Origin of the sequence: Neobacillus sp. KR4-4 (genome assembly GCF_042136325.1) — a bacterium.
Taxonomy (GTDB): domain Bacteria; phylum Bacillota; class Bacilli; order Bacillales; family Cytobacillaceae; genus Neobacillus.
The window spans coordinates 57,672-115,342 of record NZ_JBHHJU010000008.1; the positions used below are offsets into that span (position 1 = coordinate 57,672).

A 57,671-nucleotide genomic window follows, 5' to 3' on the forward strand; every position below is an offset into this window, starting at 1 on the left:
TGACAATATCAATACGGATATTATTTCACCCGGGCAGTATATGAGTTTACCGGTAGAAAAACAGGCAGAGTATGCCATGAGCGCCATTGATCCAAACTTCGCAAAAAAGGTTCAGCCTGGTGATATTTTGGTGGCTGGACATAATTTCGGTTCAGGTTCAAGTCGGGAAACGGCCCAAATGGTGTTAAAACATCTTAAGGTAGGTGCGATTATCTCCACCTCGTTTGCCCGCATTTTTTACCGAAATTCGATTAATGTCGGTCTTCCGGTGGTAGAAATGGAAGATACCTCTTTGATTCAAGAGGGAGATGAAATTGAAATTGATCTATTGGAGGGCAGAGTGATCAATCATACACAAGCTGCCGAATATAAAGGTACCAAGCTGCCTGCTCATTTAATTGAATTGGTGGAGCTTGGGGGATTGGAACCATACTTGGCGAAGAGGTTATTAACAAATAAAGAGGGTGAAATCGATGAATGTGCCAAAAAAGGTGGAAATAATTGAAGTCGGTCCAAGAGATGGTTTACAGAACGAAGCCAATTTTATTCCGACAGAGGATAAAATTTCACTAATCAATGCGCTCAATAAAACAGGAATAAAAAGAATGGAAGCCACATCTTTTGTTCATCCAACTTATGTACCCCAAATGAAGGATGCCAAAGAGGTGCTCGAAGGCATTGTGCAAGCTCCTTATATCCAGTATATGGCTTTGGTGCCAAATAAAAGAGGTTTTGACAGGGCTATCGAACAGGGAGTGCGAGCCGTTTCTCTTGTAGTTGGTGCCAGTAACAGCTTTAATCTTAAAAATGTAAAAATGACCAGAGAAGAGTCAATCCGGAAATTGGAAGATGTGATTTTAAAAGCAAAAGCAGAAGATGTTTTCGTTCGTTACAATATCGCTACTGCTTTTTGGTGTCCGTTTGAAGGAATTATGGATTCAAGCCTCGTTTTGGAAATAGCTAAAAGGATCGATCGTTTGGGTGTAGACGAAATTGTTTTTTGTGACACCATCGGCCGTGCCAATCCTAAACAAGTATACTCATTATTAAAAGATATGATGGAAATGCAGCCAGCTGCGATGATTACAGCTCACTTTCATGATACTTACGGATTAGCGCAGGCGAATATTATAGCTGCGCTGCAAGCAGGAGTAACACGGTTTGATGCTTCCATTGGAGGTTTGGGCGGATGTCCGTTTGCCCCGGGGGCAGCGGGTAATGTTGCTACGGAAGATGTGGTATTTATGATGAATGAATTGGGAATCGAAACAGGCATTGACCTTGAATCACTTCAATCTTGTTTAGGTTTGATCAGAAAAATATCCAATCGAGATTTAATGAGCCACTACAATATGATACTTGAAAACTCCTGTGTTTGAAGGAAGAAGGCATGTCAAAACTGTTTTAACGACTTTTAAAAAAACAAATTCCCACAAAAACAACTGGAGGGGATCTCGGTGAGTACAATTAAGGTAGTTATTGAACAATTAAAAAAAGGGAATCCTGTAATCCTGATTGATGATGTTGAGACTCATTCAAGTTATTTGATGGGCTTAGCCGAAACAGTAACTGGACAGTATGTCAACCTTATGACAAAAATCGGTAAGGGACTCAAATATGTTTGTATAAATAATAGGAAAACAAAACAGCTAAACTTACCTCTAATGGATGGGAAAAATAACCCAAATAAAAACTTTGCCATTTCTATTGATCATCATACCTCAACAACAGGAATATCAGCATTTGAACGTGCAAACACGATTAAAGCGGTAATGAATGAAGACTCAAAACCCGAGGATTTTATAAAACCTGGCCATGTATTCCCGCTAGTTTACTCAGATAATGGAATGTTGGATTATATTGGAGTTGTTGAAGCTTCTGCTGACTTGGCAAAAATATCTTCAAGCTTCTCAGGTATTACCTATTTATGTGAAATCCTCAATAAACAAGGAGATGTAGCCGCTATTCATGAGGTGGCAGACATCTCTAAAGAGTATAATATTCCTTCTATTAAAATCACAGAAATATTTAAATCTATGTATAATGCATCGATTTGCACCCTTGATGGTAAAGTAGTGCATGGGCAAAAACTTGGGAGAAAGCTTGGATACCCTACAGCGAACCTGGATTTGTACACTTCAAACGACTGTTTTAAAAATGGCGTCTATGGTGTGAAGGTGAAGTGGCGAGGGTTAACCTACTTTGGAGTAATGAATACCGGAGTGAAACCAACCCTTAATAACAATATGCAAAAATCTTATGAAATTCACATATTTGATTTTAATCACTCTATTTATGGAGAGGAAATAAACGTTGAGGTTAAATTTTTTATAAGGGAAGAGATAAAGTTTTGCTCGATAAATCAGCTTATTCAACAGATTGAAAAAGATATTCAGAAAGTAAAAGATACATTTGAATTACAACAGAAGGTTAAAATTGGGTCATAAATCTGTAATAGGTTAAATGTTAAAACTGTTTTGATAGTCGCCTATAAGAAAAGGGTGGTTATGTAAAACAAAGAGTATTTTTTACTAATGAGTAAACAGATATTTCAGCAGGATGCAGACGAAGTGCAGTTTGCCTGCCTACAAAAGTAAGTAAATTGGAAAATCAAAATTAAGGAATCTCAAATTTATAAATTATGATTAAAAGGTGAACACTTCAAAAAAGAGTGGTTCATCTTTTTTGTACTTATAAAGAGGTTTCAGTAACGGTTAAACGAAGAAATCACCCTATAGGTGCAGCAGAAGAAAAGTCAAATAAAATTCATAATTTTTCCATTCATTCGATCTTAAAAAACCTCATATTTAATATAAAAAGGAGTGATGGAATGAGTCGACTTGTTATGGTAGGATATTCCTTTTATTGCGGCTGGAACCACATCAAGAATGGGGCAAGAAGCCGCACTTGAGCTTTTAAGAGGATGTGAACAATTTAAAGCTTATCATAAGCATAAAATAAGTAAATATTTGTATAATTTAATGGATAAGTTTGGAAGGGAGGTGTCATATGTGGCCTGAGAAAATGGACATTGAAGAAGTTAAAGACAAGTGGGGAAATCCAAGAAAATTGTTCAAGGTAAATAAAAAGAAACCCTTTAAAGTCGATGGAACACTATCGATTGAGATTGTTCAAAAAGCATTTAATTTCGCATATGACATGAGTTTTGGAAAAAAAGGTAAACATCGAACAACCAGAACCGGTGGTGATGCCGAAAGGACCAATGGGGAGATATTTACAAACACATTCCAAGGGAAGTTATCAGAATATGGAACACGGGATTTACATGAACATTTCCCCGAAGAGACAGTTTCAAGCCGGCTCCATTTTTATTTATACACTTGGAAAAATATTTTAAAGTAGGCTGTTGGTTAGCTATGGTACCGGCATCATATTTGATGTCAACGGTGAAGGATTTATCTACTCCATTCGTGACAGGAATTATTGGGGGTCTCCATCTTGGTGGATAGCACCAATTATGATTGCTGGAATATTTGGGAGCCTGCCGAACGGTGGTTTGTGTTAATACAGTGCCGGACTTTCTCTCGAGAGCCTGGGATGGAAGCATAAACGGATAATTACCACGATAATAATGGCAATTATCGGATTTCTCTTATTATTTATAGGCGTCCAGGATGTATCCAATATGCTTCATTTTATATACGGGTTTGTAATTATCATCATAGTGGGTGTGTCACCTTGGTTAGCAATCAATCTAGTCGGACATTACTTAGTGAAGGGGCTCTATAAACCTTTAGATTTTCCCCGTCAAGCAGCTACTGGTACTCTAGCGGGTTTAACATTCCTGCTGTTATTACATGGACTATTGGTTTGATTGTGGGATTGTTGTTCACAAGCACTAGCATTTTCACCGGTTCACTCGTACCTGCCGTTGGAGGCATTGATTTGAGTTTTACTTCATCAGCGCTTATTGGGGCGATTTTATACTGCGCTTAAACTTTTTTATTACCAAATAGTTCCAGTTGTGTACCTGATGAAGTCACTGAGAATATAGTACCTTAAATTGTTGGTTAGGAAAGTCATTAAAATGGGGAAAATTTCTTAAACTAAGACGAACTTCTTTTAAAAGGAGTTCGTTTTTTTTTGAAGGCTTTTTTTATGATGAGTATTTTTAGTGAGAAATCTTAAGAAGAGTATGGCTTGAAAAGTAGATGCTACTTTAATGTATTCAAGAAAGAATTATTAGCAATTGATAGCTCCATCCGTAGGAGGTTGCTGCCCAAAGATTAGCCAGGACTTGATTAATCAAAACATATTGGTAAGCCGTATGTCTTAATAGGACATGTGGGTTCCGCTATTCCCTCTTTCTAGCAAACTGCTTTTTATATGCATCAGAAGAAATGGAGGATTATCCAGTAATGATATAGCCTACTAAAAAAGTCTGATATAATAAAAAAATAAATTTTTTTAAATTAGGTGGCGGCGCTAATGTTTGCTGATGTAAATATTCAAGAAATAAGTTCGACTATCACCAAGTTGTTTCAATCCTTTCCTGTTAGGGTTGAAGTAGTGTTGCAGGATGATGACCAAAAGTCACTGCCACTAAAGTGTCCGATCATTAGTAAAATCAAAAAGACCGGTATAGATGTATTCATTCGTAATAAGGCAGAGCACAGTACGTGTGAAGTATGTTCTCTGAAAAATGATTGCCTGGCTGAAACCACTATTATTAAGCCCATAACTAAGCACAAAAAAGTAATAGGGGTTTTACTGGTTACTCCCCTGGATGGACAGGCAGGCTGGCTGAATAAGAACTTCGATAATATTGAAATCCAGCTTGACTTTTGCTGTGAATGGATCAGCAATAAAATTGAAAATGATGATTTGAAAAAGGAAAACAGCTTGGTTTTGGAAGAAATGATTGGCCTGTTTTCTTTTATTCAAGAACCCATTTTAATCGTTGGCCTTGATGGAACGATTCATAGCTTGAGTAATAATGTCAGCAAGGAGTTTAACAAAAGCAAGACGGTTTTACTGGGCGAAAACATCAACGAAATAATGACTGCTTCCGATTGGTTGAAAATAAAGAATGTCAAAAACCAACAGGATTTTAAAATATCTATTCCTTTTTTAGAAAGCAAACAAGCAGAACATATGGCGAAAGTTAAACCGCTTCTAGCAAATGGAGAAATCGTTTCATTTCTTATCAAGTTGACATCTATCCATGATTCAAAAAAGAAAATGACTGAACAAAGAGTCCTCTACACGTTTAAAGATGTGAAAGGAACGAGTGACTCCATTCAAACGGTTGTTGACATTGCCAAACGAGTGGCACCCAGTGATACCTCCATTTTACTGAGAGGGGAGAGCGGGACTGGGAAGGAAGTTTTCGCACAAGCGATCCATCAGGCAAGCAATCGAAGAGATGGTTCGTTCATTGCATTGAATTGTGCTGCCATTCCTGAATCATTGTTGGAAAGCGAGCTTTTTGGACATGTTAAAGGAGCTTTTACTGGTTCAAGTGGAGACAAACCAGGCAGATTCGAAATGGCCAATGGCGGGACGATCTTTCTTGATGAAATTGGAGACCTGTCGCTCCATTTGCAGGCAAAACTGCTGAGGGTTGTCCAGGAGAGGAAAATTGAGCGGGTTGGAGATACGAAAAGCACTCCCGTTGATGTCCGAATTATAACTGCCACTCATCGCAATCTTGAAGAGCTTGTAGCAAAGGGCGAATTCAGAGAGGATTTATACTACCGGCTAAATGTCATTCCCATTACGATTCCACCATTAAGAGAAAGAAGAGAGGATATTCCGCTCCTCGTTGAACACTTTTTGAAAAAATTCTCCAGGGAGCTATTCCGCTCACTGAAGAGACTTTCTAACGATGTATATGAAATCCTCCTTAGTTATCAATGGCCAGGGAATATCAGAGAACTGCAAAATGTAGTCCACCATTTTGTCCAATTAGAGATTGGTGATCTGGTAACCATGGAAAGCCTGCCCAAATATTTAAGCGATTTATATGTTAATGGCACAAAAATTGAACAGGTTGATAGCCTTGCTGTTTCAGGTAAAAGGAATACCCATGTGGAAGAAAAAGATTTGATCATTGAATTATTGGATCAGTATGGCAGGGATACTCCTAGTAAAAAGAAGGTTGCGAAACACATGAATATCAGCTTGCCTACTTTATATAGAAGAATTAGCAAATTCAATATTAAATAATCAACACTAGTTGAGAAAATTGAGAAAATATGAGATAAATTGAGAAAATATGAGAAAAGATATGATTACCGGTTCTTATCGGTTATTTTTGGCTTTCTCATTATTTTAAAATTCTCATAATTCACGTAAATTAAATCTTGTCATTCCCATCCACCCCGGGCTTGATGGGGATTTCTTTTTTTTGGCACACTTCTTGCATTATAAAAAGAAAGGAGCAACAACCTATGTCTTGGCAAATTAAAAAGCAGGATATACCACTATTGGCATTAGGAGCAAAAATCTTATCTTGTGGCGGAGGTGGTGATACCAAGACGATACAGAGTTTATTAATGTCGATCATGACGAATAAGGACTCAATAACCGTAAAGTCCATTACTGATATAGAGGAAGAATGGATTGTTGCGGTCGGCATTATGGGTTCTACCATTTTATATGATGAAAACATCCCCAGCGGCCAAGAGGGAGTCCAAGTCCTTGATGTTTATGAATCGACCAGTCAAACAAAAGTCGATGCACTTATCCCTATAGAAATTGGCGGCGTGAATGCCCTGACTCCTTTAGTAACTGCGGTCATGAAAAACTTGCCTGTTGTGGACGGAGATGGAATGGGAAGGGCTTTTCCTGAGATATCTATGACAACCTTTCATCTCTCGGATATTCCTTTATCACCATTCGTCCTGCAAACACATGATGAAAGCACTTTAATTGATGGTTTGGAGGATATAGATAACATAGCAGAATTGGCAAAAGAATTTATTGTGAGAAATGGAGGGTATGCCCATTTCCTTTGTTACGCTGCTACTGGAAGAAAAATGAAAACATCTATGGTTCCAGGATCATTAAATTTAATTCATCGGTTAGGAACTGCCGTCAAAAAAAATACACAAATAAGCCGAAAAATTGAAGAGATGCACAGGGTGTTCGAAAACTCAATTTATGGAAAACCTCTGGAAATCATCAGTGGTGTGGTTTCTGAGGTTAATCGGTGGTTTGAAAAAGGATCATTAATTGGAAAGCTCGTAATAGATGGGCTATCCGTTTTTTCAAATAAAAGAATTGAAATAGAATTCAAGAATGAGTTTATTTCTATAAAAGAGGATCAGTATATTTGTACAACGCCTGATCTCATCCTTGTTTTGAATGAGGAAAATTTATTCCCATACAATGTTTCCGAGATCCAGGCGGGTCATTCCGTTATTATTTTCGCGCTACCAGCTCCAACCATTCTTCGAACAAAAGAAATGCTTGAGCTCGTGGGTCCACAAAACTTTGATTTAACCATATCCTATAAACCCCTGCCTGGAGAATTAGATCATGAAACTGGGAATTGATGTGGGAGGAACAAATACAGATGCAGTGATTGTCAGGAATGATGGCAAGCTTCTTTCCTGGTCGAAGCACTTAACAACGAATGATATTATTTCTGGAATTGAGTTGGCTGCGAAAGAAGTGTTAAAAGAAGCAAACATCCCGCCAGACCAAATAAAAGGTATTTTCTTAGGTACAACTCATGTGCTTAACGCACTATATCATCCTGTCAATCTTTCTAAAACGGCGCTTATCCGTATCACGAAAAAGCCTTCGTTAATTGAACCAGCTTTACTTTGGCCCGAAAATTTAAAGAAATATATTTCAAAGGTTTATCACTTTAAAAGTTCTTATGATTACACTGGCAAAATAAAAGGACAATCAACGCCAAATCCAGATGAAATCGAGCAATTGTACCATGATATAAAAAAATACGGTATTGAGTCAATCTGTATTGTGGGAGCCTATTCCCCGTTATATGAAAGTGAAGAACGGGAAATTCGCGACCGCATTAAAGATTCTTTTCCTGAGATACCTATCACAATGTCTCATGAAATTGGAAGTACCGGATTCATAGAAAGAGAAAATGCCACACTTTTAAATGCAATAATATCCAAGGTGATCCGCCAGGCAATGATTGATTTATCGACATTATTTAAGAAACTATCATTAGAATGTCCATGTTGGTTAACTCAAAATGATGGCTCACTTATGGAAATCCAGGAAGCGATTGATTACCCCATTTTAACAATTGGGTCCGGGGTCACCAACAGTATCAGAGGGGCCAGTATCTTGAGCGGCTTGGACCGCTGTATCGTCGTCGATGTTGGTGGAAGTACGATTGATATTGGAAAGATCCAGAACGGGCAGCCGGAAGTTTCTATAGGTTCGACATCTATTTTGGATATAGATGTAAATATGCGGGTTCCAAAAATGTATTCCCTTCCTTATGGAGGAGGCAGTCTCATTTCAATTGAAGAAGAATCAGTTCAAATAAAAGAAACGATTGCCAGCGATATTGAACAGCAGGGGATATCATGGGGCGGTGACACTTGGACATTAACCGATTCTTTCCTTAAAATTTATCCAGATTCCTTTTTAGATGAAAAAATAACATTAAAGGGATTAGATAAACTGTCAGAGGATGACTGTCAAAAAGTGATTAAAACAGTGACGGGTGAAATCAAGAAAAAGATATCCAGACTCAAGCAGAGTAATGAAGCCCTTCCGGTTGTTTTAGTTGGCGGAGGAAGTTCATTACTTGTGAATAGGTTATTTGAAAAATACCAAAAAGTTTTCCATCCCGCTGGCTTTCATATTTGCAATGCAGTTGGCGCCTGTTTCGCACCTCTTAGTGCCCAGGTGGATAAAGTGTTCTGGCTGAGAGACAAGACGAAACAGGAAATAATCGATGAGGAAAGGGAACAACTGGTTCAACAACTGTTTCTGAAAGGAGCAAAAAGAGAGAGCATTGAGCTGGTATCTATAGAAGAGTTCCCCTTTGATTATATGAAAGGAGAGGTTTTGAGAATCCGTTTGAAGGCTGTAGGAGAATTGGAGTTTATTTCTGAAGGAGGTGATAGGGTCGTTTAATTTTTTTGCGGGATAAATATTCGGAAAATTCCACAAATTAAAAGGAGTGTAAGTAAATGAAAATCAAAGTAATCATGCCAATCACATCAGATATTTTTAATGAGGAAATTCTGGAAGAAGTTAAATATTATGCATCTGAAACAACTGAAGTTGGAGTGACCAGCCTTGATTATGGGCCTGCATCTGTTGAAAGCGAATATGATGAAGCACTGTGTGTACCTAATTTTCTGGAAAAAGCTAAGGAGGCTGAGGAAGACGGATACGACGGTGTCATCAGTGACTGTTTCGGTGACCCTGGAGTAAAGCCGGCAAGAGAAATTCTGGACATTCCGGTTGTTGGTGCTTGTGAATCCTCGATGCTGTTCGCAAGCTCATTGGCTAAATCATTTTCTGTCGTGACAGTGCTGCCGAATGTAGTCCCTATGATTGAAAACATTAGCAAAACATTAGGGGTCAACGGTAATTTAGCATCCGTCCGATATGTAAATATTCCTGTATTGGAAGTTCACGATAAGGATCGGTTAAAAAGAGAATTGTACGAGGAAATGATCAAAGCAATCGAGCAAGATGGCGCCCACGCCTTAGTATTAGGCTGTACAGGATTCATGGGTGTTGCAGCAGAACTTCAGAAACGCCTAAAACAAAACGGGTATGATGTTCCGGTCATTGACCCAGTATTCGCGGCAACACGACTGTTGGAAAGCTTGATCACAATGGGAGTAAAACAAAGCCGTCTGACATACATGACACCACCCTCAAAACAGAGAATAAAAGCATAATTGGGATTGAAAATAAACAACAAGTACACTCCTGTAAAATGAATTAACAGAACGTTCCGAAAGTTGAGCGGGGATTATGGCTTTCCATGAATAGGGCAAAATCCTTTTTTGTGAAACCACAGTCAGGGGAGTAAATAATAAATTAAAGGGGTTGAATTTATGGAAGATACAAAGAAATTAGGAGACGATTACTCGCTGTCCAGGGTTCCGAAATCAGCGCGATTGCCAATGTGGGACATCATGCTTGTCCGTGTAGGAGCTCTTGCCACCTTGTCTCAATTTTTGCTGGGTGCTGCATTGGGATACGGTATGACTTTCTGGCAGGCGTTTTGGGCCATGTTCTTTGGAAGTGTTATTTTACAGGTTATCAGTTTTCTTATCGGTTATGCGGGAGCACGTGAGGGTCTTTCTACGAGTTTATTATCGCGGTGGACTGGATTCGGCCGATATGGCTCCACTATTATCGGCATAGTTATTGCCATTTGTACGATAGGCTGGTTTGGGGTGCAAAATTCAGTCTTTGCCAATGGATTAGTCCAGGCAACCGATGGTAAATTGATTCTTCCCGTTGCCGCTGCGTTAACTGGCATGGGCGTAACGGTATTGGTTATCTTTGGATTCAAGCTGTTAAGCATGACAGCGAAAATTGCCGTTCCTGCCTTTCTATTGGTAGTAGGATTCGGAATCTATCAAGTTCTAAGTGATTATTCGGTTATGAGTTTAATAGGAACTCCACCACCAGGAGAGGTGCTTTCACTTGGAGTAGGTGCAACAATGGTGGCCGGAGGGTTCATGATTGGTGCAGTCATCACTCCTGATTTCAGTCGGTTTGCACGAAACGGGAAAGATGTTTTTTGGATGACCACGATTGGTACCATAGTTGGTGAGATGGGTGTCGGCATGGTTGCTGTGTTGATGGCCCATGCTGCAAAAACGAGTGATGTTGTCAGTATCATGTTGCAAACATCCGGTTGGCTTGGAGCCGCTGTAGTTGTTTTTTCAACAGTTAAAATCAATAACTTGAATTTATACTCTTCTTCTTTAGGTTTTACGAATATCATCGATTCGTTATTTAAGGTCAAAGTGAATCGTGCAATTGTGACACTTGTGATCGGGGTAATCGGAACAGTTCTATCCATAATGGGGATTCTTGATCGGTTTGTCGACTTTCTTGTTTTACTGGGAATTATGATTCCACCAATTGCAGGGATCATGGTGGTTGATTACTTCGTGTTAAAAACGTATCGTAAAGCACTTGATGAAAGCAGGGAGAAAGGAACCTTGCCAGCAGAGCCTGAAAAAATAAATCCAATTACATTAGTGGCTTGGGCGGCAGGTTTTGGAGGCGGTTATTTTATTACAGTTGGCATCCCATCAATCAATTCACTTTTAATAAGCGGTATCGTCTATTACTTTGGTGTGTTAACGGTGAAAGCATTTCAGGGTAAAAAAGAGCTAAAGGGAAAAGTTGCATAATAAACTTACGTATTATTGGAGGTTTTTAAATAATGAGAAAACTGGGCAAACAGGAAATCGAAGATATTGCGGTTGGCGCAGCCTTACTTGGTACTGGCGGAGGAGGAGACCCATACATCGGCAAGTTAATGGCATTGCAGGCGATTGAAGAATACGGGGAGATCACCTTATTGGATGTGGATGAAGTGCCAGATGACGCTTTAGTTGTGCCTTCTGCGATGATGGGAGCACCGACTGTCATGCTTGAAAAAGCCCCAAGCGGTGAGGAAGCAGCTGCTGCTTTCAAAAACCTTGAAGCCTATTTAGGAAAAAAGATCTTCGCAACGATGCCAATTGAGGCGGGTGGACTCAATTCAATGCTTCCATTGGCCCTTGCAGCAAAATTAGGTTTACCTGTTGTCGATGTAGATGGAATGGGCAGAGCGTTCCCGGAATTGCAAATGGTCACTTTCTATTTGGATGGAGTCGCCGCTACACCTATGGTCCTTGCTGATGAAAAAGGGAACACTTCATTGCTGTCAACGATTAATAATGTTTGGACAGAGAGGATTGCCCGCGCAGCTACAATTGAAATGGGCGGTTCAGCCATGATTGCCATCTATCCGATGACAGGCAAGATTGTAAAGGAAAGCGGAATTAGCAATATCTTAAAGCTGGAAGAAGAAATCGGCAAAGCCATCAGGCTTGCAAAGCAAAACAATGCAGACCCGATCAAAGAAGTTCTCAAAAAGGCAGAAGGGTTTGAATTGTTCCGGGGCAAAGTCAGTGATATTAACCGGAAAACTGAAACCGGTTTTGCAAGAGGAGTCGCGACATTCGAGGGAATCAATGAATATAAGGGTGAAACGCTCGAGGTCCGTTTCCAAAATGAGCATTTGCTTGCCCAGACCGAACAGCGCCTCCTTTGCGTCACACCGGATTTAATTGCTGTGCTTGACGCGGAAACTGGCCTTCCGATCACGACAGAAGGCATCAGATATGGCGCTAGATGCGTCGTAATTGGAATGCCTTGCCATCCAAAGTGGAGAACGGAAAAGGGCATTGAAGTAGTTGGTCCTAAATACTTTGGCTACGATGTTGATTATATTCCTGTAGAAGAACTTGCGAAAAAAGGAGTGACAAAATAATGGGCGTATATCGTATTGGAATTGACGTAGGTGGAACCCATACAGACGCGGTCCTATTGGATCAGAACAATAAGGTGATTTCGGAAACAAAATCACCGACCACTGAAGATGTAGCAACAGGCATTTATACAGCCATGAAAAAAATAATCAACGATGCGAATGTTCCTCGTGAACAAATCAAATATGCAATGCTAGGGACCACCCATTGCACAAACGCTATCGTTGAGAGGAAAAGATTGAATAAAATTGCAGCGATTCGCATTGGTGCCCCGGCTACATTGGCCGTCAAACCACTGATTGGTGTACCGGAGGACCTCCGCGTGGCACTTGGAAAGTATGTATATCTTATTCGAGGAGGGCATGAATTCGATGGGCGGGAGATTGTCTCTTTAGATGAAGAGCATTTATATCAAATCGCCGAAGAAATCAAAGGGGAAGTGGATTCTATCGCCATCACTTCAGTCTTTTCTCCTGTATCGCAAAAACATGAACAGAGGGCAAGTGAAATACTGAAAGAAGTACTTGGGGACGACGTATCTGTTTCTTTATCATCAGAGATCGGCTCGGTAGGATTGCTGGAAAGAGAAAATGCGACGATCCTCAATGCTGCTGTTGTCAAGGTCGCTAAAACTGCAGCGGACGGATTCATCAATGCACTGAAAAACGAAGGGATTGAGGCGAGAGTCTTCTTCGGACAAAACGATGGAACATTAATGTCGGTAGAATATGCGGTTAAATACCCCATCTTCACGATTGCCTGCGGACCAACGAATTCTTTGCGAGGAGCATCTTATTTAACTGATTTCTCCGATGCGATTGTGGTGGACGTTGGAGGAACAACTTCCGATATTGGCGTACTCGTTCAATCTTTCCCAAGGGAATCCTCATTGGCAGTAGAGATAGGCGGAGCGCGGACCAACTTCCGGATGCCTGACCTTATTTCCATCGGCCTTGGGGGAGGGACAATCATTCGCATCCAGGACAATGGCGAATTCACGGTTGGACCAGACAGTGTCGGGTACCGCCTGCCAGAAAAAAGCCTGATTTTTGGAGGAGACACACTAACTACAACGGATGTTGCAGTAGCCCTTGGAAAAGTCGATCTTGGTGATCCTTCAAAAGTGGCCCATCTTGATAAGGAATTATTAAATCGAGTCTATGATAAAATGGTAGAGCTCGTCGAAGAAGCAATTGATAAAATGAAAACCAGCTCAACACCTGTACCGGTCATCCTCGTTGGCGGCGGCAGCATTTTACTGCCAGAAGAATTAAAAGGAGCTTCAGAGGTAATTCGCCCTCACCATTCAGGAGTGGCAAATGCCATCGGGGCGGCGATCGCCCAGGTTAGCGGACAAATTGAAAAGGTTTATGCCCTAGCAGAAATCAGCCGGGAAAAGGCGCTGGAGCATGCCAAGGAAAAAGCGATGTCAGAAGCGATTAATGCTGGTGCAGATCCCGATAGCCTGGTCATTGTCGATATAGAGGATGTTCCGCTTGCATACATGCCAGGAAACGCGACCCGTATCCGTGTTAAAGCAGCAGGTGATTTAGCACAAGTTGAAATGAATGAACTGGTATAGTACAAACTGGATAAGAAAAGCGCAAGCGCCCTGTTAAGCCCCGACAAATCATCTCTACCAGGAAAGTCAAGTCGCTCTTTGACTTTTTGGGCGGAGGGTATTTGACTTCGAGGGGCTGGGCGCTGGAGCTAGACAGCTATCGATAATATAAAAAGGCTCTAGTCCAATCTAGAGCTTTTTCTAATACTGATGATTATCAAATATTGGAGGAAGAGAATATGAGTATAGAAACATACATAGAGGAAATCAAAAATAAAACATTGATTATTGATGCCCACTTTGATCTTTTAATGGATGTGGCTATCCAAAGGGAAAAAGGCAGAAGGAAGGTGATTGAAACAGATTACTGGCCGCGTTTTAATCAAGGCGGGGTCAATATCATTATCGCGGCCATTTTTATCGACAGCGGATTTTTACCCGAGATGGGTCTGCGAAAAGCGCTCAATCAGGTGAGTGCATTGTACGAAGAAGTACAGGAGTCCCCGGATAAAATGATGATTTGCAAAAATAGAGACGATATGATTCTGGCACAGCAATCAGGGAAAATTGGTTTCTTATTATCCCTTGAAGGAGCGGAACCAATTGGAACTGATTTAAGATTATTAAGAGTATTCTATGAATTGGGTGTCCGAAACCTTGGCTTGGTTTGGAGCAGAAGAAACGCGGTGGGAGATGGTAGCCATTTCAGTCCGATAGACGAAGGGACAAAGGGTGGAATAACCCACTTTGGAGTGAAGGTAATTGAAGAGGCCGAAAAGCTTGGAATGACGATTGATGTTTCCCATTTGAATGATGAAGGATTTTGGGATGTGATCGAAATGTCAAAAAAGCCGATCATTGCATCACACTCGAACTCACGGGTTCTTTCGAATACGATGCGTAATTTAACCGATGAGCAGATGAAAGCTATTGCATCAAAAGGCGGTGTGATTGGAGTCAATGCGGTAAGCATCATTGTTGCAGTGGAAGACGAAAATAGTACGTTGGAACAATTTATTAAGCACATTGACCATATAGTGCAGTTAATCGGGATTGATCATGTTGGGATCGGGCTCGATTTGTGCGATGATTTCTTCAAATATATGGACGCAGACGATTTAGCCAGTATGCCGCGAAAACCCTTTGACGTAATAGACGGCCATCAACGCTTACCGAAATTAATAGAAGGCTTGATTAATAGGGGCTACAAGGAAGAAGAGCTGCAAAAAATAATAGGAGGCAATTTTTTAAGAATCTTTTAAAAACTAGTGCCTGACCCCCTTTAGAACGGTACTTGATGGCAATCATCTATTACCAAACAATTTCAACGTTACTATGAGGTTTTTACCGGTAAGGGGACATCCTAATATTATAACTACAGATATTGGAAGAAGTGCAGCAGTTCCAAGTAATTTTCTATAACTAAACCAGCATATAGCAATGACTAGACAAAATTGAATATTGTAGGGAATATATTGCCCTATAAATTCTTACTCAGAAATGGTGAGTGGAATTAATCTAACAGAATTCAAAGAGCTGTAAGGGCTGATGCTGATGAGGAATCAGTATAAAATAAACTTTAATATCATCAAATCCGTTATACTGGGGGGAAATAAAGATGAACATCATTCAAAAAGCAATAAATTTTGCAGCAGTAGCCCATCGAAATCAGACGAGAAAAGCAACAGATATCCCATATGTCTCTCATCCTTTTGCCGTGGGGATTTTTACAAAAGGAGAACTGTTCGGATTCGGTCATTGCTGCAGGTATTCTTCATGATACCCTTGAAGATACCGATACAAATTATGAAACATTAGTAGAGCAATTTGGTGAGCATATTGCGAATTTGGTCAGAGCAGCTTCGGAACCTGATAAAACCCTCCCTTGGCGTGTAAGAAAACAACATACCATTGATATGTTAAAAAATCTATCTATAGAAGAAATACAAGTCATTACTGCGGATAAATTGCATAATCTACAATCCATCAAGGAAGACCGTAAAATGATTGGCGAGATGGTATGGGAGCGTTTTAACCATGGCATGAAAGATCAGCATTGGTATTATGCAAGTATTGTAAAAGAATTAGCACCTAGAAAAGAAGAATTTACACTGATACGGGAATTGGAGTTGGAAGTAATCCATTTGTTTGGGTCTCTATAGTTCCCTTCAAATGATGAAATTACGCTCATTCTACTAAGTGAACTGAAGATGAACCTATATTTAACCGAAAGAAGTCTCTTTCGGTTATTTTTTTTTCAATATTGGTGAACATTTGTAATCAAGCTACATCCTTACCTTACTAACCCGACATCTTTATTTTTTCGGTTTTTTACTTCATCCATTTTTGAATAAAAGCTTTCTTCTAAATCAATTTCAAAGTAATTTGCCATTTTAATAATATAGGCTAAGCAATCAGCAAATTCTTTACCTAAATCCTCTTTGATAGATTCTTTAGCTAAATTAAATGCCTCTTTTTCATCCCTGCCTTTTGATATGTGACTATTTGTCAAATTAAAAGCTTTTCGAAGTTCTTCAGCAACTTCCGCTACTTCTGTTGTTAACAGCATATAGTTATTTAAAAGTGAAGCACGAGTTCTCTCATAATTATCTTTATTAATTTCCCAGTTCATTTCTTCATGATATCCTTTTGCGAATTTCTGTAATTCTTTCACTGCTGCACCTCATTAAAAGTTTATTATCTTAAGATTTCCTAAGTCCTAAGATATATTATTAATTAAGAGTTGGTCAAATTAGAAATCTCTCGAAATAGATGACATCTGTCATTTTTTTTACATGAAGTTTTAATTTAGAATCTGGTTAAATCCTAAATGATCGATGAGTAATTTAGATACAAAAAGTAAACACATATAATATAATTAATGGATGTAAGATCTACTCTAGAGCAGGAGAAACCCAATAAATGAAAAAATACGAAAATCAATTACCGACAACTATGACAATGGGATGGAAGTCGATGATCAGCATGCTGAGAGATTCTGTCATACCAGCTGCGAATCGGAGACCCAAGGCTGTCATCGATGCGGAAACATTCCTGCCATCAGAGACCCCTTCAATCTCTGATGCACCTCGGGTCACTTGGTTTGGCCACTCGGCTTTTTTTCTCGAAATAGAAGGCAAGAGGCTTTTATTTGATCCCATGTTCGGTCCTCGTCCTTCACCTGTGTCGTGGGCAGGTACCAAGAGATACAAAAATAATCTTTCTGTGCAACTGGAGGATTTTCCGACACTTGATGCAATCATTATTTCCCACGATCATTATGATCATTTAGATTACCAATCCATTCGTAAATTAAAGGATAAAACATCGCGGTTTTTTGTACCGCTCGGTGTTCGTCAGCATTTGATTAAATGGGGCGTTCCTTCAGAAAAAATTACCGAAAAAGCTTGGTGGGATGAGTTAGAATTCAAAGGACTCACGCTGGCTTGTACACCGGCAAGACATTTCTCAGGAAGGGGATTATTTGACCGTGATTCTACCATGTGGTGCTCTTGGGTCATTGCAGGCCGGGAGACGAAGATTTATTTCAGTGGAGACAGCGGATATGGTCCTCACTTTAAAGAAATTGGCGAAAAATATGGTCCCTTTGATTTAACTTTGTTAGAATGCGGGCAATACGACGAGCGATGGTCCAGTATTCATATGATTCCAGAAGAGACGGTTCAAGCTCATTTGGATCTTGGAGGACGGTTGTTAATTCCAGTTCATTGGGGTGCGTTTACACTTGCCTTTCATGCGTGGACAGATCCGGTGGAAAGAGTAACAGAAGCGGCATTAAAACACGAGGTCAATATTTCAACACCTAAAATAGGGGAAACGGTCGTGATTACTTCAAAAGATTTTCCGACCAAGCGGTGGTGGAGGATTTAAGGGGCTTACCGCGGCAATTATACTAAGACTTTATAATAATCTGAATATAGATAGAAACGGAAATCAATTACTTGTTCATCTGAGGGTTCCTTTCTAGATGATACGGCTGTCTTAAAGAGTCAGCTTTTTTTGTTGTGAAGAAAAATACGTTAAAATGGAAAAAGATCTAATTTAAATAAATATTCCTTTAGCCCCGATATTATATGGATGGACTTTACTTCACCAGGGTACTGACCCCTATGTCCTATTAATTGGAAATAATAAGGAAGAAAAACATAAAAATATTTTAATATTAAGAATATTGACAATAGTTTTTAATCAATGTATATTATGGATATGTACAAACTTACTATGATACATAGCAAACGTAAATAGAGGTGAAAGGATGAAGCTGCAGCTCTCCGCTAACCAACTGAAACTTGAAATTATCAAAATCTACAACACGGTGAATCAAGAGCTGTTTGGAATCGGGATCAAATCACAGCGGATTGAATTAGTGGGGGACAAGGTATTTATTTATGCACAGCATAAACGGATCCCCGCTTTAAAAGTATTGGATGAAACACAGCGATTATTGACAAGAGCCGTCGATTCTTCGATCATCGAGGCTTACAAAGAAATCCTAGCTTCTAAGATCGAAGAAACTCTAAGTCTTCCAATTCAGGTTATCTTTAAGGACTATGATCCACGTACCGAGCAGGCGTTGACGGTTATTATCTTTAAGGAACCGATCGAATAAATCAGAACGATGAGCAGGTTTAGGGCCCATTTTTTAAGAGGCTTTCAAACCGCTTATCATGAAACGAACTAAAGCTTATTGCTTTGGTGTGTTTTCATGGTAAGCGGTTTTTATTTTTTTATAAATGTTTTAGGAGGGAAGAAAATGATAAATATGCAGAATGAGTGTATCATCCATGATGTGTTGCAAGCCTTGAATGTCATTACCAAAGGGCGAATGGTAATGGATTGGAATGAAATTGCCAAAGGAAGCAATCCATTTGTATTGATGAAGACGTCCAATATTCCAGGAAAAAGCGTTGTAGAAATCCCAGGACTTGTTTATGGCGATATGAATGCTCCAGTAAAAAAAATTGGAGTGGCCATGACCATGACGGAATGTGGAATTGAATTAGCGTCCGGGATGGGGCTTGATCTACTGGTGGTCCATCATCCGGTTGCGGATGCGGCCAACTCTGGCGGAGTTCCCTTTGCCCAGTACTTACCCCTTTACAATCTATCCGTCATTGAACTGCATGAAGCCTTTCATGGACTGCATCCCGGATTAGCCTATCTGCATGGACATCAGAAGCTCAAAACGGATACTAGCTTTGGAGGACTTCATGGGAATGTCTTGCACAAAGGAATTGCCTTGGAAGGAATCCAAACAGCAGGAGATATCCTGAGGAGGCTCGATGGATACATCGGACGCCAGTTTGATTCCACTTTATTAAAATCCGAACAAGAAATCCGCTCCACCGATTTTCTGGAAGAGGCGACATTAGCCAATCCAGCTGGGATTCTGAATGGAAAGGAGGACACTCCTGTCAAGCATATCCTTCACTTTTTCCCACATACCGGGTTTACCGTCGAACATCTTCACCAAGCACTTGACCTGTATCCGGAAACCGATACGATCATCGCAAGCATCAGTCGAGTACGAGAAGATCATCCGTTGGTCTTGGAAGCGAAACGCCTGGGGCTGACCTTTATAATCGGAAATCCACACTCCGTGGAAATCTTAGAAAATGGCCTACCTCTTGCATATGCCCTGGAATATTTGTTGCCTGAAATCGAGATTTATGTTCTGCGAGAGCGGGTTACTGCCATGCCACTTGCTTGCGCAGGACATCAGGAGATTCAGAATTATGGAAAGGATATGGCATTAAATTATTTGATTTCTAAGAAATCAATCAAAATTTAAGGGGGAATTAACCGATGAACAAAAAGAAAAAAATCACAGGAGTCATGATGGCCTGTTTTACCGCACTCTCGTTAATGTTAACTGGTTGTGGGAATTCCGCACAAACCACAAGCTCAAAAGAGGGTACTGTCCCTAAACAAAATGGGGATAAACTTACACAGGTTCGTTTTTCAGAGGTCATCCGTTCCATCTTTTATGCCCCCCATTATATTGCCATAGAGAAAGGGTTTTTCCGTGACGAGGGTCTAGAAGTTGATATGACAACTTCCCAAGGCTCAGACAAAGGGGCGGCAGCCTTACTGTCAGGAACGGCAGATGTTTCGCTGGTGGGTCCTGAGTCGGCTGTGTTTATCTTTAATCAGCACGGGAAACAGTCCTTAAAGGTGTTTTATCAGCTGACGGCAACGGACGGTTCCTTCTTATTGGCACGAAACCCTAAGAGTCCGTTTCAATGGAGCGATTTAAATGGCCAAGCTGTGGTGAGCTGGAGGCCGGGAAGTTCGCCGGAAATGGTGATGTCTCAAGTACTTAAGAAGAATCAAGTCGGGAAGTCAAAACTAATCACCAATATTGCTTCCCCTGCCATGGTCGGTGCCTTCGAAAGCGGTAAAGGGGAATACATTCAAGTATTCGAGCCCCTCGCCTCTATGCTCGAGCAATCAGGCAAGGCTAAACTAGTCGCATCCATGGGGGAAGCATACGGGTCCTATCCGGAAACATCGTATGTAGCAACAAATGAATTTATGAAGAAGAATCCTGAAACTTTACAAAAGTGGTCGAATGCCGTTTACAAGGCTACCCTATGGCTGAATGAACATTCTGCTGAGGAAGCAGCTGCCGCACTTGAGCCATATTTCGAAGGAACATCCAAAGAGTTAATCCAAAAATCAGTGGAACGATATGCCAAGCAAAATTCATGGGCAAAGAACCCTGTTTTGGACCAGGCACAATTGGATAAACTCCAGGACACACTGGTTGAAAGCGGGGTACTGCCGTCAGATCAACAGGTCAAGCATGGAGATATAGTTGAGACAACCTTTGCAGAGAAAGCCGTACAAGAAGGAAATTAAGGGGAAGGGGCTGAAAGTAATGACGCAAATCGAATTGCAGGATGTATCCTTGCATTACTTTACACCAAAAGAGGAGACGAAGGCTCTGCAACATATCAATCTCTCGATCCAGGAGGGAGAGTTCATCAGCATTGTTGGTCCGAGCGGCTGTGGGAAAAGCACTTTGCTTTCCCTCATCTCGGGGATGATTATACCGACAGAAGGAGAGGTCCGGCTTTTCGGTGAAAAAGTGAAGGAGCCGTCCAAGCGAATCGGGTATATGTTGCAGCATGACCACTTATTTGAATGGAGGGATATTTTGAACAATGTCCTTGTTGGGGCTGAAATCCGCGGAATGGATCGAAAAGAAGCGAAGGAACGTGCCTTGGATCTCTTGCACCGTTATGGTTTAGGAGAATTTGTCCATCACAGTCCAAAACAGCTTTCTGGGGGAATGCGGCAACGAGTTGCCTTAATACGAACCTTAGTTGTCATGCCGGAGATCCTGTTATTGGACGAACCATTTTCTGCGTTAGACTATCAAACTCGTTTGAATTTATCGGATGAAATTTCCTCCATCCTGCGCGAGCAAGGGAAAACGGCTATCTTAGTCACCCATGATATCTCTGAGGCTATCTCGATGGCCGACCGAGTCATCGTGATGTCCAGAAGACCAAGTACCATTCAATCCGACTATCGAATTGAATTTGCAAATGAACACGGAAGGCCTTCTCCATTTCATACGAGGGAGACCCAGGAATACCATACGTACTTTAATACCATTTGGAGGGAGTTGGAAGAAAATGTCCGTACCTAATCCTAAAATAATGACTGCCTCAAGCGATGTCGCAGCGGAACCTTTCATTCAGAGGGCACCAAACGAAAAATTGCCCAGCGTTCAATATTCATCCTATTTACGCAAGCAGCGGAATCGCAACCTATCGATTCGCTTGGCACAATGGCTAGTACTCTTCGTGTTTTTAGGAGTTTGGGAATTAGCGGCAAACATGAGTTGGATTGATACTATGTTAACAAGTAAACCTTCCCAAATTTTTGCTTCGTTTAATGAATTGTTAATCAAAGGCGAAATCTTGCATCACACGTGGATTACCACGAAAGAAACCATCTTAGGTTTCATCGTATCTATGGTGATAGGTACGCTACTAGCCATCCTGCTTTGGAGTTCCCGTTTTCTTTCCGAAGTGGTCGAGCCTTATATTGTCGTGCTAAATGCTTTACCGAAAGTGGCGCTTGGTCCTATTTTCTACATCTGGCTCGGGGACCAGCTATCCATCTATGGAATGGCGATTGCTATCTCCATTATCGTTACCGTTATTATGGTCCACTCCGGTTTCCAGGAGATCTCGAAAGGCAAAACGAAGCTGATGGAGTCATTCGGTGCTACGCGCTGGCAAATGCTGAAGATGGTCGTTCTTCCAGCCAGCATCCCCAATTTTGTGGCGACGATGAAAGTGAATGTCGGGCTAACTCTTGTAGGTGTAATTATGGGTGAATTCCTTTCCTCCAAAGCAGGCTTAGGCTTCCTCATTACTTACGGAGGTCAAGTATTCCAAATGAATCTAGTGATGACCAGTATCACCATCCTGGCTATTCTTTCCGTCGTGATGTATTGGTTAGTAAATATGGCCGGCAAAAAATTGCAGAAAATCTACCATTTTGATTAAGCAAAGATAAAAAGCGGTAGATGTATACTTATCTTCAATGAGAATTTTCTGAGTAAACCTACACTTTTTACCTGTTGCTACCATAATAACGCGTTGACAATGAATAATAAGCCACCTTATAATTAGGTGGCTTACTATTATGTAGGGGTGATCGATTGAACAAGAATATCAATCCAAATCTAACAATGAACCCTTTTATTGGGGATCGTCACTTTGAAGTATTGATTCAACTATTGGGAGTGGCAAGAGAGTTGGAATATGAGGTGACTTCCAAGTTATCGTATTTCGGATTGTCTAATGGAAAATTAAAAGTTCTACTATCAGTTCTAAACCATGAACGTCCTCTAAACCCTTCAGAGTTAGCTGATGAAATAGGAGTTACCAGGTCCACGATGACGGGTTTACTAGATGGTCTGGAAAAGGATGGTTTTATTAGAAGGGATATTCTCGATGACCGGAGAAAAACAGCCATTTATTTAACTGAAAAAGGATGCAGTGTTTTGAACACATTATCGCCCTTATATAGTAACCATGTGACAAAGATTTTCTCAAAGACAACTGAAGAAGAACAACAACTCTTGGTGAATTTGCTAGTAAAAATTAAAGATGGTTTACATGAGGCAAAAAAACACAATATTTTCCCGACATAAGGAATCTCTTGGATATGGGCTGCATGGTAAGAAGTATTATGGGGCCGTCTATTCTGATAGTTAGGTGCCGTAATAATTCTACGGTTCAAACTAATCTCTTTCGGTAGTTTTTTAATATAGGGTATTCTAAAGGAATGAAGGTAATAAATCCACGGTAATGAAAGGCCAACTATTTACGGGTTAATGTGAAATAATTCACTAAACTTTGCATAGGAGAATAAATAATGAAAGCATATGAGATCATGATTCAACAAGTCTATAAAGTAAAGGAAAACGATTCAGTGCGATCGGTCATCGAGAAATTCATTACGTATGGTATCAGCGGACTTCCTGTGGTTAATGACAGAAACGAAATTGTTGGGTATGTAAGTGATGGTGATATCCTGCGATATATTGGAAAGCATGAAGATCGATTTTTTGATCCTTTTTCCTATAGCTTTACGATCCAGGGGGATGATGAGGAATTCTTTGAAAGAGTAAAAAGAGTGCTAAAAAAGAATGTTCTTGAAATTGCTAAAAGAAAAGTTCTCAAAGTTTCATGGAATGAAGAAATAGAAAATATTGCAGCCCTCTTAGGAAAAAGGCAAATTAAAAAGCTGCCGGTAGAACGAAACGGAGTGTTAGTTGGGATCATTAGCCGAGGGGATGTCATTCGGCATTCATTTAAAGCTATTATTTAGGATCGTTTTGGCAAAATAAAACAAAGGGTCTAAGATAAGAGAGATTGGAACCGTATATCTATTTACTAATTGATCAGTTTTGTATAAAGGAGACATTATATTAATGGAAGAGTTAGCCCAACAGCAAATGATTAAGTTAAGGAATATGAAGAACGAATTAATACGGTTTTCATTAATGTATAAATTTGGATTGGATGAAATGAATACAAAAATAAATATTTTAAAAGAAGAATTTATTCACATTCATGAATATAACCCAATTGAACATACAAATTCGAGGCTAAAATCACCGGAGAGTATTCTAAAGAAGATGCATGCGAAAAACCTTAGTTTTTCTTTGGAATCCATTAAAGAGAATATTAAAGACATTGCAGGGATTCGGATTGTTTGCCCCTTTATCACGGATGTCTATAAAATAAGTCAGATCATTGAAAATCAACAGGATGTAGAGTTAGTTAAAAGGAAGGATTATATAAAGAATCCGAAACCGAACGGTTATCAAAGTCTCCATCTAATTATTAAAATCCCTGTTTTTATGTCAGACAAAGTAGAAATGGTGTTCGTGGAGCTGCAAATACGTACAATTGCCATGGATTTTTGGGCAAGTCTGGAACATAAAATATACTATAAATATGACAAGGAAATACCAGAGAGGATAAAAAATGATTTAAAAGAAGCAGCACTTTCAGCTTCTGAGTTGGATTTCAAAATGGAGAAGATAAATAATGAAGTAACTACCCTCAAAAAGAGGGGAGATGGAGAAGATGTTCCCATTTTTTTCGATGAAACACTGAATATCCCTCAAACTTTAATAAAGTCTATCTTTAAAGAGGAAGAAAACTAAGCGGGCGGCCAGATATGGCAGCCCTTTTCAAGCGAATTAGGTAATTTAAATAAATGAAACAAATTTAAAAAACCTTTATGGAAAATTAATTTTAGTAGCCACCTGGAAAGTAATCAAAAAGAGACAAAACAAGACAGTTGTTTCGTTTTGTCTCTTTTTTTATACCTGAATTTTCGTTAAGACATTGAGAATATGGCTTCCGTTTTTTGGCACGGTTCTTGCTTTAATAAAGTTGTAATGAATTTTTCCAGGGAGGCTGAAAAAATGAGAACGATGGATAGTAAAGATGTAGCTTTAACAAAGGAAAAAGCACAATGGATGTATCAAAAAATGCTAGAAATCCGAAACTTTGAGGACAGTGTCCATGAGTTATTTGCACAGGGAATCTTGCCAGGATTTGTTCATTTATACGCAGGAGAAGAAGCCGTTGCTGTGGGTGTTTGTGCCCATTTAACTGATAAAGATAGTATAACAAGTACCCATCGCGGACACGGTCATTGTATTGCCAAAGGCTGTGATTTAAATGGGATGATGGCGGAAATTTACGGGAAAGTAACTGGTTTATGCAAAGGAAAGGGCGGATCTATGCATATTGCCGACCTTGATAAAGGGATGCTGGGTGCGAATGGAATTGTCGGCGGTGGCTTTCCTCTCGCATGCGGTTCTGCTTTAACAGCTAAGTATAAGAAAACTGAGGATGTAAGCGTTTGTTTCTTTGGAGATGGCGCCCAAAACCACGGGACTTTCCATGAAGGAATTAATCTTGCTGCTATTTGGAATCTTCCAGTCGTTTTTGTTGCCGAAAATAACGGCTATGCTGAGGCTACTCCATTTACCTATGCGTCAAGCTGTAAATCCATTGTTGATCGGGCGATTGGATATAATATCCCAGGTATTAAGGTAGATGGAAAAGATGTTCTCGCAGTCTACCAAGCAGCAGAAGAAGCTGTTGCGAGGGCACGCCGCGGCGAAGGTCCAACACTAATTGAATGTGTGACATATCGAAATTATGGCCATTTCGAAGGAGATGCCCAAAAATACAAAACCGACCAAGAAAAGGTCGAGCATAAAACGGATAAAGATGCCATTCTACTTTTTAGAAATCACTTGCTAAGCCAGGGGCTGTTAGCTGAAAATGAATTAACCAAATTAGAAAACTCAGTTGAAGAAGCGGTAAATCAAGCTGTGAAGTTCAGTGAAGAGAGCCCGTACCCAAGTCCTTCTGAGTTGTTAACCGATGTTTATGTGTCTTATTAAAATGGAGAACCCTGAAATGGTGATTCAAAATGGACGGCTTATAGGAGCAGCCCCGATTAATAAATTTAGAATTTAGTCATTTTATTTATTGACTAATTAAAAGGAGGAATTCGATTATGGCAAGGAAATTGAGTATGTCAGCAGCGATTAATGAGGCTATGAAACTTGCAATGCGTAAGGATGAAAATGTCATTTTATTAGGTGAAGACGTGGCTGGCGGGGCTGAAGTGGATCACTTGCAGGACGAAGATGCATGGGGAGGAGTTCTAGGGGTCACGAAAGGACTTGTTCAGGAGTTTGGACGGGAAAGAATTTTGGATACCCCAATTACAGAAGCAGGTTATATGGGAGCAGCGATGGCGGCGGCCTCAACCGGTTTAAGGCCAATTGCTGAATTAATGTTTAACGACTTTATTGGAAGCTGTTTAGATGAAGTATTAAATCAAGGAGCTAAGTTTCGCTATATGTTTGGGGGCAAGGCCCAGGTTCCAGTTACCATTCGAACCATGCATGGTGCCGGATTTAGAGCGGCTGCCCAGCACTCCCAAAGTTTATATGCTCTGTTTACTGCGATTCCAGGTGTAAAAGTGGTTGTCCCTTCCACACCTTATGAAGCAAAGGGATTGTTACTCGCAGCGATCGAAGATAACGATCCTGTCATCTTTTTTGAGGATAAAACACTCTATAATATGACAGGCGATGTTCCAGAAGGTTATTATACGATTCCGATTGGTAAAGCAGATATCAAGCGGGAAGGGTCAGATGTAACCATTGTAGCGGTTGGCAAAATGGTACATACTGCATTGGAAGCTGCTGAGCAACTTTCAGCGAAGGGAATTGAAGTGGAAGTCGTTGATCCACGCAGCCTGTCACCGATGGATGAAGAAACGATTCTTTCGTCTGTAGCAAAAACCAACCGTTTAATCGTTATTGATGAAGCCAATCCAAGATGCAGTATTGCTACGGATATTGCAGCACTAGTTGCCGATAAAGGGTTCGATACACTTGATGCCCCAATTAAACGAATTACGGCACCGCACACGCCTGTACCTTTCTCACCGGTGCTCGAGGATATTTATCTGCCTAAAGCAGAAACAGTAGTTAAAGTGGCAACAGAACTAGTAGGTGCACCCCTAGAAGTATAAATCAGAGAGCGGGAAGGAGAGATCAACATGGCGGTAGAAGTTGTGATGCCGAAATTGGGAATGGCGATGAAAGAAGGCACTGTATCGATATGGAATAAAGGAGTCGGAGATCCTGTCGAAAAGGGTGAATCGATAGCAAGCGTCAGTTCAGAAAAAATTGAAATTGATGTGGAATCTCCTTCGGAGGGAACAGTATTGAAAATTGCTGTTCCCGAAGGAGAAGGTGTTCCTCCTGGGACTGTGATTTGTTATATCGGAATCCCGGGTGAAGAAGTAGCTGCTGCGTTGGCAGTCGATGAAGCCCAAAAAACGGAAGTGGAAAATGCCACATCTGTAAATGAAAAACAAGAGTCTATCACTTCAGTAAAAGCGGCTCGGAATCGCGTGAAAATTTCCCCAGTCGCAAGGAAAATCGCGGAAGCAGCCAACCTTACTATTGAAAATATCAAAGGAACGGGACCTGGAGGAAGAATAACAAAGGAAGATGTAGAGACAGCCATAAAAAATTCAGCTTCGCCTCAAGCAGAGGAGAAAAAGGAAACAGTCGAACCTCCGGTGAACCCAATAGAGGAGACCCAGCAAATCCCTCTCAGTGGAATCCGAAAAGTGATTGCTGGACGAATGTTTGACAGCCTGCAAAAAACTGCACAACTAACGATTAACATGAAGGCCGATGTGACGGATTTAATGGCTTTACAAAAGCAAATAGCCCAAACTGTTCAAAATCATTATGATCAAAAAATAACGGTGACTGATTTTATTGCTCTTGCCGTTGTGCTCTCACTGCAGAAGCACGGAGAAATGAATAGTGCGTATATGGACGATAAAATTCATTTGTTCAAGAACGTTCATCTTGGCATGGCAGTTGCGCTTGAAAAAGGGTTAGTGGTTCCAGTCATCCGCAATGCTGAAAGTTGTTCACTTATTGATTTATCTCGAAGAATTAAAACCCTGGCACAAAAAGCAAGACAAACTCAGCTTACTCACGAGGAAATGCAAGGTTCCACGTTTACGATTAGTAATCTCGGAGCCTATGGTGTTGAGCATTTCACACCAGTCTTAAATCCACCTGAAACAGGGATTCTGGGTGTCGGTGCTGTTTATGATACCCCAACCTATATTGGTGAAAATTTAGAAAGAAGAAGCATTCTTCCGCTCAGTTTGACATTTGATCACCGTGTACTTGATGGAGCTCCTGCTGCAGCATTTTTACAAACGGTCAAGCAGCATTTAGAAGAGCCGATAACTATGCTTTTATAGAAAGAAGGGAACACTTATGACTCTGATCGCAATTATAGGTGGTGGTCCTGCTGGATACGTGGCTGCAATTACTGCAGCCCAGCAGGGTCATAAAGTGACAATAATAGACCAGGGACCACTTGGAGGTACATGTTTAAATGAAGGGTGCATGCCTACAAAAGCCCTCTTAGAAAGTGCTGGAGTGTACAATAAACTTCAACATGCGAGTGAGTTTGGGATTCGTCTGCCCACCGGCACCATTGAAATTGATTGGAATACCGTCCAGGGTCGTAAAAACAAGATTGTTACGACGCTTGTTCAAGGAATTCAATATTTAATGAGGAAAAATAAAGTAAAGGTAGTCAAGGGATCGGCGTCTTTCCAAACGAGCCAGGTTTTACGGATTGAGCATAATGGGAACCAAGAAGAGATATCTGCAGACAAAATAATTATCTCAGCTGGCTCTGAACCGATCCAGCTGCCATTTGCACCGTTTGACGGAGATTGGATCATTCATAGTGGTCAGGCGATGTCGCTACAGTCCATTCCTTCCTCGTTGCTAATTATCGGCGGAGGTGTAATCGGCTGTGAGTTTGCTAGTATTTATAGCAGATTGGGAACAAAAGTCACCATTGTGGAGATGGCGGATCAGCTGCTGCCGGGAGAAGATAAAGATGTAGCTGCGATCTTACATAAGGAGCTTGAAGCCGACGGTGTCACTATCTTTTCTTCGACTAGACTAAAAGATTTAAACAAGGATCAGAAGAAGGCGTTTATAGAAAACGATAAAGGTCTCCATGAGGTTGAGCCAGATTTGGTCCTCGTTTCGATTGGCCGCAAGCCAAGGGTAAATAGCTTGGGTCTTGAAAACATCGGCATTGATTTTTCAAGACAAGGAATTGTAGTAAATGAGCAAATGCAAACAAACATTCCAAATATCTATGCCTGTGGAGACGTTATCGGCGGGATTCAATTGGCCCATGTGGCATTCCATGAAGGAACAGTTGCCGCTTTAAACGCATGCGGAGTCGATACACAGGTAAATTATCGTGCTGTTCCCCGCTGCATTTATACCTCACCTGAGATTGCCAGTGTAGGTATAACGGAAAAGCTGGCCATCGACCAATATGGTGACATAAGAGTTGGGGAGTTTCCATTCTCCGCAAACGGGAAGGCGTTAATTTCTAATGAACTATCTGGAAAGGTAAAGGTGTTGGTTGAACCAGAGTACGGGGAAATTGTTGGTGTTTCGATTGTCGGACCCCACGCCACCGAACTGATTGGGCAAGGTACCGTCATGCTTCATGCTGAGTTGACAACGGATAGTTTGGAACAATTTATTGCTGCCCATCCAAGTCTTTCTGAGGCAATCCATGAGGCATTACTTAGTGCCGTTGGACATGCGGTTCATGTTTAAGAAAAGGAGAAATGTTTATGAAAGCTGCTCTTTGGTATAACCAAAAAGATATAAGAGTCCAAGACATTCCTGAACCTTCTATTGAAAATGATCAGGTGAAAATAAAAGTATCTTATTGTGGAATTTGTGGTTCAGATTTACATGAATATTTGGCTGGCCCTATTTTCATTCCAGTAAAAGAACCCCATCCAATTTCTAAGGATAAAGCTCCAATTGTTATGGGGCATGAGTATGCCGGGGAAGTGACAGCAGTTGGGGAAGCTGTAACAGGTATTCAAGTAGGGGACCGGGTGTGTGTAGAACCAATTTACAGCTGCGGGAAATGTTCTTCTTGCCAGAAAGGTCACTATAATGTTTGTGAACAATTAGGTTTTATTGGTCTGTCCGGAGGCTTGGGCGGTTTTACAGAATATAGCGTTGTACCATCAAAGATGGTGCATAAAATCCCAGACCATATGTCATGGGAACAAGCAGCGCTTGTTGAACCAACAGCTGTTGCCGTTCACGCGGTTCGCCAAAGTGATATGAAGATTGGCGATTCAATCGCCGTGATCGGTACAGGACCCATTGGTTTATTAGTTATTCAAGCTGCCAAAGCTGCAGGGGCTAGTCAAATTATTGCAGTAGAGGTTTCAGCTGAACGCCGTGAGATTGCTAAACAAGCTGGAGCCCACATCGTCATTGACCCTATCGAAGTAAATCCCGTCGAAGCAATAAAAGAATATACAAATGGACTTGGGGTAGATGTAGCATTTGAGGTAGCTGGAATCGAAGCCACTATTAATACCGCGATTGAATCGACAAAATCTGAAGGTAATGTGGTGAATATCAGCATATGGGAAAAGCCAGCCAGTATCCCGGTAAATAATTTCATTTTAACTGAGAGAAAAATGACTAGTATAATAGCTTATCGCAACATTTTTCCACAAGTTATTCAACTAATCGCCAATGGGCAAATTCAAGCAGCAGAATTAGTGACTAAAAAAATATCTATTGATCAAATCGTTTCTGAAGGGTTTGAAGCATTAACTAAAAACAAGAACCAAATTAAGATCCTAGTCGATCCTTCGTTATAATTATTCTATAAATTATCAAGCTATGCGTTTATTGCGCGTGGCTTTTTTGAATTTTCTATATAATGCAATCGTCTGATTGAAAGCGTATTCATAGTTTTGTATAATAAGAACTGTACGTTTACCCACCACGTTTTGACTTTTTTCTTCTAATACTTCTTTTTTCTTCGCAAGATTTACAACAAGTAATCTATCACAAATTTCTGTAGAAAATATTTCCTATGATTACAGGAGGGATTATGAATACTACTTTTTATTTTGATGCTTGGAAGCGATTTGTAAAAGAAGGAATTCTGGATCCGGCACGGTTAAACAAACGAATATCGGAATCCTGGCACCGTTGTAAAAAAGAAAGGGTAAACCCTTATTTAAATAAAGGTCTTGATTTATTATCAAAAGAAGAATTGGATGTCAAAAAAGAAATCAATTCTCTGCTGATCGAAATAGCCTCCCCTTATATAAAAAAGATGGATCAGGCAATAAAAGATTCTGGAATGATGGCACTTTTGGTCGATCCGGATGGATATGTTCTTTCATTAACCGGAAATGAACAAACGTTATCGGATGCAAGAAAAATCAATTTTGTTGAAGGGGTGCGCTGGACTGAGGCTGAGGTCGGTACCAATGCAATAGGGACAGCGTTACAGACAAAAGAAGCGGTAACTATAAATGGGGCTGAGCATTATTCCGTCGCTTCCCATCAATGGAGCTGTTCCGCCACACCTATTTTTCACGATAATGGAAATCTAATGGGCGTCATTGATGTTTCATGCCCAGTTAATTATTCTCACCCCTTTATGCTTGGAATGGTCACTTCGATTTCTTATGGCATTGAAAAAGAAATCAGCAAGCGGGCCTATTTAGAAGAAATAACACTTTTCCAGCAAGCAAGCCATCTGGCAGAGAACTATCAAAACCAGTTCTTTCTGGTATGTAATCAAAAACAAATGATCATTTCCGCGAGTAAACCGCTTCGCGAAAGGTTCCCTCAATCAATCGGAATGAACCTGTACGAACTATTACATAACGGATACCAAATTGATGCTGAAATGCCTTTTCATTCGAAGGAAAACAACAGGATCATCGGAAGCTGCTACTTTATTTCAGAAGTGCTAACACATCGTAAAAACGTATCAATTCAAGTACAAAGTCATTCAAAACCCTTTATCTTTAAAGGAGAGAGTGGAACGAGTGAGGTTTTTCAACATACGTTAGCCAATGTTAAGCTTGTAGCTCCAACAGATACCACCGTGTTTATTTCAGGTGAAACCGGTTCTGGAAAAGACCTGATTGCTCGGGCAATTCATGACAACAGCCCCCGAAAGGATGGCCCATTTATTTCATTAAACTGCGGAGCGATTCCGAAAGAACTTATGGAAAGTGAGCTTTTTGGCTATGTCGAAGGGGCTTTTACCGGGGCAAGGAGGCAAGGATATAAAGGGAAATTTGAACAGGCTCAGAAGGGGACGATCTTTCTTGATGAGATAGGTGAAATTCCGCATTCCATGCAAGTAGCCTTATTGCGTGTACTTCAGGAAAAGAAAGTTTCCCCGATTGGGAGTACGAAGGAAATCCCATTGGATGTTCGTGTTATTACAGCAACCCACCGTGATATTATGAAACTTGTAGAAGACGGAATTTTTCGGGAAGACCTCTATTATCGTTTGAACGTTTTTCCAATTGAAGTTCCTTCTCTTAGAAAAAGAAAAGAAGATATCCCACACCTTATCAGGTATTTCTGTAAAAGAAATGGATGGAACATCCCTAATATGGATGAGCTATCTTATAGATTGAAAGACTATGAATGGGCCGGAAACATAAGAGAATTAATAAACGTTTTAGAGCGGCTGTACATTATGTCACTTGATGAACAGTCAAGTCAGAATATTTTTGTTAATAGCTTTGATTCTTTAATAATAAGACATCCATCCAGTTCTTCGTCAAATTCTCAAGTAAATAAAGGAGATGCGGAAAAGAAGTTAAATGCCCGAGAAAAAATACAAAAGGACCTAATGGTGGATGCATTAATAAAGACAAAAGGTAATGTAACCGCAGCCGCGAAATTACTAGAAATACCACGGAGTACTTTTTATAAAAGGCTCCAAAAGTTTGGAATGTAAGGATGACATTTGTTCAAACAATATATGGATATTCAAGTATTAATCAATAAAATTAATTAATTGTTCCCAGACTCCACACGTGTGGAGTGCTGTTCACTACTAGTATTGAAAGAATAAAAAGTACTATGTGGCCGTGTAAAAAAACTATCTAGACCCCCGAATAGATTATCGGGGGTTCTTTTTGTGTATATCCCAATTTATTAAACAATTGAAATAAAATTTCATATTTTTATAATAAATTTTAAAAAATAATTCCAATTACGTAATCCTTTTGACCTGTAGAAACGTCTGTTACGGGACTTATGTGGTATAGACTACTGTACACCATTACCTATATGCTTTTACTATAAATTGTAAGCGTCACCATTATCTCGGTATACATAAGGAGACCCGCCTGCAATTCATTCAATTGTATAAAGGAGGACGTATGAAAAGAAAAAAATTTATGATTACAGCAGTTTGTACCATGCTACTAGGCACCTCAACAGTATTTGCCAACAATGACCTTCCTAGTGATCCAACGATTGAAAAGCAAGGGAAACTCACATTCCCATCAAAGCAACCACACCCTGTCTTTACATGGAATTCGACTGTCATCCCTGTTTCGAGCGTACTTCACCCAAGCTCTGCACAAGGAGCCGGAATGGTGGAAGCTCCACTCCAGCAAATCTATCAAATTATGAACCAAGCAATTTCACAAAAATTAATGCCAGGCGCTGTCACATTTGTAGCGAGAGCTGGGAAAATTGTGAAACATGACGCTTATGGCTATTCAGCTCAATACACCGATGGTAAGTTTACCGAAATGGAAAATCCAATTCCAATGGAAAACGACACGATTTTTGACTTAGCGTCTATTAGCAAGATTTTTACTGCTACGGCCGTGATGATTCTTTTTGAAAAAGGATTATTCAATCTTGATGATCCGGTGGCAAAACATATTCCAGAATTTGCTGCAAACGGGAAAAAAAACGTAACGATTCAACAGTTGTTAACCCACACATCCGGTTTTGTCTCCTGGATTCCTCTATATTCAAAAGGGAATTCAAGAGAAGATAGGCTGAAGTTGGTATTAAACCAAACTTTGAAAAATGCACCCGGTACGACTTACGAATACAGTGATTTAAATATGATCACGTTAGGAATGTTAGTTGAGCACCTGTCCGGCCAGCGCCAGGATGAATTTGTCCGGGAGCACATCACAGAACCTTTAGGGATGAAGGATACGATGTACAATCCGCCGGCTTCTTTGAAAAATCGCATTGCTGCGACTGAATACCAGTCAACACCAGATCGTGGTCTCGTCTGGGGAGAAGTTCATGATGAGAATGCTTGGTCATTGGATGGGGTTGCCGGACATGCGGGTGTGTTCTCAACAGCAAATGATCTCGCTAAGCTTGCCCATATTTTTATTAATGAAGGCATGTATGGTGGCAAAAGAATCCTGAAGCCGGAAACGGTACAGTTGCTGCTGCAAAATCAGAACGCCGCATTCCCTGGGAATGACCATGGCCTTGGCTGGGAGCTAGGCCAGGGCTGGTATATGGATGCTTTATCAGAAGGTACCTACTCTTTTGGCCATACGGGGTATACAGGAACTTCGATTGTAGTAAGCCCGAACAATAAAACCGTAGCGATCTTACTGACCAACCGTGTCCATCCGTCAAGAAATATGGGGTCAATGAATCAAACCCGTCGCTTATTTGCTAGAAATGTAGCTGATTCGATTCCTGTCTCGATTCCTGGTAAGAGTGATGCTTGGTTTGCAGGGTACGGCGACAAGTTAAACCGAGTAATGGAAACTGATCTTCAATTATCCAAGGATACCACACTCACGTTCTCCACATGGCACATGATTGAGAATGTATGGGATATCGGATCCGTAGAGATTTATAGAGATGGCAGTTGGCACCAGCTTGCTCAGTTAACAGGCACAAGCAATGGCTGGGAAAAGAAAGAATTGGATATACCTAGTGATTCGACGAAATTACGGTTTTTATATCAAACCGATGGTTCTACAAATTCCCGCGGCTGGTATATTCAGAATCCAAAACTTGATTCAGGAGCTACTCTTTCTTTTGCAAAAAATGAATGGGAGCTAAGGGACTATTAAAAAAAGAATAACTTGAGGAGGAGAAACATGCGAAAATTTTTAAAGACATTTATGACCTCGTTTCTAGCATTTGCACTCGTGTTGACAGGGATTCCGTTTTCAGGAGCAACAGCAGCTTCAGGAATCGCGGATTTAGTGATTGATCTCAATGTTCCACAGGTTACAAGGGAAGTAAAGAATAACAAACTTGATTTAAACGCACTTCATGTTTATGAGGATGGCCACTTTATGCTGGTCTCTGAGAACTTAAAATGGAAGTCTTCAAATAAGAATGTTGCCTCTATATCTGAAGCTGGAGAAGTAACTTTATCCGGTCACAATGGTACAACGTTTATCTCTGTCAGCGATGGCAGCAATACCGACAGAATTTCAATTCAATTCAAGGGAAATCAAGACAAAATCCTTGTTGAAAAAGAAAAAGGCGCACGTTATGACCTTATCGGCAATGCCATCGATCACATGACAATGGAAGAAAAAGTCGGACAAATGCTAATGCCTGACTTTAGAAATTGGAATGGCAAAAATGTCACGGTAATGAACGACGAAATTGCAAAGCTTGTAAAGGATTATCATCTTGGTGGTGTGATTTTATTCCGTGAAAATACGGTGACAGCTGAACAGACGACCAAACTGGTGGATGCTTATCAAGAAGCAGCGGAAAAGTATGGACTGTTGATTTCCATTGACCAGGAAGGTGGAATCGTTACACGTCTGCAAACTGGTACCGATATGCCAGGCAATATGGCATTGGGTGCGACTAAATCTGAAGAGCTAGCTGAAAAAGTCGGCAGGACAATAGGTGAAGAGCTAAACGCACTTGGGATTAACATGAATTTTGGACCAGTGTTGGATGTAAACAATAATCCTGATAATCCTGTTATCGGTGTTCGTTCTTTTGGTGAAGACCCTGAGTTAGTTTCAAAGTTGGGAAATGCTTATATTAAAGGACTTCATGAAACGGGCACTGCGGCCACTGCTAAGCATTTTCCAGGTCATGGAGATACTGCGGTTGATTCACATGTAGGACTTCCATCGGTACCACATGATCTTGATCGATTGAAGAAAGTAGAATTATATCCTTTCCAGCAGGCAATGGATGCTGGTATTGATGCGATTATGTCAGCACACGTAACGTTCCCAAAAATTGATGATACAAAAGCAATTTCAAAAAAGGACGGAACAGAAGTCTCTGTACCAGGTACTCTTTCCCACAAGATATTAACGGGTCTAATGCGCGAAGAAATGGGCTTTAAAGGTGTTATCGTAACTGATGCGATGAATATGGGTGCGATTGCCGATCATTTTGGATCCGTTGATGCAGCTATCCGTGCTGTAAAAGCAGGTGCAGATGTCCTATTAATGCCAGTGGGAATCCAAACAGTGGCAAATGGACTTTATGATTCAGTCAACGCTGGCGATATCTCAGAAGATAGACTTGAGCAGTCAGTAGAGCGGATATTAACCCTGAAATTAAATAGAAGCATTGTTAAGGCGGAAATGGAAAGGAGTCTTGATGAAAAGGTTGCGAAGGCTATTCAAGTAGTAGGTTCACCTGAACATAAAGCAGTTGAAAAAGAAGCAGCAGAAAAATCAATTACGCTTGTAAAAAATAATGATATACTTCCACTTAATGTTTCTCCTGAAGATAGGATTGTTGTGGTTGGTGGGGCGACTTTCTCTATGAATCTCCTTGCAGCTGAGGTCCAAAAATACCATCCTGGCGCAATTTATATCAATGCTTCAGAATCACTTGATGCTACACAATTAGCACAAGTGAAGGATGCAAAATACATCATTGCTGGAACCTACACCTCAAGTGTTGGAGGCAGAGCCAACGACGCTAGTCAAATGGTGATGATAAGACAACTCATCGAGACTGGTGTACCTGTCATTGCTGTTGGGGCTAGAAATCCATATGACGTTATGTCCTATACGAATGTAGATGCCTATCTTGTTCAATTTGGCTTTAGACCAACGAGCTTTGAAGCAACAGCAAGTACAATTTTTGGTAAAAATAATCCGACAGGAAAGCTGCCAGTTACGATTTACAACCATGATGGCAGTGTTTTATATGGATTTGATCACGGGTTAGGATACTAAGTAGGGGAGAGATAGAGGGGAATTTAGTTGTGACTGCTTCAAATAGGGGTAGGGCTATATTCCTTAAACTTTGATAGATCAAAAGAGGAGGGGTACTTTTGAAAAAGGGGCTTATAGGTTTATTGGCTCTCGTTCTACTACTTTCGACCGTTTCAGCAGCTGTTGCAAAGAACGCAAAAGAGAAGAAGAATGAAAAATTCCGTTTGGGCGTAGAGGTTTTGTTGCAGGATAAGATTGATTTGATAAAGGATAAGCGCGTCGGCTTAATAACCAATCCGACGGCGGTTGATCAAAGCGTTACTAGTATCGTAGATTTACTATACAATAACAACAATGTAAATTTAACTGCTCTTTATGGTCCTGAGCATGGTGTCCGTGGAAGTGCACAAGCTGGTCAATATGTTGAACAATATACGGATGAAAAAACAGGACTTCCTGTTTACAGCCTTTATGGGAAGACAAAAAAGCCAACACCTGAAATGCTAAGCAATGTCGATGTATTGTTATTTGATATCCAAGATGTGGGGACACGTTATTACACCTATATTTACACCATGTCACTAGCGATGGAAGCAGCAAAAGAGAACAATATTCCAATTATCGTTCTTGACCGTCCGAATCCAATCAGCGGGACAAAAGTCGAAGGACCTGTGCTCGAGGATAAGTACTCTTCGTTCATCGGTGAATATCCGATTCCTGTTCGCCACGGGATGACAGTCGGGGAATTAGCCAAGCTTTTCAATAGCGAATTTGGTATTGGAGCCGATTTAACGGTAGTGGAAATGGAGGGTTGGAAACGAAACATATATTACGATGAGACACCATTAGAATGGATCCTTCCATCGCCAAACATGCCAACCCAGGAAACTGCGGTTGTCTACCCAGGGGCTGCCCTCATTGAAGGAACCAATGTTTCCGAGGGAAGAGGAACAACAAAGCCATTTGAATTGATTGGAGCACCGTTCATTAATAGCGACAATTTGGCTGCCAAGTTAAACTCTTACAAATTACCTGGTGTCACATTCCGAGCGGCTTCATTTATACCGACCTTCTCGAAGCATGCGAATGTTTTAAGCCATGGAATTCAAATTCATGTCACAGACCGAAATGCCTATAAGCCGTTTGAAACAGGATTGTATATCGTAAAAACAATCCATGATATGTATCCAAACGATTTCCAATTTAGAGCACCGAATGCAGCAGGAATCTCCTTCTTTGATAACCTTGTCGGTAATGGTTCGATCCGTGCTGATATTGAAGCTGGCAAATCTATTGAAGAAATAAAAGCTGCATGGCAGGCGGGTTTAGATGAATTTAACGGGGTTCGTGAGAAGTATTTATTATATTAATAGGAGTGAGGGCCTTCTTTTTAGGAGGCCTCTTTTTAATACGATTTATCCTTTAAGAAAAAATCAAATTATATTATGGACTAAACTAGTAAAAAAACTATTACGATCTTCCAGTGATTGACGAAACCATTTTATTATTCTGCCTAGTGGGGGAATTACTGACAAGAACCTAAATTATATCGCAAGTACATTAATTACAAGAGAAGTTCACGGGACAAAAAAAGTAAATTACTCCTTGAACCTTTCTTTAAAAAAATGGACAATAGATATTAGTAGTTGGGTTCAACACTTTATTGCAATATTCGCTATATATCTATTACGTAAGGGGTAGGGTTATGGAAACAGCAAAAGGAATTGGTGTAGAAAATGAACAAGTACGTACCTCGCGTCAGAAGAAATGGATTTTACTTGGGGTCCTTGTTCTTTTATTCATTTCTGTTATGTTAAGCATAGCTGTTATAGAAGTTAAAAAAAGTAAATCTAAGCCGTTAGTGTTAATAAAACCAACAGAAAAAATATTTACTAAAACAAAAACAGTGTCAGGTCGTGTTGTACAAAGTCATGCTGAAACAATTTATTTAAATGTAACAAAAGGATCTATACAGGAAATTTTTGTGAAAGAAGGGGAAACTGTTACAAAAGGACAAAAGCTCTTTTCTTATGAAGGATCAACAGTCGCGGCTGAGCTAGGACAAGCAGAAGTAAATAAAAACCTAGCAGAAACAAGTGTTACTCAGATGAAAGAGCAAATCACTTCATTAGAGCAGGATATACGAGAAGCTGAGTCAACCACTACAACTGATACAACTGATACAACTGATACAACTGATACAACTGATACAACCAATACCATTGATGCAGTTGATACAGCTAACATAGCTACTAAAGCTATCACGATCCAGTCAATTCAAGCTGAACTAAATAAAGTAAAAGCTGAGCTCCGTGCAGCAGAACTAAAAGTAGAAAAATATACGTTGCAGGCTGAAAAGCTAAAATCTGAGCTCGAAACATTAACTGTCATCAGCTACACTGCTGGTGTAATATCAAACCTGAACCAAAATGTAGGTCAAGGTTTTCGAGCAAAAGAAAATCAGCAACTAGCAATCATGCAAATCGCTTCAAATGATCCGTTTCAAATTGAAGGAAAGCTAACAGAAGCAGAAAAAGCAAAAATTACATCAGGCCAATCTATTACAGTAACTTCTAATGTAGTAGCCAATAAGAAATGGAAAGGAAAAATTTCGGAGGTTAGTGATTATCCTACATATAAAACAAATGCAAATAAGAATAAAGATATACAACAAGAAACTAATCCATACTATTCCTTTAAAGCAAGTCTAGATTCACAAAAGGGCCTATATCCTGGCTACAATACCATGCTAGACGTAGTAGTGCAGTCAAAGCAGTTGCTAGCAGTTCCTGAAACGAGCATCATGGGCTTTGGAAAATCCACCTATGTATATGTACAAAAAAAAGGAAAGATTCAGAAACAAAAGGTAGAAACTGGTCAAAAAGGAGGCAAATGGGTTGCCATACTTAAGGGTTTAAAGGAAGAAGACAAAATAGAAGAAAACCCATCCTGGATTGTTCGCCTTGGTACATCTCTTTTTGATTAGTATTTTAAAGGTAAATTATGGTTCATCCTAAACATAATATCGAAACACGACTATATTACTATAATTAATATTATGTATTTCATTTTAGCCGATACTCATATATAATGTAGCTTAATTGAATATAAATAACTAGGGGTGTCCAATAAGTTGGGCTGAGAAAGAAACACGCTGAAGTTTCTTGACTCTTGGGACCTGATCTGGATCATACCAGCGTGGGGAAGTTAGAATAGACAATCTTCAATGCAACTATACTTCTGCATACATTTTAGCCGGGTCCAACCATTTATGGTCCCGGCTTTTTGATGTACTTTTATACGCTTATTTACTTGTTATGTTCTGTATCTCGTCCTTTATATTCAAAAAAAAAAGGAGAGATTTATTATGTCAACGACTGCATTAAACGAACAAAATATTTCCATCATGTCTAGTTTTCCAGGAAGTAAAAAAGTATATGTAACAGGCTCGAGATCCGACATTAAAGTACCAATGCGTGAAATTGAGTTAAGCCCTACTACGGGAACGTTTGGTGAAGAGGAAAACCTTCCTATTCGCGTGTATGATACAAGCGGTCCTTATACGGATCAGAATTATTCTGTTGATATTTCAAAAGGCCTTCCTGCCATTCGAAGCACATGGATCCATGAACGAGCAGATGTTGAAGAATATGAAGGTCGAGAAATTAAGCCTGTAGATAATGGGTATAAGGATGAAAAAGATCCTCGTGCCAATCATAACGTGTTTCCGGGTTTGAAGCGCAAACCATTACGAGCAAAAAAAGGAAAAAATGTTACACAGCTTCACTATGCAAAAAAGGGAATTATTACTCCTGAAATGGAATTCATCGCAATAAGGGAAAATATGAAACCTGAATTTGTGCGTGATGAAGTTGCAAAGGGTCGAGCGATTATTCCTTCTAATATCAATCATCCAGAGTCAGAACCTATGATAATAGGACGTAATTTTCATGTTAAAATTAACGCGAATATCGGTAACTCTGCTGTTTCATCATCCATCGAACAAGAGGTTGAAAAAATGACATGGGCGACACGCTGGGGTGCTGATAATATTATGGACCTATCAACAGGTAAAAACATTCATAAAACAAGAGAATGGATTATTCGAAACTCAGCCGTTCCTGTCGGCACCGTCCCCATTTATCAAGCACTTGAAAAAGTAAATGGTGTTGCTGAAGATCTTACATGGGAGGTTTACCGTGATACCTTGATTGAACAAGCGGAGCAAGGTGTTGATTACTTCACCATTCATGCTGGTGTTCTTTTACGATATGTTCCACTAACGGCAAAACGGTTAACAGGTATTGTATCCCGCGGTGGTTCAATCATGGCACAATGGTGTTTACACCACCATAAAGAAAGCTTTTTATATACTCACTTTGAAGAAATCTGCGAAATAATGAAATCTTATGATGTTGCATTCTCTTTAGGGGATGGTTTACGTCCTGGGTCTATTGCAGATGCGAATGATGAAGCACAGTTTGCAGAATTAGAGACTCTTGGAGAGCTAACAAAAATTGCTTGGGAGCATGATGTACAGGTGATGATTGAAGGACCAGGGCACGTACCGATGCACCTAATTAAAGAAAATATGGATAAACAACTAGAAGTGTGTCAGGAAGCGCCATTCTACACACTTGGACCTCTTACGACTGATATTGCTCCTGGTTATGATCACATTACATCTGCTATTGGAGCTGCAATGATTGGTTGGTATGGTACAGCTATGCTTTGTTATGTAACGCCTAAAGAACATTTAGGTTTACCGAATAGAGAGGATGTTCGTGTAGGGGTTATTACTTATAAAATTGCCGCCCATGCTGCTGATTTGGCAAAAGGGCATCCAGGAGCACAAAAAAGAGATGATGCCTTATCAAAAGCTCGTTTTGAATTCCGTTGGAGAGATCAGTTTAATTTATCTTTAGATCCTGAACGAGCGATAGAATATCATGATGAAACTTTACCTGCGGAAGGTGCAAAAACAGCTCATTTCTGTTCAATGTGTGGACCAAAATTTTGTAGCATGAGAATCTCTCAAGATATTCGTAATTATGCGAAAGAAAATAAACTTGATACGAACGAAGCTATAGAAACAGGTATGAAGGAAAAAGCTAAAGAGTTTAAGGAATCTGGGGGCAGCATATATCAGTAACTTTCCTTAGGAGGTTATACGGATGAATGTTCAAAAGATTAAAGAGGAAATTACCCGATTGAAAACTAGCCTTGCTTTTTTAGAGGGGTATTAAAAAGACAGCCATGTAACCTTACCTAGATTAATAATCGGGTAAGGTTTTTTATTTTTCTCTAAAATTCCATAGTAAAAACTATTAATCACTTTTTATTATTTCAAATGTTAGAGAAGGTAATTCGCCATAACATGAGTATCTTTTTTTTTAAGTTTCACAGCTTTTCTACATGTTGAATAGACTAGTTTAAAAGAAGTTTATTAAAAAACATGGTGGAGGGAAAGAGCTTGAAGATATACCAAGTGAAAGGGTCACCTGATAATGCAATGGAATTGTTGGAAATCACAACGAATGGGAAAGTAAAGCTTAGGAATATCAAAAATGATGTGGTTATTGAAACAACAGTGGAGGCCTTTGAAATGGCATTTGAACCATCATCAGAGTATTCCTTTATCGCGAAACAACAAGAAAAGCCACAAATGATAAATCAAAGCGAACAAGGGGATATCAATGATTTGATCGAAAAATCTCAGGTAAAAATTGATAAGGTTTTTGATCGATGCACAATGGTTGCGGTCAAGCTGCCCAATGGGTTTATCATCACCGAGTCGATATCCAGTGTAGATGAGGCATCCTATAACGAAGAAACAAACACTCAGATTTGTTTGGAACGGATTAAATATAAAATTAGTGAGCTGGAAGCTTACAAAACTCAAAGTTCAGAGCTATAGTCAAGTATTAAGAATTATCGAAAATAAAATTGCTGGATGGAAGCAGTGACAAGTTACCTAAATAAAAAAACCCTAGAAACTGCGTTATATCAACGTTTCTAGGGTTTTTGCATTGCTGCTTGATAAGGATTGGGATATCTCATTTTAAAATAAAAATTAGGCAACATGAAGGAAAGTTATAAATAAGTTAATAGTAGTGAAAAAATAACCGCGCAATATTTAAACTGCAGATCTTGTCTCAATATTCGTTAGAAAAGGAGAGATAGTTTGATGGTATGGACTATTTTTATCTTTCTTCTGATTGTATTTATTATTGGACCGATTGGCTTACTCTTATGGTTACATATTTTAGCAAAGAAACCACAGCATTCGATTATCAGAGCACATCCTTATTTGGGTTGGATGCGCTACATATTAGAAAAGATTGGTCCGGAATTCAGGCAATATTGGTTTGATGATGACAATAGCGGCAAACCATTTTCACGAACCGATTTTTTAGGGATTGTTTTTTCTGCCAAATATCGAAGTGACCTTTTAAGCTTTGGTTCCAAACGTGACTTTGATAAGCCTGGGTATTATATTGCGAATGGTTTGTTTCCCTTATTAAATGAAGAATTAAGGGTCGACAATCAAGAAAAAGTCCACTCCATGAAATATAAGATTGATCATGAAGGGTTGTTTACTCGTCACGAACAGCTTGAAAAGGACCAAACCACACGTTGGCTTTACCATGAGGAAGAGACAATTATCGTTGGTGGTGATCGGAAATTACCATGGAGACTTAGCGGTCCATTTGGTGTTTCGGCCACATCTTATGGAGCCGTCGGTGAAAACTATATCCTTTCAACAGGTCATGGCAGCTATTTGGCAGGTGGTTCATGGATTAATACGGGAGAAGGCGGAGTTGCACCAGAGCATTTAGAAAGTGGGGTCGATGTGGTTGCTCAAATTGGCCCTGGTATATTTGGTTTTCGCGATGATGAGGGAAATTTTTCGCTGGATGAATTTAAGTGTAAAGCCAAGGAACCGAATATCAAAGCCTTTGAGCTTAAATTCGGTCAAGGAGCAAAGATCCGTGGTGGACATCTGGAGGGGTCGAAGGTTTCTACAAAGGTAGCAACTATTCGGAAGGTTCCTGTGGGAAAGACCATTAATTCCCCCAATCGCTTTCCATTTTTGCATAATGCCCTTGAAACATTGGAGTTTATCAAAATGCTGCAAGAGGAAGGTGGAAAACCTGTCGGAATCAAAATCGTCGTTGGACACCCATCCAGCTTGAATGAATTGTTCGAGTCCATGATTCTTCTAAAGATTTATCCAGATTTTATTACGGTGGATGGCGGTGAGGGTGGAACAGGCGCCACTTACAAATCAATGGCAGATACGATGGGGCTTCCTCTATATCCTGCTTTAATCGCGGTTGTTGATAAGGCCCATCAGTTTGGGGTACGAAAGAAGCTGAAAATATTTGCTTCAGGAAAGTTAATTTCAGCTGATAAAATTGCCATTGCCCTTGCAATTGGTGCAGATGCCGTGAACTCTGCGCGAGGTTTTATGATTGCTAACGGCTGTATTATGGCTCTTCAATGCCATACTGGTAAATGTCCTACGGGCGTAACAACCACCGATCCCAAGTATCAAGAAGCACTTGTGCCAGAGGAAAAGAAATGGCGAGTCATGAACTATATTATTAATGTCCGTCAAGGTTTGTTTGCTTTAGCTGCGGCTTGTGGCATTGATAGCCCATGTAAATTCACTCGTGAGCACATTGTATTTAAAGATGTCGATGGAAGAATAAAAAAGTTATCTGAACTGTTTCCAATGATTGATTCTTAGACAAGTAAAAAAATAACTCCTTCACAGAAAGCATCAACCAAAATTTATGTCAGTTCCCAGGTGCGTTTAAGCATTACTTCACGTGGGGACTGACCCCATCTTTTGTGGAAAGTTCCTTTCATTAACTATTGTGCTAAAGTATTATCGTGGTAAAATATGGTATTTTCCTGTTGACTATTAGAATAAACATCACCTATAATTAACATGGTAATAGAATAATAGACTATGAAGAAGGGAAGGAAACGTATGAGGCAGCGCATAAAAATGGTTACATATTCAAAACTGGGAATAAAAGAGGCTGGACTCCAATTCTAAAAGGAATCGGAATCCAGCCTCTTTCTTTATTATACTAAAGTGATAGAGGAGTGGGAGAAATGATCACATTAACAGGTCAAGATTTAACATTGAAACAAATGAAGGAGATTTTATTTGATAATCAGAAGGTAAGCGCTTCAGAAATGAGTATGGAGGCGGCTAGAAAGAGTCGGGAAGCTGTAGAAAGAATAGTTTCAGAGTCAAAAGTAGTCTATGGGATTACCACAGGGTTTGGAAAATTCAGTGACGTCCTTATTGATAAAGATCATGTTCAAGATCTTCAGCTTAATTTAATTCGTTCACATGCTTGCGGCGTAGGTGAGCCGTTCCCAGAGGTTGTCGCGAAAGCAATGGTCCTTCTTCGCGCAAACGCACTATTAAAGGGCTATTCTGGAATTAGACCGCTCGTTATTGAAAGATTACTAGATTTAGTAAACAAGGATATTATCCCTGTGATTCCTCAGCAAGGTTCCCTTGGAGCAAGCGGAGATTTGGCACCGCTTTCACATTTGGCGTTAGTGTTAATCGGGGAAGGTGAAGTATTTTATAAAGGAAATCGAATGGATTCCCTTGAAGCCTTACAGCTAGAAGGAATTTTCCCAGTCACACTTGAGGCAAAAGAAGGACTTGCACTTATCAATGGAACCCAAGCCATGACTGCAATGGGAGTTGTCGGTTATCTTGAAGCAGAACAACTCGCCTACCAAAGTGAGTTAATTTCCTCGATGACGATTGAAGGATTACAAGGGATTATTGATGCCTTTGCTGAAGAAGTTCATATTGCAAGAGGTTATCAACAGCAAATTGATACCGCAGCTAGAATCCGAGGTTACCTAAGTGATAGTTTATTGACGACGACACAAGGGGAATTGCGAGTGCAGGATGCGTATTCGCTCCGCTGTATCCCGCAAGTTCATGGTGCCACGTGGCAAGCACTTGATTATGTGAAAGAAAAATTAGAAATTGAAATGAATGCAGCAACAGATAATCCACTCATTTTTGATGATGGTGAAAAGGTCATTTCCGGTGGTAACTTCCATGGACAGCCCATTGCTTTTGCCATGGATTTTATGAAAATTGCTGTTGCGGAAATGGCCAATATATCTGAAAGACGAATTGAACGGTTAATCAATCCGCAGTTAAATGATTTACCGCCATTTTTAAGCCCTGAACCAGGATTACAATCTGGTGCGATGATCATGCAATATGTTGCCGCATCTCTTGTATCAGAAAACAAAACGCTGGCACATCCAGCCAGTGTAGATTCGATTCCTTCCTCTGCGAATCAAGAGGATCATGTAAGCATGGGAACCATTGCTTCAAGACATGCTCATCAAATTATTCAGAATACAAGAAAAGTCCTGGCGATTGAGCTGATTTGTGCGATGCAGGCGGTCGAATACCGTGGAGTTGAAAAAATGGCAAGCCAAACAAAACGGCTTTATGAGAAAGGAAGAGAACTCGTTCCTTCTATTAAAAAAGACCGCATTTTCTCAAAAGATATTGAAAAATCTGCTGAGGGTCTGAAAACAATGAATCTGACAAAACTATTTGAGCAAGTCGACAGTGTAAGGTAAATTTCACCATCTAAACTTAATAGAAAAGAAGAAGAGCTTTAACCAACCTACTATTATAAAAAGAGGTGTTATATGCAAAATACGGCACTTAAAGCCCAAGAAACAGTACATGAACATGAGTTTGCCGAACATTTAGAAAGAAAGCTTAAAACGCGACATCTTACCATGATTGCGATCGGGGGAACAATTGGAACAGGGTTATTTTTAGCCAGTGGAACCACGATACATGATGCTGGGCCAGGTGGAGCTTTAGCTGCCTATATCATTGCAGGAATCATGGTTTATTTTATCATGGGCAGCTTAGGCGAAATGGCGGCTTTTATTCCGATTTCAGGCTCTTTTAGTACGTATACCTCAAGGTTTGTCGACCCTGCATTGGGTTTTGCCGTTGGCTGGAACTATTGGTACAATAATGCGATTATTTTTGCTTTGGAATTATCAGCCTCGGCATTGATCATGAAATATTGGTTTCCAGATGTCCCAGGAATCATTTGGAGCGCAACTTTCCTTGTCCTAATTTTTGGTCTGAACTTTTTATCCGTAAAGGGCTATGGTGAATCAGAATTTTGGTTTTCATTGATTAAAGTTGCAACCATTTTATTATTTATTGTTGTTGGGTTATTAATGATCTTTGGAATTATGAAAGGCCATAGTGGCGGATTTGAAAATTTCACCAAAGGAGAAGGTCCATTTAAAGGCGGTCTGTTATCCATATTTAGTGTATTTATGGTGGTGGGATTTGCCTTTCAAGGCACGGAGCTCGTCGGGATTACAGCAGGTGAAAGTGAAAATCCTGCGAAAAATTTACCTAAGGCAGTAAAACAGATCTTCTGGAGAATATTATTGTTTTATGTTTTAGCAATTTTTATTATTGGATGTTTAATCAGCTATACCGACCCCCAATTATTAAGCGCTGATTTAGAGAATATTGCAGTGAGTCCGTTTACGTTAGTATTTGAAAATGCAGGTCTAGCCTTTGCGGCGGCTGCCATGAATGCAGTAATTCTTACTTCCGTACTGTCAGCAGGAAATTCCACTTTATATGCCGCATCGCGCGTCCTTTGGGTATTGGCGGAAGAAGGAAAAGCCCCGTCATTCTTGAAAAAAGTAAATAAAGGTGGAGTTCCGATTAACGCATTATACATATCAACTCTTGTTGGCATGCTGTGCTTTCTTACCTCCCTTTTTGGTGATGGAACGGTTTATTCTTGGCTATTAAACGCTGCTGGCTTAGCTGGTTATATCTCTTGGTTAAGTATTTCGGTTACACATTATCGATTCCGTAAAGCATATGTTGCACAAGGAAGAGATTTCAAAGACCTGCCCTATAAAGCAAAATGGTTCCCATTAGGTCCGATCTTGGCAACAGTATTATGTTTAATCGCCATGCTTGGGACAAATTACGGGGCATTTATTGGTTCAAAGGTTGACTGGTATGGTGTATTGGTTTCTTATATTGGACTACCTCTATTCTTAATAGGTTATTTAGGCTATAAAAGTATCAACAAAACAAAAATCGTCCCATTAAAAAAGGCCGATTTCAGCAGAGATTAATGGTATATTATTCAGCTATTGCAGGAACGCTATAGAAGGATTTCTAGTTTGGGGTAAGTTTCCCGGTGCGTTAAAACTTTACTCCACCGGGAATAAAATATTTAATTTCTAGGATACTGTTCATTTAGTATCCTTTTTTGTGTTTAACAAGTCCTATGTTGTCTACTAATTCTGGGGCGGTTCATTTGGAAGGAAATGGTATAGTGAGCATTTAATAAAACCACTTCGTTGGAAGGATCAAACAAAATTTTATAATTTTTTCCAAAAAGGGCAAACTACCGAAAACCGTTGTTTGAACGGACTTTACCGCTGAATGAAAAGAGAGGGGGATTGGATTGATCCAAAAGGTGATTCATTCTACACATATTTATATTCTGCTCATCATGTCCACCGGATTTATCGTCCATGTCTTGCTGCTTCCTATGATATTAACCGCATCCAATCGGGACTCATGGCTCTCTGTAATCGGCAGCGTTGCTCCTTTAATCCTTTGGACGGTCATGATTTATTATCTCAATAAAAAGTTTGAGCAAAAAAATATGTTCTCTTTGTTATTTTCATTGCCTTCCTTCATTTCCTATTCGATTCGTATTTTGTTGGGTCTTTATTTTTTTCTTACTGCATTTATCACGTTCAAGTATACAGGTTTTTGGGCTAAATTAAATTACACGGCTGACATACCTGATTTTTTGGCTGTCGTTACCTTTGCATCTCTTTGCTATTATGCGTCACTGAAAGGAATTAGAACCATCGGCTCGTTAGCGATTTTCTTTTTGCCTTTTGTTGTGATGTTAGGGTTTTTAGTGGGAATTGGAAATATAAAATATAAGGATTACAGCATGCTGTTCCCCGTTTTTGAGCGTGGATATAAAGATTTCTTTTTAGGAATCATGTATGCATGCTCCAGTTCATTTGAAATCATTTACTTTCTGTTCATCACACCCTTTATAAAAGACCGGATCAAAATCAAGCCGCTGATGATTGTTAGCATCGTCATCTTCTTCCTAGCGTTAGGGCCTTTGATGGGAGGAATCGCTGTATTTGGTGCGGAGGAGGCAGAAAAGATGAAGGTTCCTGCCTATGAACAATGGAAAATGCTAACAATTGGTATCAATATCGAACGCGTGGATTTTTTGTCAATCTTTCAATGGCGCTCTGGAGCATTCATACGGATCAGTTTAAGTATGTTTATCGTAGACCAACTATTGAATCGCGACCAAAAAAAGAGCTGGATTCTTCCCTTGCTTTATACGCTGCTCATGATCAGTGTGTTAATTCCATGGGATTTCAGTTCCTTTTTTTCCATCTTATATTCCGTTTATTTTCCTGCAAGCTTGCTCTTTCTGCTTTTTATATTTGGGCTGATGTTCTTTCTTAGTCGAATTAAGGGGGAATCTCCGTGAAAAGAAATAACCTGACCGTATTCAAATGGAAAGAGTGGTTTAAAGATTCTTCTGATATTGTCGTGCAAACCAAATCCTATCAAAGCAGTACCCATTGTCTCGCCTTTTTGTATTGCCCAAATTTAGTGGACACAAAGGTAATAAACGAAACCATTCTCCCTAACATCAATGAAGCGATGGAAAAAGAGCGAACACTGAGAATTGAACACTTACACTTTCTATTGGGAGTCACCAAGCTTTCAGATGATGCTAATATCAAGTATGAAATAGAGCAAAGGCTTTTTTCTGGAGAATTAGTCATTTTGAATGAGGAAACAAACGATGTATTTTTTATTCCCGTCTCTAATGCACCTAAGAGGAGCCCGGAAGAAACCAATTTGGAATCTTCGGTTCGGGGGCCAAGAGACGGCTTTGTAGAAAATATATCCGATAATATGGCGCTGATCCGTCAACGATTGAAAACATCTACCTTAAAAAGCGTGGATTATACGATTGGAGAAAGAAGCAAAACGAAAATTTCACTGCTTTATATAGAGGATATCATTAATCCCTCTATTTTGGATGACGTGCAAAGTCGAATAAAATCTTATACGATTGATATCTTAAGCAGCAGCAACCAATTGGAAGAAATGCTCTATGACCGCCTCTTTTCCATTTTTCCCTTAATGGACTACTCCGGCAGACCCGATTATATTGTGGACTCCTTGAATCAAGGGAGATTTGCCATTTTGGTGGACGGAAGTCCTAGTTGTTTGATTGGTCCGACAGCTCTTACCCAATTAGCGATTTCGCCTGAAGATGTGCACAACAGTTTTTTTTACACTAGTTTCGTTCGTTTACTAAGGTTATCGGCTATAATCACGACCGTTTTATTGCCGGGCTTTTACATTGCCTTAATCACACATCAAACCGAGCAGATTCCTTATAACCTGCTTGCTACCATCGCTGTGTCAAGAACAGGGCTTCCTTTATCAGGATCTATTGAAGCGTTTATCATGCTAACCTTGTTTGAACTGTTTAAAGAAGCTGGGCTCAGGCTGCCAAAAGCTGTAGGGCAAACCGTGGCCGTTTTAGGCGGCTTGATCATTGGAGATGCGGCAATCCGAGCCGGGTTAACGTCTCCAAACATGCTGGTGGTGATCTCGATTACCGTCATTTCAGGGTATACATTGATCAACCAAAACTTATCGGGTAATTTGCTTGTTCTTCGCTATTTCGTTCTTACCCTGTCATCCATGTTCGGGATGTATGGATTTTTTCTTTCCTTTTTTTTCATTATCACCCTTGTTATTTCGCTTGAAAGTTTCGGGCAGCCCTATGTATCCGTATTTGCATTTCCAAATATGTCTAACATCCCAAAAATGTTTATCAAATTACCCTATAAGCTATTAAAAAAACGCAATTCTATTTTTCAACCAAAGGACACTACCAGACAGAAGGAGTAGTTTTCCATGAGGAACCTGATTTCTTTCATCATCATAACGAGCCTTATGTTTCTTTTGACAGGTTGTTTTGGGGCAAAAGAAATCGAAGGCGAGACTTATATTACCGCTATGGGAATGGACTATAAAGAGGGAGCATTTAAACTCTATTTTCAGGGTCTAAATTTTGGGAATATCGCTAAACAAGAAGGAGGTCCTTTAGAACAACAGCCTATTTTAATCGGGGAGGCGAAAGGAGAAAGTCTCGCGGCAGCACTTGGCGAATTGGAACAACTTACTGCATTGCCATTAAATTATGGACATATTAAAACCATCATACTTAGCGACAGTATCTTGAAAGAAAAAATAGAGGTTGTGATGGATCTTATTAGTCGGTCTCCATTTTTGAGGTACAACATCTTCATTTTTGGTACAGGAGAGAATCTAAAATCGTTAATGGAAACGCAAAGCTTTTTTAATTATCCACAATTGTATACGGTCATCCATAGACCAGAAGAGGTCATCCATTATGATTATTCACTCCCGATCATTAAATACCATCAATTTACTTCCCGTTATTACAGATCGGTTGGAACGACTTTAATCCCGTCGTTAAACATCGATAATAACCATTTTACGGAAGGAGAGAAAAAATCAATCGCCCATATCAATGGAGAATATGTGTTTTCCAAGCAGCACTTTAAAGGTTGGTTGAGCAAAAAAGAGTTTAGTGGACTCCGTTGGCTCACAGGACAAAACCAAGATGTCTTTATCCGGCCTGGGAACGAAAACCTATCAGTACGAGTGAGAAACCTTAAAACAAAAATCTTGGTTTCAAAAGAAAAGAACCCTTCATATAAGATTGTGGTCAAAGGGAAGGGAATTATGACTCAAAATAGCAAAAATAAAACACTAAAAGAAGTGGAAAAGGAGATCAATAAAATAATAAAAAACGAAATTTTATCGACTGTAAAAAAAGGTGACCAGCTGAATACAGATGTCTTGAACATTAGTGAGAAATCGTATAAATATTATTTGAACCATTGGAGTATCGACACAATCAGAAAATTTAACGCTCATTCGGTAAAACAGATACAGGTCAAGATCAAATTGGAACCGGGGAATTACAAATATGGAAATGCAAAAAAAGACGCGGCATAATGCTGTGTCTTTTGTGCTTACAATATATCACTTTTGAAAAGAAAGGGTAGGCAATCATCAAAGTTTTTTAAAATATTTTCACTATTACAATATTTGAAATATTTACAACGTTTGTTATATGTGATAACTTATAAATATAAAGTGTAACAAAAATCACACTGATAACAAAAATAACGTTACATGTTTTTCCTGCAATGAGATTTTTTGTAAGCGTTTAAAAGGATTGAATCAAACAAAGGGGATGAAGTAATGATTATTCATGACGTTGAAACGTATTCACAAGAGGAAATGAAAGCGCTACAGTTGAAGCGGTTAAAGGAAACGATAAAAAGAGTGACGGCTAAAGTACCTTTTTATCAAGAAAAGTTTAATGAACTTAATATAACAGCAGAGGACATACAAACTGTAGAAGACGTTAGGAAACTGCCATTTACAAAAAAAGAAGCTTTACGTGACAATTACCCTTTCAACTTATTTGCGGCTGACATGAAAGACATCATTCGCATTCATGCTTCTTCTGGTACAAGCGGAAAGCCAACGGTAGTGGGCTATACAAAGAACGATATTGATAATTGGGCAGATATGGTTGCCCGCGCCATTGCAATAGCGGGTGGAGAACCAGATGGAGTATTTCAAAACGCGTACGGATATGGATTATTTACAGGTGGATTAGGAATTCATTATGGAGCAGAAAGACTTGGCATGGCGACAGTTCCGATATCCGGGGGGAATACAGACCGCCAAATTACTGTCATTGAAGACTTTAAGCCAACTGTAATTGCTGGAACACCTTCCTATATTCTGAAAGTTGCAGAAGAAATGGAATATTTAGGGAAAGATCCAAAAAACAGCTCTTTAAAATTTGGTATCTTTGGGGCAGAGCCATGGTCGGAAGAAATGCGTAGAGTTTTAGAAGAAAAGTTTGGGATTAAAGCCTGTGATATTTATGGGTTGAGTGAAGTAATGGGACCGGGAGTAGCGATGGAATGTCATGAATCGCAAGATGGATTACATATTGCCGAGGATCATTTTATTGTGGAAGTCATCAATCCCGATACTCTTGAACCTGTAACCGATGGTGAAGAAGGCGAATTGGTTTTCACTAGCTTAACGAAAGAGGCATTTCCAGTTATACGCTATCGTACAGGAGATATCGCTTCTATTACGAGGGAAAAATGCAAATGCGGCAGAACAACCACAAGAATGTCACGTGTGAAGGGCCGTATCGATGATATGCTCATTATCCGTGGAGTAAATGTCTTTCCGTCTGAGATTGAACATTTTTTAATCCAAATTGAGGATCTCGCACCGCATTATCAGGTCCGCCTCCGTCGGGAAGGAACGTTGGATGTGGTGGAATTACATGTGGAAGTTACTGAAGAGGTTTACCAACAAGTGGATAACGACATCAAGCATGAACGTATTCAACTTGTTATGAAAAAAGTACAGCATTCGATGAAGAATAACTGTTTGGTGAGCATGAAGGTAAAAGTGCTTGCTCCAAGAAGTATTCCTAGATCTGAAGGCAAAGCAGTCCGCATTGTGGATGAGCGGAAAGTTGCTGTTACTGTATAAAATATTAAATTTTTTAAAAAATTGTTTGATTTTTAATATAACCATAATTTATAATATCGTTATAGAAGTGTTATACGAAAGGGAGGGAATAGACGATGTCTAATCTCACAGAAACATTAACTGAGGCGGAAAAGTTAGAACAATTTATGAAGCGCATTGAAGCGGGGGAGAAGATCGAAGTAGACGATTGGATGCCTGAAGAATATAGAACCGCACTTATTAAATTAATTTCTATGCATGGAATGAGCGAAATTATGGGAGCGCTACCGGAAAAAGAATGGGTTCCGAAAGCACCTTCTCTTCGTCGGAAACTCGGCATTATGGCAAAAGTTCAGGATGAAATGGGACACGGCCAATTATTGCTGCGTGTAGCAGAAGACCTCTTAAAGCCTTACGGAAAATCAAGAGGCGACTTAATGGAAGACTTGTTTCAAGGAAAGCTTAAGTTTCACAATGTGTTTCATATGCCAGCACCAACTTGGGGAGATGCAGGATTAATCGGCTGGCTTGTAGACGGAGCGGCAATTATCACTCAAACGGATATGCTAGGCGCTTCCTACGGTCCTTATTCAAGAGCACTTCATCGCATTTGTGCAGAAGAAGTGTTCCATGCTCAGCATGGAGAATCTATCATCATTGCACTGGCAGAAGGAACAGAAGAGCAAAAAGCGATGATTCAAGAGGCACTAAACCGTTGGTGGGAGGCTTTGCTCATATTCTTTGGACCTGCCAGCAGCACGACGATGGGCAGCTCGAAACAAGATGTGACCATTAAATATAAAATTCGTACAAAAAACAATGAAGAACTACGTCAAGCCTTTTTTACGAAATATATTCCGCGAATTTTATCATTAGGTTTAACGATTCCGGACCCAACACTCCATTATGATGAGGAAAAGCAACAGTGGGTATATGAACAGCCTAATTGGGATGAATTAAAGAAAATCAGCAAAAACCAAGGTCCGCGATCTCAAGCTCGCCTGAACCTTCGCCGAAAATCCTACGAAAGTAACGCTTGGGTACGAGATGCATTAAGTGCAGCGATTCGCTGAGAAGCAGAAGGGAGTAGATGGAAAAATGGAAAATAACAAGAACACATTTTATCAAGAGTATGAAGTGTTTAGTAAACGTACACCTAGCTCTGCGTTCCAGCATCAATTCAGCTTGCTCGCTCCAAACGCAGAAATGGCTTTGATTATGGCTCAAGAAAATTTTATGCGCCGTGAACCGGTTGCTGACATCTGGGTGGTTAATAGATCAGACATTCGAGCGTTAGCGCCTGAAGAAAAGCAAATATTAACTCGTTTAGATAATAAAGATTACCGTACAACTAAAGGATACGGATATTTAAAGAAAAAATGGCGTCATTACGAACAGCAAATGCTTGATGAAAAAGAGATCTTGTCGTGGGCAGGGGGAAAAGGCAAATGAGTGAAGCAGCAAAAACATTAAGCCCAGAATATAAAGAGGCATTGGTAGAATTATTATTTCAGCTGGCAGATGATGATTTCTTTTTTGCTTACCGTGGTTCTGAATGGCTTGGATTAGCTCCGCATATTGAAGAGGATGTGGCATCTTCCTCCATCAGCCAAGACAGCATGGGGCATGCGGCAATGTTCTATACTCTGTTGGAAGAATTAGGATTAGGGAAAGCAGATGATTTAGCGCATGCCCGTCCTGCACTTGAAAGAAAGAATAGTATTTTAGTAGAACGCTTAAACGGCCCGGGTCATTATATGGAAGATCCACAATATGATTGGGCTTACGCAGTAGTAAGAAACTGTTTCTACACACTAGCGAAGAAAGTGAAAATAGACTCGCTGAAACAAAGCACATACGGTCCGCTGGCAGAAGTAGCCGTGAAAGTAAATATGGAACTTTACTATCACTTGCTTCATTGGAAAACTTGGTTTGTTCAGCTTTTAAGTACAACAGAAGAAGCGAAAGAGCGAATGATCCAGGCAATGGACAAAGTTATGAGTGACTTTGATGATGTATTTTCATTAGGAAGTCATGCTGAACAAATAGAGCAGTTTGGCTTAATTGAAGAAGAAAGCGTTTTAAAAGAAAAATGGACTGTTGCTCTTGCTAATATAATTGAATCGCTAGATTTAGAAATTCCTAGAAAAGTAAATCCTCAAAGCCAAAATGGACGCAACGGAGAACACACAAAAGAATTAGAGGATGCGTTAACAACACTAGGTGAAGTATACAACCTCGATCCTGTTGCGCCTTGGTAATCAATCAGAAAAGAGGTGTAAATAATGATAGCACCCTTGCAGATAACACAGGAAGACGTGTTAAGCATATTGGAAAATGTAAAAGATCCCGAGATTGATACAGTAAGTATAATTGATTTAGGAATGGTGGAAGAAGTTTCCATCCGAAACAGTGATATATCGATTAAAATATTGCCGACCTTTTTAGGCTGCCCGGCTTTAGAGTTTATTAAAAACAATATTGTTTCTGCGGTGAAAGGGCTTCCGGCTGTTGAAGAAGTTTCGGTGGAGTTTGTTCAATCCCCGCCATGGACATCAGACCGTATCACGGAAAAAGGACAACAGGGGCTAAAGGCGTTCGGAATAGCCCCTCCTCCAAAACAGATGGAGGAAGACGGCTCCTGGCATGTAGACTGTCCGTACTGTGGATCTACTTATGTAACATTGGAAAATATCTTTGGCCCAACCGCATGTAGAAGCATTTTGTATTGCAAAAGCTGCAAAAACCCATTTGAGGCAATGAAGCCGATTTCAAATTTAATGTAAAGCGAGGATACAACCATGGTGAAAATGATTGCATTATATAAACATCCTGAAAACAAAGAAGCATTTGACAAGCATTACTTTAATGTTCACGGTCCTATTACAGAGAAGATTCCCGGCCTTCGTAAAATGGATGTAACCAAAATCACCGGCTCTCCTATGGGGGGAGAAGGAGAGTATTACTTAATGTGTGAAATGTACTACGACGATTATGAAGCCCTTAAGCAAGGCATGCGTTCTGTAGAGGGCAAGGCTTCTGGGAAAGATTTAATGGGCTTTGCTGGAGAACTTGTAACATTAATGATAGGTGAAGAAGTGAAATGATTAGTTTCCAATTTATCGAAACTTCCATCATAGACGGGGTAGGATTAATTGAACTAAACCGCCCTAAGCAATACAATGCATTAAACCGCAGAATGGTAAGAGAAATTGTCGAAGCGATGGAATCATTTGATCAGCAGGATGAAGTGGTCACGATATTAATTACCGGAAAAGGACGTGCTTTTTCAGCCGGTGCTGATATTGATGAAATGGCAAATGAAGATTCAATTCGTTTAGAGCTGTTAAATCAGTTTGCGGATTGGGATCGTTTAGGTCTTATCAAAAAACCGATAATTGGCGCGGTGAAAGGATTTGTGTTGGGTGGGGGTTTTGAGCTAGCGCTTTGCTGCGACCTGTTAATTGCAGCAAGCGGTACTGAATTTTCATTTCCAGAAGTCAATATTGGTGTAATGCCAGGAGCTGGAGGCACCCAGCGTTTAACGAAGCTTGTTGGAAGAACAAAAGCACTGGAATGGCTTTTGACCGGGGATAGAATTTCGGTAGAACAAGCGCAGGAGCACGGAATCGTTAATCGGATTGTGGCTGAAGAACTATTGATGGAAGAAGCAATGAAGTTTGCCAATAAGCTAGCAAAACAACCTCCTTTATCATTGCGACTTATTAAAGATTCGGTA

General features: G+C 40.0%; 50 protein-coding genes and 1 riboswitch (2 of these 51 cut by a window edge). Of the genes, 49 read left to right on the forward strand and 1 reads right to left on the reverse strand.

Going from position 1 to position 57,671, the window contains the following annotated elements; all coding sequences use genetic code 11:
* The 15 genes from ACE198_RS10425 to ACE198_RS10495 form a co-directional block, all read left to right on the forward strand.
* Window positions 1-505: the 3' portion of a LeuD/DmdB family oxidoreductase small subunit gene (locus tag ACE198_RS10425; RefSeq protein WP_375375502.1), read on the forward strand. Its footprint begins 38 nt before the window's first position; the window shows 505 of its 543 coding nt (coding positions 39-543); its start codon lies off the left edge, out of view; the stop codon is at window positions 503-505.
* On the forward strand, window positions 474-1,379 hold the full coding sequence (locus tag ACE198_RS10430) for a hydroxymethylglutaryl-CoA lyase (protein ID WP_375375503.1): 906 nt from the start codon (window positions 474-476) through the stop codon (window positions 1,377-1,379). Before ACE198_RS10425 ends, ACE198_RS10430 begins: the two co-directional genes overlap by 32 nt.
* A 78-nt stretch (window positions 1,380-1,457) precedes the next feature.
* On the forward strand, window positions 1,458-2,447 hold the full coding sequence (locus tag ACE198_RS10435; RefSeq protein ID WP_375375504.1) for a 3,4-dihydroxy-2-butanone-4-phosphate synthase: 990 nt from the start codon (window positions 1,458-1,460) through the stop codon (window positions 2,445-2,447).
* A gap of 562 nt (window positions 2,448-3,009) precedes the next feature.
* Window positions 3,010-3,363 (forward strand): hypothetical protein, encoded by a 354-nt coding sequence (locus tag ACE198_RS10440; RefSeq protein WP_375375505.1) that lies wholly within the window; start codon window positions 3,010-3,012, stop codon window positions 3,361-3,363.
* A gap of 283 nt (window positions 3,364-3,646) precedes the next feature.
* Entirely contained in the window at window positions 3,647-3,835 is a 189-nt protein-coding gene (locus ACE198_RS10445; RefSeq protein ID WP_375375506.1) for a hypothetical protein, read from the forward strand.
* Window positions 3,814-3,957 (forward strand): hypothetical protein, encoded by a 144-nt coding sequence (locus ACE198_RS10450; protein ID WP_375375615.1) that lies wholly within the window; start codon window positions 3,814-3,816, stop codon window positions 3,955-3,957. The genes ACE198_RS10445 and ACE198_RS10450 overlap by 22 nt, the downstream gene beginning before the upstream one ends.
* 492 nt (window positions 3,958-4,449) lie before the next feature.
* Window positions 4,450-6,189, forward strand: coding sequence for a sigma-54 interaction domain-containing protein (locus ACE198_RS10455; protein ID WP_375375507.1), 1,740 nt, complete (start codon window positions 4,450-4,452; stop codon window positions 6,187-6,189).
* 224 nt (window positions 6,190-6,413) lie between these two features.
* Window positions 6,414-7,520, forward strand: coding sequence for a DUF917 domain-containing protein (locus tag ACE198_RS10460; protein ID WP_375375508.1), 1,107 nt, complete (start codon window positions 6,414-6,416; stop codon window positions 7,518-7,520).
* Window positions 7,504-9,090 (forward strand): hydantoinase/oxoprolinase N-terminal domain-containing protein, encoded by a 1,587-nt coding sequence (locus tag ACE198_RS10465; protein ID WP_375375509.1) that lies wholly within the window; start codon window positions 7,504-7,506, stop codon window positions 9,088-9,090. The genes ACE198_RS10460 and ACE198_RS10465 overlap by 17 nt, the downstream gene beginning before the upstream one ends.
* A gap of 56 nt (window positions 9,091-9,146) precedes the next feature.
* Entirely contained in the window at window positions 9,147-9,869 is a 723-nt protein-coding gene (locus ACE198_RS10470; protein ID WP_375375510.1) for an aspartate/glutamate racemase family protein, read from the forward strand.
* 159 nt (window positions 9,870-10,028) lie between these two features.
* Window positions 10,029-11,345 (forward strand): purine-cytosine permease family protein, encoded by a 1,317-nt coding sequence (locus tag ACE198_RS10475; RefSeq protein WP_375375511.1) that lies wholly within the window; start codon window positions 10,029-10,031, stop codon window positions 11,343-11,345.
* Window positions 11,346-11,377: 32 nt separating this feature from the next.
* Complete coding sequence (locus tag ACE198_RS10480) at window positions 11,378-12,472, forward strand: S-methyl thiohydantoin desulfurase family protein (protein WP_088088353.1); 1,095 nt, start codon at window positions 11,378-11,380, stop codon at window positions 12,470-12,472.
* Complete coding sequence (locus ACE198_RS10485) at window positions 12,472-14,052, forward strand: hydantoinase/oxoprolinase N-terminal domain-containing protein (RefSeq protein WP_375375512.1); 1,581 nt, start codon at window positions 12,472-12,474, stop codon at window positions 14,050-14,052. The genes ACE198_RS10480 and ACE198_RS10485 overlap by 1 nt, the downstream gene beginning before the upstream one ends.
* Before the next feature lie 218 nt (window positions 14,053-14,270).
* Window positions 14,271-15,293 (forward strand): dipeptidase, encoded by a 1,023-nt coding sequence (locus ACE198_RS10490; protein WP_375375513.1) that lies wholly within the window; start codon window positions 14,271-14,273, stop codon window positions 15,291-15,293.
* A 435-nt stretch (window positions 15,294-15,728) separates the two neighbouring features.
* Entirely contained in the window at window positions 15,729-16,193 is a 465-nt protein-coding gene (locus tag ACE198_RS10495) for an HD domain-containing protein (protein WP_375375514.1), read from the forward strand.
* Window positions 16,194-16,324: 131 nt separating this feature from the next.
* On the opposite strand, the gene ACE198_RS10500 is transcribed toward ACE198_RS10495, so the two are convergent.
* Complete coding sequence (locus ACE198_RS10500) at window positions 16,325-16,705, reverse strand: MazG nucleotide pyrophosphohydrolase domain-containing protein (RefSeq protein WP_375375515.1); 381 nt, start codon at window positions 16,703-16,705, stop codon at window positions 16,325-16,327.
* Window positions 16,706-16,953: 248 nt separating this feature from the next.
* On the opposite strand from ACE198_RS10500, the gene ACE198_RS10505 reads away from it, so the two are divergent.
* The 34 genes from ACE198_RS10505 to ACE198_RS10670 all read left to right on the forward strand — a co-directional run.
* Window positions 16,954-17,922 carry an MBL fold metallo-hydrolase gene (locus ACE198_RS10505; protein WP_375375516.1) on the forward strand — a complete coding sequence of 323 codons (969 nt, stop codon included), beginning with the start codon at window positions 16,954-16,956 and terminating at the stop codon, window positions 17,920-17,922.
* A 385-nt stretch (window positions 17,923-18,307) separates the two neighbouring features.
* A complete protein-coding gene (locus ACE198_RS10510) occupies window positions 18,308-18,661 on the forward strand; it encodes a Na-translocating system protein MpsC family protein (protein WP_375375517.1) in 354 nt (117 codons plus the stop codon).
* Window positions 18,662-18,805: 144 nt separating this feature from the next.
* Window positions 18,806-19,843, forward strand: coding sequence for a Nif3-like dinuclear metal center hexameric protein (locus ACE198_RS10515; RefSeq protein ID WP_375375518.1), 1,038 nt, complete (start codon window positions 18,806-18,808; stop codon window positions 19,841-19,843).
* 14 nt (window positions 19,844-19,857) lie between these two features.
* Window positions 19,858-20,913, forward strand: coding sequence for an ABC transporter substrate-binding protein (locus tag ACE198_RS10520; protein ID WP_375375519.1), 1,056 nt, complete (start codon window positions 19,858-19,860; stop codon window positions 20,911-20,913).
* 19 nt (window positions 20,914-20,932) lie between these two features.
* On the forward strand, window positions 20,933-21,709 hold the full coding sequence (locus tag ACE198_RS10525; RefSeq protein WP_375375520.1) for an ABC transporter ATP-binding protein: 777 nt from the start codon (window positions 20,933-20,935) through the stop codon (window positions 21,707-21,709).
* Entirely contained in the window at window positions 21,696-22,577 is an 882-nt protein-coding gene (locus tag ACE198_RS10530; RefSeq protein ID WP_098571787.1) for an ABC transporter permease, read from the forward strand. Before ACE198_RS10525 ends, ACE198_RS10530 begins: the two co-directional genes overlap by 14 nt.
* Before the next feature lie 155 nt (window positions 22,578-22,732).
* Entirely contained in the window at window positions 22,733-23,227 is a 495-nt protein-coding gene (locus ACE198_RS10535; protein WP_375375521.1) for a MarR family winged helix-turn-helix transcriptional regulator, read from the forward strand.
* 224 nt (window positions 23,228-23,451) lie between these two features.
* Window positions 23,452-23,907 (forward strand): CBS domain-containing protein, encoded by a 456-nt coding sequence (locus tag ACE198_RS10540; RefSeq protein ID WP_098571789.1) that lies wholly within the window; start codon window positions 23,452-23,454, stop codon window positions 23,905-23,907.
* A 103-nt stretch (window positions 23,908-24,010) separates the two neighbouring features.
* Entirely contained in the window at window positions 24,011-24,751 is a 741-nt protein-coding gene (locus ACE198_RS10545; protein ID WP_375375522.1) for a GTP pyrophosphokinase, read from the forward strand.
* A 264-nt stretch (window positions 24,752-25,015) separates the two neighbouring features.
* Window positions 25,016-26,008: a thiamine pyrophosphate-dependent dehydrogenase E1 component subunit alpha gene (locus tag ACE198_RS10550; RefSeq protein ID WP_375375523.1), complete on the forward strand. Its 993-nt coding sequence runs from the start codon at window positions 25,016-25,018 to the stop codon at window positions 26,006-26,008.
* A gap of 116 nt (window positions 26,009-26,124) precedes the next feature.
* Window positions 26,125-27,153 (forward strand): alpha-ketoacid dehydrogenase subunit beta, encoded by a 1,029-nt coding sequence (locus ACE198_RS10555; protein WP_375375524.1) that lies wholly within the window; start codon window positions 26,125-26,127, stop codon window positions 27,151-27,153.
* A gap of 27 nt (window positions 27,154-27,180) precedes the next feature.
* Window positions 27,181-28,413 carry a dihydrolipoamide acetyltransferase family protein gene (locus ACE198_RS10560; protein WP_375375525.1) on the forward strand — a complete coding sequence of 411 codons (1,233 nt, stop codon included), beginning with the start codon at window positions 27,181-27,183 and terminating at the stop codon, window positions 28,411-28,413.
* Between the two features lie 16 nt (window positions 28,414-28,429).
* Complete coding sequence (gene lpdA, locus ACE198_RS10565) at window positions 28,430-29,809, forward strand: dihydrolipoyl dehydrogenase (protein ID WP_375375526.1); 1,380 nt, start codon at window positions 28,430-28,432, stop codon at window positions 29,807-29,809.
* Window positions 29,810-29,826: 17 nt separating this feature from the next.
* Complete coding sequence (locus ACE198_RS10570) at window positions 29,827-30,885, forward strand: 2,3-butanediol dehydrogenase (protein WP_375375527.1); 1,059 nt, start codon at window positions 29,827-29,829, stop codon at window positions 30,883-30,885.
* 233 nt (window positions 30,886-31,118) lie between these two features.
* A complete protein-coding gene (locus tag ACE198_RS10575; RefSeq protein WP_375375616.1) occupies window positions 31,119-33,002 on the forward strand; it encodes a sigma-54-dependent Fis family transcriptional regulator in 1,884 nt (627 codons plus the stop codon).
* 427 nt (window positions 33,003-33,429) lie between these two features.
* Window positions 33,430-35,115 carry a serine hydrolase domain-containing protein gene (locus ACE198_RS10580; RefSeq protein ID WP_375375528.1) on the forward strand — a complete coding sequence of 562 codons (1,686 nt, stop codon included), beginning with the start codon at window positions 33,430-33,432 and terminating at the stop codon, window positions 35,113-35,115.
* A gap of 27 nt (window positions 35,116-35,142) precedes the next feature.
* Window positions 35,143-37,215 (forward strand): beta-N-acetylhexosaminidase, encoded by a 2,073-nt coding sequence (nagZ, locus tag ACE198_RS10585; protein WP_375375529.1) that lies wholly within the window; start codon window positions 35,143-35,145, stop codon window positions 37,213-37,215.
* Between the two features lie 98 nt (window positions 37,216-37,313).
* A complete protein-coding gene (locus tag ACE198_RS10590) occupies window positions 37,314-38,564 on the forward strand; it encodes an exo-beta-N-acetylmuramidase NamZ family protein (protein WP_375375530.1) in 1,251 nt (416 codons plus the stop codon).
* 335 nt (window positions 38,565-38,899) lie between these two features.
* Window positions 38,900-40,180, forward strand: coding sequence for an efflux RND transporter periplasmic adaptor subunit (locus tag ACE198_RS10595; RefSeq protein ID WP_375375531.1), 1,281 nt, complete (start codon window positions 38,900-38,902; stop codon window positions 40,178-40,180).
* A gap of 121 nt (window positions 40,181-40,301) precedes the next feature.
* A riboswitch (TPP riboswitch) is annotated at window positions 40,302-40,416 on the forward strand.
* A 145-nt stretch (window positions 40,417-40,561) separates the two neighbouring features.
* The gene (thiC, locus tag ACE198_RS10600) at window positions 40,562-42,346 is read left to right on the forward strand and encodes a phosphomethylpyrimidine synthase ThiC (protein ID WP_375375532.1); all 1,785 of its coding nucleotides are present in this window, start codon (window positions 40,562-40,564) and stop codon (window positions 42,344-42,346) included.
* A 321-nt stretch (window positions 42,347-42,667) separates the two neighbouring features.
* Window positions 42,668-43,111, forward strand: coding sequence for a Gp49 family protein (locus tag ACE198_RS10605; protein WP_375375533.1), 444 nt, complete (start codon window positions 42,668-42,670; stop codon window positions 43,109-43,111).
* 270 nt (window positions 43,112-43,381) lie between these two features.
* Window positions 43,382-44,947, forward strand: a complete 1,566-nt coding sequence (locus ACE198_RS10610; RefSeq protein WP_375375534.1) for a glutamate synthase-related protein — start codon at window positions 43,382-43,384, stop codon at window positions 44,945-44,947.
* Between the two features lie 374 nt (window positions 44,948-45,321).
* Window positions 45,322-46,839 (forward strand): histidine ammonia-lyase, encoded by a 1,518-nt coding sequence (hutH, locus tag ACE198_RS10615; RefSeq protein ID WP_375375535.1) that lies wholly within the window; start codon window positions 45,322-45,324, stop codon window positions 46,837-46,839.
* A gap of 72 nt (window positions 46,840-46,911) precedes the next feature.
* Complete coding sequence (locus ACE198_RS10620; protein ID WP_375375536.1) at window positions 46,912-48,393, forward strand: amino acid permease; 1,482 nt, start codon at window positions 46,912-46,914, stop codon at window positions 48,391-48,393.
* 335 nt (window positions 48,394-48,728) lie between these two features.
* Window positions 48,729-49,796, forward strand: coding sequence for an endospore germination permease (locus tag ACE198_RS10625; RefSeq protein ID WP_375375537.1), 1,068 nt, complete (start codon window positions 48,729-48,731; stop codon window positions 49,794-49,796).
* Window positions 49,793-51,241, forward strand: a complete 1,449-nt coding sequence (locus tag ACE198_RS10630; RefSeq protein ID WP_375375538.1) for a spore germination protein — start codon at window positions 49,793-49,795, stop codon at window positions 51,239-51,241. Before ACE198_RS10625 ends, ACE198_RS10630 begins: the two co-directional genes overlap by 4 nt.
* Before the next feature lie 6 nt (window positions 51,242-51,247).
* The gene (locus ACE198_RS10635) at window positions 51,248-52,378 is read left to right on the forward strand and encodes a Ger(x)C family spore germination protein (protein ID WP_375375539.1); all 1,131 of its coding nucleotides are present in this window, start codon (window positions 51,248-51,250) and stop codon (window positions 52,376-52,378) included.
* A gap of 249 nt (window positions 52,379-52,627) precedes the next feature.
* Window positions 52,628-53,953 carry a phenylacetate--CoA ligase family protein gene (locus ACE198_RS10640; RefSeq protein ID WP_375375540.1) on the forward strand — a complete coding sequence of 442 codons (1,326 nt, stop codon included), beginning with the start codon at window positions 52,628-52,630 and terminating at the stop codon, window positions 53,951-53,953.
* Between the two features lie 95 nt (window positions 53,954-54,048).
* A complete protein-coding gene (gene paaA, locus ACE198_RS10645; protein WP_375375541.1) occupies window positions 54,049-55,005 on the forward strand; it encodes a 1,2-phenylacetyl-CoA epoxidase subunit PaaA in 957 nt (318 codons plus the stop codon).
* A 25-nt stretch (window positions 55,006-55,030) separates the two neighbouring features.
* The gene (gene paaB / locus ACE198_RS10650; protein WP_375375542.1) at window positions 55,031-55,384 is read left to right on the forward strand and encodes a 1,2-phenylacetyl-CoA epoxidase subunit PaaB; all 354 of its coding nucleotides are present in this window, start codon (window positions 55,031-55,033) and stop codon (window positions 55,382-55,384) included.
* Window positions 55,381-56,193 (forward strand): 1,2-phenylacetyl-CoA epoxidase subunit PaaC, encoded by an 813-nt coding sequence (gene paaC, locus ACE198_RS10655; RefSeq protein WP_375375543.1) that lies wholly within the window; start codon window positions 55,381-55,383, stop codon window positions 56,191-56,193. The genes paaB and paaC overlap by 4 nt, the downstream gene beginning before the upstream one ends.
* 24 nt (window positions 56,194-56,217) lie before the next feature.
* Entirely contained in the window at window positions 56,218-56,718 is a 501-nt protein-coding gene (paaD, locus tag ACE198_RS10660; protein ID WP_375375544.1) for a 1,2-phenylacetyl-CoA epoxidase subunit PaaD, read from the forward strand.
* 15 nt (window positions 56,719-56,733) lie between these two features.
* On the forward strand, window positions 56,734-57,039 hold the full coding sequence (locus ACE198_RS10665) for an EthD family reductase (RefSeq protein WP_375375545.1): 306 nt from the start codon (window positions 56,734-56,736) through the stop codon (window positions 57,037-57,039).
* On the forward strand, window positions 57,036-57,671 hold the 5' portion of the coding sequence (locus tag ACE198_RS10670; protein WP_375375546.1) for an enoyl-CoA hydratase/isomerase family protein. The gene runs 141 nt beyond the window's last position; the window shows 636 of its 777 coding nt (coding positions 1-636); its start codon is at window positions 57,036-57,038; the stop codon falls past the right edge of the window. The genes ACE198_RS10665 and ACE198_RS10670 overlap by 4 nt, the downstream gene beginning before the upstream one ends.

Excerpts from the sequence above, each read along its gene's own strand:
- ACE198_RS10430 (WP_375375503.1), top strand. The coding sequence starts at position 474 with ATGAATGTGCCAAAAAAGGTGGAAATAATTGAAGTCGGTCCAAGAGAT.
- ACE198_RS10440 (WP_375375505.1), top strand. The coding sequence starts at position 3,010 with ATGTGGCCTGAGAAAATGGACATTGAAGAAGTTAAAGACAAGTGGGGA.
- ACE198_RS10445 (WP_375375506.1), top strand. The coding sequence starts at position 3,647 with ATGCTTCATTTTATATACGGGTTTGTAATTATCATCATAGTGGGTGTG.
- ACE198_RS10455 (WP_375375507.1), top strand. The coding sequence starts at position 4,450 with ATGTTTGCTGATGTAAATATTCAAGAAATAAGTTCGACTATCACCAAG.
- ACE198_RS10460 (WP_375375508.1), top strand. The coding sequence starts at position 6,414 with ATGTCTTGGCAAATTAAAAAGCAGGATATACCACTATTGGCATTAGGA.
- ACE198_RS10465 (WP_375375509.1), top strand. The coding sequence starts at position 7,504 with ATGAAACTGGGAATTGATGTGGGAGGAACAAATACAGATGCAGTGATT.
- ACE198_RS10470 (WP_375375510.1), top strand. The coding sequence starts at position 9,147 with ATGAAAATCAAAGTAATCATGCCAATCACATCAGATATTTTTAATGAG.
- ACE198_RS10475 (WP_375375511.1), top strand. The coding sequence starts at position 10,029 with ATGGAAGATACAAAGAAATTAGGAGACGATTACTCGCTGTCCAGGGTT.
- ACE198_RS10480 (WP_088088353.1), top strand. The coding sequence starts at position 11,378 with ATGAGAAAACTGGGCAAACAGGAAATCGAAGATATTGCGGTTGGCGCA.
- ACE198_RS10485 (WP_375375512.1), top strand. The coding sequence starts at position 12,472 with ATGGGCGTATATCGTATTGGAATTGACGTAGGTGGAACCCATACAGAC.
- ACE198_RS10490 (WP_375375513.1), top strand. The coding sequence starts at position 14,271 with ATGAGTATAGAAACATACATAGAGGAAATCAAAAATAAAACATTGATT.
- ACE198_RS10495 (WP_375375514.1), top strand. The coding sequence starts at position 15,729 with ATGTCTCTCATCCTTTTGCCGTGGGGATTTTTACAAAAGGAGAACTGT.
- ACE198_RS10505 (WP_375375516.1), top strand. The coding sequence starts at position 16,954 with ATGAAAAAATACGAAAATCAATTACCGACAACTATGACAATGGGATGG.
- ACE198_RS10510 (WP_375375517.1), top strand. The coding sequence starts at position 18,308 with ATGAAGCTGCAGCTCTCCGCTAACCAACTGAAACTTGAAATTATCAAA.
- ACE198_RS10515 (WP_375375518.1), top strand. The coding sequence starts at position 18,806 with ATGATAAATATGCAGAATGAGTGTATCATCCATGATGTGTTGCAAGCC.
- ACE198_RS10520 (WP_375375519.1), top strand. The coding sequence starts at position 19,858 with ATGAACAAAAAGAAAAAAATCACAGGAGTCATGATGGCCTGTTTTACC.
- ACE198_RS10525 (WP_375375520.1), top strand. The coding sequence starts at position 20,933 with ATGACGCAAATCGAATTGCAGGATGTATCCTTGCATTACTTTACACCA.
- ACE198_RS10530 (WP_098571787.1), top strand. The coding sequence starts at position 21,696 with ATGTCCGTACCTAATCCTAAAATAATGACTGCCTCAAGCGATGTCGCA.
- ACE198_RS10540 (WP_098571789.1), top strand. The coding sequence starts at position 23,452 with ATGAAAGCATATGAGATCATGATTCAACAAGTCTATAAAGTAAAGGAA.
- ACE198_RS10545 (WP_375375522.1), top strand. The coding sequence starts at position 24,011 with ATGGAAGAGTTAGCCCAACAGCAAATGATTAAGTTAAGGAATATGAAG.
- ACE198_RS10550 (WP_375375523.1), top strand. The coding sequence starts at position 25,016 with ATGAGAACGATGGATAGTAAAGATGTAGCTTTAACAAAGGAAAAAGCA.
- ACE198_RS10555 (WP_375375524.1), top strand. The coding sequence starts at position 26,125 with ATGGCAAGGAAATTGAGTATGTCAGCAGCGATTAATGAGGCTATGAAA.
- ACE198_RS10560 (WP_375375525.1), top strand. The coding sequence starts at position 27,181 with ATGGCGGTAGAAGTTGTGATGCCGAAATTGGGAATGGCGATGAAAGAA.
- lpdA (WP_375375526.1), top strand. The coding sequence starts at position 28,430 with ATGACTCTGATCGCAATTATAGGTGGTGGTCCTGCTGGATACGTGGCT.
- ACE198_RS10570 (WP_375375527.1), top strand. The coding sequence starts at position 29,827 with ATGAAAGCTGCTCTTTGGTATAACCAAAAAGATATAAGAGTCCAAGAC.
- ACE198_RS10580 (WP_375375528.1), top strand. The coding sequence starts at position 33,430 with ATGAAAAGAAAAAAATTTATGATTACAGCAGTTTGTACCATGCTACTA.
- nagZ (WP_375375529.1), top strand. The coding sequence starts at position 35,143 with ATGCGAAAATTTTTAAAGACATTTATGACCTCGTTTCTAGCATTTGCA.
- ACE198_RS10595 (WP_375375531.1), top strand. The coding sequence starts at position 38,900 with ATGGAAACAGCAAAAGGAATTGGTGTAGAAAATGAACAAGTACGTACC.
- thiC (WP_375375532.1), top strand. The coding sequence starts at position 40,562 with ATGTCAACGACTGCATTAAACGAACAAAATATTTCCATCATGTCTAGT.
- ACE198_RS10610 (WP_375375534.1), top strand. The coding sequence starts at position 43,382 with ATGGTATGGACTATTTTTATCTTTCTTCTGATTGTATTTATTATTGGA.
- hutH (WP_375375535.1), top strand. The coding sequence starts at position 45,322 with ATGATCACATTAACAGGTCAAGATTTAACATTGAAACAAATGAAGGAG.
- ACE198_RS10620 (WP_375375536.1), top strand. The coding sequence starts at position 46,912 with ATGCAAAATACGGCACTTAAAGCCCAAGAAACAGTACATGAACATGAG.
- ACE198_RS10635 (WP_375375539.1), top strand. The coding sequence starts at position 51,248 with ATGAGGAACCTGATTTCTTTCATCATCATAACGAGCCTTATGTTTCTT.
- ACE198_RS10640 (WP_375375540.1), top strand. The coding sequence starts at position 52,628 with ATGATTATTCATGACGTTGAAACGTATTCACAAGAGGAAATGAAAGCG.
- paaA (WP_375375541.1), top strand. The coding sequence starts at position 54,049 with ATGTCTAATCTCACAGAAACATTAACTGAGGCGGAAAAGTTAGAACAA.
- paaB (WP_375375542.1), top strand. The coding sequence starts at position 55,031 with ATGGAAAATAACAAGAACACATTTTATCAAGAGTATGAAGTGTTTAGT.
- paaC (WP_375375543.1), top strand. The coding sequence starts at position 55,381 with ATGAGTGAAGCAGCAAAAACATTAAGCCCAGAATATAAAGAGGCATTG.
- paaD (WP_375375544.1), top strand. The coding sequence starts at position 56,218 with ATGATAGCACCCTTGCAGATAACACAGGAAGACGTGTTAAGCATATTG.
- ACE198_RS10665 (WP_375375545.1), top strand. The coding sequence starts at position 56,734 with ATGGTGAAAATGATTGCATTATATAAACATCCTGAAAACAAAGAAGCA.